Origin of the sequence: Nonomuraea fuscirosea, from assembly GCF_003001935.1 — a bacterium.
Lineage (GTDB): Bacteria > Actinomycetota > Actinomycetes > Streptosporangiales > Streptosporangiaceae > Nonomuraea > Nonomuraea fuscirosea.
In genome coordinates, this window is record NZ_PVNG01000007.1 from 280930 (window position 1) to 338600 (window position 57671).

The window sequence follows — 57671 nt, forward strand, 5'->3', positions numbered from 1 at the left end:
CCGGTAGATCGGCAGCGCCTCGCCGTACTCGTGCATCCACTCGTGATCGAGGAAGAAGTGCATGCGCCCGGTCAGCGTGTGCCACGGCTTGCCGTTCTCGACGTTGATCGTGAACGGCGCGTAGCGGCGGTCGTGCGACTCCTTGCCCGACCACTCGGGGCTGGCGGCGACCGGGACCGGTCTGGCCTGGGTGTCGGCGAAGACGATCCGGTGCCCCTCGGCGGCCAGGCCCTCGAAGCTCCGCCCGGTGCGCCGGGCGAGCTGGCGGAAGCCCTGCGCGGCCAGGCGGCCGTTGCTCACACCCGACAGGGCGAGGATCGCCTCGCACGCCTTGGCCTCGGTGTCCAGCTCCGGCCGCCCCTTGGCCACGCCGCGCGGCACCAGGCCGCAGCGCTCGCCCAGCCAGGTCACCTCCTCGTCGGGCCGGAACGTCACACCCTTGACCGGGATGCCCAGCTTCTCCGTCAGCGGCCCCAGGGCGGCCAGTTTCTCCGCGACCGCGCCGTAGTCGCGCTCGACCACCGCGAGCTCGGGCTGACCGCGTCCGGCCAGCTCGCCGGGGGTGTCGTGCTGGTGCGCCAGCGCCACCACGTCCCTGCGCACGCCCAAATGGTCCTTGGCCAGGGCGCTGAAGGAACGGGCGATGGCGTGGAAGGCGGCGAAGTCGGTGCGGGTCTGCCAGGGCGGGCTGATGGCCGGGTTGAACGCGTGCACGAACGGGTGCATGTCGGTCGAGGACAGATCGTGCTTCTCGTACCAGGTGGCGGCCGGCAGCACCACGTCCGAGAAGATCGTCGAGGAGGTCATCCTGAAGTCGAGGGTCAGCAGCAGGTCCAGCTTGCCCGCGGGGGCGCGCGGGTCGGGGTGCTCCAGGTTGGACGTCGCGCCGAGGAGATGGTGCAGGAAGTACTCGCTGCCCTTGGCGGAGGAGCCCAGGAGGTTCGAGCGCCAGAGGGTCAGCACTCGGGGCCAGTTGCGCGGGTCGTCGGGGGTCTCGGCGGCGAGCCTCAGCCGGCCCGCCGCGAGCTCCGCCCGGGTGTGCGCGACCGGATCCTCGGCCTCGCCCAGTTCCAGCGGATTGCGGTCGAACGCGGGCGCCATCGGCATCCAGCCGTTGCGTACGGCCTCCGTCACCAGGTCGGACGTACGCTTGCCGCGAAACAGTCCCGTGGCCAGCGGGCTGGTCAGCTCACCGGCGTCGAAGTGGTCATACCGCCATTGATCGGTGTGCAGGTACCAGAACAGGGCGCCCGGGACCTGGCGCGGCGGGCGCTGCCAGTCGAGCGCGCCCGCCAGCAGCGCCCAGCCGGCCTGCGGGCGGCACTTCTCCTGGCCCACGTAATGGGCCCAGCCGCCGCCGTTGCGGCCCTGGCAGCCGGTCAGGAGCAGCAGCGACAGGAAGGCGCGGTAGGTCGTGTCGCCGTGGAACCACTGGGTGGTGCCCGCGCCCAGGATGAACATGCACCTGCCGCCGGTGGCCTCGGCCGTCCTGGCGAACTCCCTGACGATCTTCTCCGCTCGTGCGGCCGGGACGCCGGTGATGGGCTCCTGCCAGGCGGGGGTGTAGGGCTCGCTCGCGTCGTCGTAGCCGGTCGGCCAGGTGCCCGGGAGGCCCGGGCGGGGCACGCCGTACTGGGCGAGAAGCAGGTCGTAGACGGTCGTGACCGTACGCCCGGCCACCTGCTTTGTGGGGACGCCCCTGCGTAGCGGACGGCCGCCGTCGAAGCGGGGCAGCAGGACCTCGGCGCACTCCGGAGGGGGTTGGGAGTCGTACAGGGTGAGTTTCGGCTGGTGATCGAGGTCGAGGTTCCAGCGGCCCTCGCCCGAGTCGGTCCAGCGGAAGCCGGCCGAGCCGTTCGGCACCACCGGCTCGCCGGACTCGGCCAGGAACACCGTCTTCCACCCGGCCGCCTCCTCCTCCGACCCGAGGTCCTCGGCGGAGAGGAACCGGCCCGGCACGTACGCGTCGCCGCGCCGCTCCAGCGTGACCAGGAACGGCAGGTCGGTGAAGCGCCTGACGTAGTCGGTGAAAGGCGGGGTGTCCCGGTCGACGAAGAACTCCTTCAGCAGCACATGACCCATCGCCATCGCGAGCGCGCCGTCCGTGCCCGGCCGCACGGCCAGGAACTCGTCGGCGAACTTGGCCGCGTCGTTGTAGTCGGGCGAGACCACCACGACCTTCTGGCCGCGATAGCGCGCCTCGGCCATCCAGTGCGCGTCGGGCGTGCGGGTGACCGGCACGTTCGAGCCCCACAGCATCAGGTACGCCGCGTCCCACCAGTCGGCCGACTCCGGCACGTCCGTCTGGTCGCCGAACACCTGCGGCGAGGCCACCGGGAGGTCGGCGTACCAGTCGTAGAAGGACAGCATGGTGCCGCCGATCAGGGACACGAACCGGGAGCCGACCGCCTGGGAGACCATCGACATGGCCGGGATGGGGGAGAAGCCGGCGACGCGGTCGGGGCCGTAGGTCTTGATGGTGTGCACGTGGGCGGCGGCGACCAGCTCCGTGGCCAGGTCCCAGCTCACCCGGACGAGGCCGCCCCGGCCCCGGGCGCTCTGATAGCGGCGCCGCTGCTCCGGATTCGTGGTGATCTCGGCCCAGGCGGCCACCGGGTCGCCCAGGCGTTCCTTCGCCTCCGCGTACATCTCGACCAGGACACCCCTGGCGTACGGATAGCGGATCCGGGTCGGCGAGTAGGTGTACCAGGAGAAGGCGGCGCCACGTGGGCAGCCGCGCGGCTCGTACTCGGGGCGGTCGGGGCCGACGCCGGGGTAGTCGGTCTCCTGGGTCTCCCACGTGATGATGCCGTCCTTGACGTACACCTTCCACGAGCACGAACCCGTGCAGTTCACGCCGTGCGTCGAGCGGACCACCTTGTCGTGGCTCCAGCGGTCACGGTAGAAGGCGTCGCCTTCCGTGCCGCCCTTGAGGAAGAGCGTGTGCAGGTCACGGCCGGTGGCCGAACGGCGTAGGAAGCGGCCCGTCTTCAGCAGGAGATCTTCGGCGCTCACACCCCCACTTCATCACAGAAAGTGACTCTCCGTTACACAGGGTGCATGTTCTGGCTTCGTAAAGTTCGGCGCTCGGGGGGTCGTTCCACCTTGCGAAAATGGTTTGCCGGAAGAGGGGGCACCTTGTCAAGGTGGTCAGGCTATGCGCTCCCTTCCTGAGGCCGATCCCGGCGTGCCCGATCTACGCAGCCCGCTCCGCTACCTGTGGTGGAACGCGCGACGGCAGATGCCACAGCTGCTCGCGGGCATCGGCTTCGCCACCCTCTGGTGGCTGGTGCAGGCGCTCATGCCGGCCGTGCTCGGGAAGGGCATCGAGGCCGTCACGGCCAAGGACACCAGGGCGCTGCTCATGTGGGCGTCGATCCTGCTCGGGCTCGGGCTGCTGCAGGCGTTCACCGGGATCATGCGGCACCGGATGGCCGTCTACAACTGGCTCGCCGCCGCCTACCGCACCGTCCAGCTGACCAGCGGACACGCCGCCAGGCTCGGCGCCACACTGCCGAAGCGGCTCTCGACCGGCGAGGTCGTCAGCGTCGGCAACTCCGACATCGCCCACATCGGCAGCTCCATGGACATCCTGCTGCGCGGCGTCGGCTCGGTCGTGGCCGTCGTCACCGTCACCGTGATCCTCATCTCCACCTCGCTGCCGCTGGGGCTGCTCGTGCTGTTCGGGGTGCCGCTCATGGCCGTGGCCGTCGGGCCGCTGCTGCGCCCGATGCACAAACGCCAGCGGGTCCAGCGTGAGCTGTCCGGCGAGCTGTCCACCAGAGCCGCCGACATCGTGGCCGGGCTGCGGGTGCTGCGCGGCATCGGCGGGGAGCAGGTCTTCGCCGAGCGCTACCGCGCCGAGTCGCAGCGGGTGCGGCACGCCGGCGTACGCGTCGCCGGGATCGAGTCGGTGCTCGAAGGCGCCCAGATCGTCCTGCCCGGGCTGCTCATCGCGCTCGTCACCGGCATCGGCGCCACCTTCGCCGTCGCCGGCGAGATCCCCACCGGGCAACTCGTCGCGTTCTACCTGTACGCGGTGTTCCTCATCGGGCCCATGCGCACGTTCACCGAGGCCGCCGACAAGATCACCAAAGGGCACGTCGCGGCCGGGCGGGTGATCCGCATCCTGTCCATCGAGCCCGAGATGACCGGCGGCACCGGCAGCAGTGAGGGCGGCGTGCTGCGCGACTCCTACAGCGGTGTAACGCTCCAACCCGGCTCGCTCACCGCCGTCGCCGCCTCCACCCCCGACGACGCCGCCGCCATCGCCGACCGGCTCGGCCGCTACGCCGAGGGCGACGTCACGTTCGGCGCGGTCGAGCTGCGCACCCTGCCCATCGACCAGGTCCGCTCCCGGATCCTGGTCGCCGACAACGGCGCCCGGCTGTTCAACGGCCGGCTCCGCGACGAGCTCGACGTACGCGGCGGGGCCGACGACGACGAGGTACGCGCGGCCCTCCACGCCGCCTGCGCCACCGACATCGTCGACGCCCTGCCCGAAGGACTCGACGCCGAGGTGGCCGAGGCCGGGCGCGAGTTCTCCGGCGGGCAGCAGCAACGGCTGCGGCTGGCCAGGGCACTGCTGTCCGACCCCGAGGTGCTCATCCTGGTCGAGCCGACCAGCGCCGTCGACGCCCACAGCGAAGCCCGCATCGCCGACCGCCTGGCCAAGGCCCGAGCCGGCCGCACCACCATGATCTGCACAACCAGCCCTCTGGTCCTCGACCGCGCCGAACACGTCATCTACGTCGAGGACGGACGCGTCCTGGCCGAGGGCACCCACCGCCAACTCCTGGACACCTCCCCGCAATACGCGGCCACCGTAACGCGCGGAGAGGACTGACCCATGCCCCACACCAGCCCACCTCCAGCCGGCAGAGAGCCGAGACCGCTGCCCCGCACCAGCCCACCTCCGGTCGGCGAAGGGCCGAGGTCGATACCCTGCGCGTGTCCACGTCCCGCGAGTGGGTCTCGGACCGATCGCTGCGCATGCTCACCTTCCGCGAGGGTGTTGGATCGCTGCCCCGCACGAGCCCACTCCCGGTCGGCGAAGGGCCGAGATCGATGGCCCGCGCATGCCCACCTCCAGCGAAGGTCTCCGATCGCTGCCCCGCACAAACCCACCTCCTCCTGCTGGCGAAGGGCTGAGATCGATGTCCCGTGAGATCCTGCCGGTCGCCGACCGGAAGCAGGTGCGCGCCTACGCCAGGCGGCTCACCCTGAAATATCCGCGCCGGCTCAGCCTCGCCCTGCTCCTGCACGGCCTGGCCGCCGTCGCCGGGCTGCTGGTGCCGTGGCAGCTGGGCGAGCTGGTGCAGAACCTCCAGTACGGCCACGAGGTGAACGTCGCCGTCGTGGCCGCCGCCATCGGGGCGTTCCTGCTGCTCCAGGGCATCCTCGTCCGGTACGCGGTGCTGGCCTCGGCCAAGCTCGGCGAGAAGGTGCTGGCCGAGCTGCGCGAGGAGTTCGTGGACCGGGTGCTCGCCCTGCCCCTGTCCACCGTCGAACGGGCCGGATCCGGCGACCTCATCACCCGCACCTCCCGCGACGTCGACTCCCTCTCGCGCACCGTGCGCCACGCCGTGCCCGAGACGCTGATCGCCGTGGTCACCTTCGTGATCACCATCGGCGCGGTGCTGCTGACCAGCCCCCTGCTCATGCTGCCCATGCTCCTCGCCGGCCCGGTGATCGCCGCCTCCACCCGGTGGTACCTGCGGCGGGCGCGCGACGGCTACCTCCGCGAGAACGCCGCCTACGCCGACATCACCGAGGGCCTGGCCGAGACCATCGAAGGCGCCCGCGCCGTGGAGGCCCTCGGCCTGCGCGAGCGGCGGCGGGTGCGCACCGACCGGGACGTCGCGCGGTCGTTCGCGGCCGAGCGGTACACGCTGGGGCTGCGCACCCGCTGGTATCCCGCCGTCGAGCTCGGTTACGTCATCCCCATGGTGACGGCGCTGCTGGTCGGGGGGCTGTTCTACACCAACTCCTGGGTGACGCTGGCCCAAGTCACCACCGCTACCCTCTACGCCCAGCAACTCGTCGACCCACTCGACCGCTTCCTCATGTGGATCGACGAACTGCAGGTCGGCGGCGCCTCCATGGCGCGTCTGCTGGGCGTCGCCAACGTACCCGACGACCGCGTCCCCTCCACGGCCCGGCCCGCCGGCGAACTGCTTGAGGCCTCCTCCGTCCGGTACGCCTACCGCGCGGGCCGCGACGTGCTGCACGACGTCTCCCTGACCGTCCAGCCCGGCGAGCGGCTGGCCATGGTGGGGCCTTCCGGGGCCGGCAAGTCCACCCTCGGCCGGCTGCTGGCCGGCATCCACGGGCCGCGCACCGGATCGGTCACCGTGGGCGGGGTGCCGCTCGTCGAGCTGCCCCTGAACGACCTGCGCGGGCACGTCGCCCTCGTCACCCAGGAACACCACGTGTTCAAGGGCACGATGCGCGACAACCTGCTCATCGCCCGCCCCGACGCCGCCGACACCGCCGTCCTCAAGGCCCTGGAGGCGGTCGACGCCCTCGACTGGGTGCTCGCACTGCCGTCCGGCCTGGACACCGAGGTCGGCTCCGGCGGCGTCGCCGTCTCGGCCGCCCAGGCTCAGCAACTCGCCCTCGCCCGCCTCGTCCTCGCCGACCCGCACACCCTCGTCCTGGACGAGGCGACCTCCCTCATCGACCCCAGGGCGGCCAGAAACCTCGAACGCTCGCTGGCCGCCGTCCTGGACGGCCGCACGGTGATCGCCATCGCCCACCGCCTCTACACGGCTCATGACGCCGACCGGGTAGCCGTGGTGGAGGACGGGCGGATCATCGAGCTTGGATCGCACGAGGAGCTGGTGGCGGAAGGCGGTTCGTACGCGGCCCTGTGGAGCAGCTGGCACGGCACTCCCACTCCCACTCCCACCACGAGCGCCTCCCCTTCCTGACCCGAACGGGCACGCGGGCGTCGGATCCACGGACGACGCCTGAATCCGCAGGCTGAGCAGCGGCGACAGGTAGGTCGACGGCAGGCCGCCCGCGTCGCGCGGGACGCCGACGGGCAGGCGGCCCAATGGGTTCACCGCGCCGGTCAGCACCTCGCCCAGCGCCTGGCCGCCGCGCTGGCCCGGAAGGAAGCCGTACACGACGGCCGGCTCCAGCACGGGACCCAGCGCGTACGGGCGACCGGCCAGCAGCACCAGCACCATCGTTCCGCCGAGTGACACCACCTGACCAGGAACATTGCCGGGTCAGAGCCCGAGCGGGTTCTGGGGTCGGCCCGGATGTGGGGCAGCGGTAGGGCGGGTCGTGGGGGCGGTCAGGGATCGGGGCGGTTGTGTGTGGTCAGGCGATTGGGGCGGCCGTCGGCGGGTTGTGGCGTTGTCAGGGTTGGGCTGTTGTGGGGGTGGTCAGGGGATTGGGGCGGCCGTCGGTGGGTCGTGGTGTCGGTCGGGGATGGGTGCAGTGGTGGGGCGGGTTGTGGCGTTGTCAGGGTTGGGCTGTTGCGGGGGTGGTCAGGGGATTGGGGCGGCCGTCGGTGGGTCGTGGTGTCGGTCGGGGATGGGTGCAGTGGTGGGGCGGGTTGTGGCGTTGTCAGGGTTGGGCTGTTGCGGGGGTGGTCAGGGGATTGGGGCGGCCGTCGGTGGGTCGTGGTGTCGGTCGGGGACGTGAGCAGTGGTGGGGCGGGTTGTGGCGTTGGTCAGGGAGCGTCGGTAGCGGTAGGGCCAGGGTGTGTCGCGGTTGCGGGACATTGCAGTGGTCGGGCGTACTTTCACGGGATCAGTACGCCCTGTAGGGGTTCGCAGGCCGGGGCGGGGGCTGGTGGGGCGGTTGGACGTCGAAGGATGAGGGGCGGTAGTTGGGGGTGCTTGGTTAGCACTTGGTGTTTCGGGAGGGGAGGGTGCGGTCGGTGAAGTAGCGGTTGATGTGGTCGCGGGCGCAGGGGTTGAAGCCGTAGAGGGTGTGGCCGGGGCCGTCGTGGTGGATGGTGGCGCTGCCGGGGACCTGGGTCAGGACACGTTCGACGGCGTCGGACTCGCCCCATGCGCCGGCTCCGAGCATGGGCGGCAGGTTCTTGGGGAGGGCGGCGGGTGGGTTGGTGACCGGGACGGGCCAGCCGACGCAGTTGAGGGTGGCGGAGGCGTTGCTGCCGGCGATGCCCGTGTTGGGGGCGATCTTGCGGAGACGGGTGAAGATGGAGGTCATCTCCTTGCGGTTGGCGACCCGGGGCCAGTCGGTGCATTCGGTGACGCCGGTCGCCTGGTCGGGGTAGCGGGCGCCCCTCGCCGGTACGAAGTCGGAGGCGTCGCCCTTGCTCGCCTTGCGGATCGCCGTGGCCAGCTTGGGCCAGGCCGGGGTGCCCTGACGGGCGAGGGCCACGGCGAAGGTCTGCAGGTCACGGGCCTTGTAGGCGACGTTCGCCGTCGTGGTGGGGACGGGGGTGCGGTCGGCTCGGGCGATCAGCGCGCGCCAGAGCGCCGGGACGTCCTTACAGTCGTTGGCGGCGCACCAGGTGAAGAAGCGCCGCATGAACTGCTCGTTGGACTTGGCCATCTCCTCCAGCTCGCGCTGCCAGTTGACGGCGCTGTGGCTCCACGTGCCGTCCAGGACCATCGTGCGGACGCGGCCGGGGAAGAGGCGGGCGTAGTCCTGGCCGTAGAAGCCGGCATAGGAGGCGCCGTAGTAGTTGAGCTTGTCGTCGCCGAGGGCCTTTCTGATCGCGTCCATGTCTCTGGCGTGGTCGGCCGAGCTCATGTTGGCGAACAGCTCCGGGTCCTTGAGCCGGCACGCTTCGGCGTAGCCGCGGTTGGTGTCGGAAAGGCGGCCGAAGTCGGCGTCGTCCTTCGGTGCGTCGGCGATGGGGACGCGGGTCCAGACACACGGCAGACCCGTGCTGAGGCCCTGGAACTGGTCGATGCCGTAGCCGCGGGTGTCCCACGTCACGACGTCCATGCGTTGGCGCAGCTTGGCCCACCAGTCGGGGGAGGACTGGGTCAGGGCGATGCCGGGGCCGCCCGGGCCGCCGTAGGCCACCAGGACCGAGCCTTCCGAGGTGCCGGTGGCCTTGAGGCGGCCCACCTTGAGGGTGATCTTGCGGCCGTCGGGTTTGTGCCAGTCGGCTGGGACCTGAAGGTCGGCGCAGTCCATGCCGATCTTGTCATTGGGGCAGGATTCCCATTTCAGCGTGCCGCCGCTGCTGCTCTTTGCCGCACTTTCGGTTGTGGTAGTGGACGGGCTGTCGGTGGCCGGGCTTGTGGTGGTGGTCGGACCGGGTTTTGCCCGCGCGGCTGCTGGTGAGGATGCCATGCCTGCGTTGAGCAGGGCCAGGGAGAGGGTCAGCGCCAGGGGCACGGTTGTGGGGAGCGCGAAGCGGCGCGTACGGGAGGAGGGGTGTGGGTTGGGCATGGCGTTCACGATGCCGGAGGGAGTGGTGGCATCGCGTCGGACGAGGGTTTGGTTTATGGGAGGGGGAAGTAAGACCGGGAGTTGTCAGACCGTGGGTTGATCGTCGAGGACCGACCAGGCGCTGTGAGGGTTGGTCGCTGGTCGCTGGTCGCTGGCTGGTCGATTGGTGGATGGTCGTTGGCCGTTTGCCGGAGGTGGTGGGGCGGCGTGGGTGACACACCGTCCCGACGTGGTTCGTAGGGGCGGGCGGCTCGATCCCGATGTGGTTCCTGGCGGCTGGCGGCTCGGTCCCCTTGGTGTGTGGTGATGTCGGTGGGTGCGGTGCCGCGGTGGGGTGGGCGGTCCGGCCGCGTCTGTGTGCGGCGGTGTGGGTTGGTTGGTTTGCGTGGTGGGTGGGCGGCTCGGGCCCGTTGGCGTGCGGTGACGTGCATTGGTTGCGCCTGCCGCGCAGGGACGAGTGGTTTGTCTCGTTGGGTGTGGTGAGGTGGATCGGGCGGCCATGCGTGATGGGTAGGCGGCCTCTGTCCCGTTGCGTCTCGTGGTTTGGGTTGGTGTTCCGTGGTGAGGGAGGCGGCTTGTCTCCTCGGGTCGCGGGTGGTGGGGCGGCGCGGGTAACACACCGCCCGACGTGGTTCGTAAGGGCGGGCGGCTCGATCCCGATGCGGTTCGTGGCGGCTGGCGGTTCGGTCCCTTGGTGTGTGGTGGTGTGGGTGAAAGCGGTGCCGCGGTGGGGTGGGCGGCCCGGCTGCGTCTGTGTGCGGCGGTGTGGGTTGATTGGTTCGCGTGGTGGGTGGGCTGCTTGGTCCTGCCGGATGGGTGGATGGCGGTTGGTCCTGTGGGTGTGCGGTGGTGTGGGTGGGTGATGCCGTGCCGGGGTGGGGCTCGGTCGCGTCTGTGTGCGGCGGCGTGGGCTGGCTGGTCTGCGTGGTGAGTGTTGGGCTTGGTCCCGATGGGTGTGGTGAGGTGGGACCGGGCGGTCATCCGCGATGGCAGCGGCCTCTGCCCGTTGGCTTGTGGCGGCGTGTGAGCTGCTCCTTCGTGGTGGGGGAAGCGGCTTAGCTTGTCGGGGCTGCGGGGCTGCGGGGCTGCGGGGCTGCGGGGCTGCGGGGCTGGCGGGTGACTTGCCCCGTCGGTGGGTGGTGGCGTGGTGGGTTGGTTGTCCGTGAGCTGACTGGGGCATTCTGACGTGCCCTCCTGCGGCGGAGGGGACGACGGTTTCCATGAGTCTTGTTGCCGCTCGCCGTGGCTGCAGAACGTAGTTATCGGTTACGTTCTGCTACCGGACGTGTCAAGGGCTGATCCCCCTGGCGGGTTCCCCGCGCCTGAGGCCCCTGTCTCGATACTTCGAAATTTCGTGAAGTGTGGCCTCTGACGTGGGTGTCCTCGGTGAACGCGAGGCAGGTCAGGACGTCGGGGCGGGAGGTGGGTTGTCTCGTTGGAGGGGCGGGGGTGGACTGGGCGGTCATCCGTGGTGGGTGGATCGCTGATGCCTCGTGCCCGTGCGGTGTGCGGGTGCGGTGTGGGTGTGCGGCGGGGAGGAGGGGGGTGTCCGTAGAGGGCACGGCGGTTTGGGCGGGGCGGGCACTATGGTCGCCGACGTTGCCGGTGGGCAGGTCTTCGCCAGGGACGGCGAGGTCGTCGAGGGGTGAGGGCTGCTACGGGTTCCTCGTCTGACCGCTCGCGGCGGCATGTTGGGGACGTGGGCCGGATGGTTGTGGCTGGCGTACGGTGGCGCGGGCGTCATGTGAGGCACTCCCGACAATGGCGGCGTGCTGTGCCTGCGCATGGCGCACGGGGCATGGCGCACGGGGCATGGCGCACGGGGCATGGCGGCTGGCGCACGGCGGCCGGGAGGTTGTTGTGGGTGGTGTGCGGCGGCGCGGTGGGGGATGGGCCGCGCCGCCGTACGTGTGTCAGGTGGTGATGCCCAGGGAGCGCTTGAGGAACTCCACCTGGAGCAGCAGCAGGTTCTCCGCCACGACCTCCTGCGGCGTCATGTGGGTCACCCCCGACAACGGCAGCACGTTGTGCTGGCGGCCGGCGGCCAGGAGGGCTGAGGAGAGGCGGAGGGTGTGGGCGGCCACGACGTTGTCGTCGGCGAGGCCGTGGATGAGCAGGAGCGGGCGTTCGAGCTTGGCCGCGTCGGCGAACAGCGAGGAGTTGTCGTACGCCTCGGGGTGCTGCTCGGGATGGCCCAGGTAGCGCTCGGTGTAGCAGGTGTCGTAGAGCCGCCAGTCCGTCACCGGCGCGCCCGCGACGGCGGCGTGGAAGACGTCGGGACGGCGCAGGACCGCGAGTGCGGCCAGGAAGCCGCCGAAGGACCAGCCGCGGATGGCGACCCGGCTCAGGTCGAGGTCGTCGGGGTACTGCTCGGCCACGCCCTGCAGCGCGTCGATCTGGTCGTCGAGCGCGGGGCTCGCCAGGTCGCCGCGGACCGCGCGCTCGAAGTCGGTGCCCCGGCCCGGGGTGCCGCGGCCGTCGGCCACGATGACGGCGAAGCCCTGCTCGGCGAACCACTGGCTCTCCAGGAACGCGCCCCGCCGGTTGAGCACCCGCTGCGCGTGCGGCCCGCCGTACGGGTCCATCAGCACCGGCAGCCGGCCGGAGCCCTGCTCGTGCCACGAGGGCAGCACCACGGCGGTGGCCAGTTCGCGTCGGCCGGAACGGCCGAGCGAGACCCGCAGGTCGAGGCCGGGACGCTCGGCGAACGACGGGATCGGCACCGCCATGCCGTCGCGGCGGACGACCGTGGTGGAGACGCCCTCGGCGTCGAGGCTCTGCTCGGTCAGCACGCCGACCCCGCCCGACATCCGCCCGGAGAACACCCCGGAACGGGTCGACACGGGCAGCAGCGAGTGGCCGTCCCACGTCCACAGCTGGATCTCGGTCGGGTCGCCGCTCGCGCTGAACAGCACGCTGTCGTGATCGACGTCGAGCACGGCGCGCACCTGCAGCGTCGGGGGCGTGACGGCGCGGTCGCCGACGAACAGCCGGTGGCCGCCCTCGGAGTTGGCCACCCACACGAGCGAGCCGTCGTCGAGGTGGGCGGGCACGCCGCCGACGATGTCGACCCAGGCGGGATCGGTGTCCTCGCGCACCAGCGAGGACGCGCCGGTCACCGGGTCGACGGTGAACAGCCGCATCGTCCGCTGGTCGCGGGTGAGGGTGACGATCGACAGCGCGTGGGAGTCCCAGGCGGCGGTGGTGAGGTATTCCTCGTCGTACGGCACCGCCACCCGCGACCCGTCGAGCCCCAGTACGAACAGCCCGGTCACCGCGTTGGGCGTGCCCGCGGCCGGATAGCGCTGGGCCACGGGGGGACGGTCGGGGTTGGCCGGGTCGGCGATGTGCCACACGCGGACGGGGGCCTCGTCGGCGCGTTCGACCAGGAGCGCGTCACTCGAAGGGGACCACCAGTAGCCCCGCATCCGGTCCATCTCCTCGGCGGCGATGAACTCGGCCAGCCCGTACGTGACCGTCTCGGTCTCCGGCTCGGCCAGCGCGCGATCCGCGCCGGAGGCCAGGTCCTGGACGCGCAGGGCGCCTCCGGTGACGTAGGCGACATGTCGCCCGTCGGGGGACAGGCGGGGATCGATGACCGGACCGGGCGTCTCCAGCCTGCGGGCCTGCCCGCCGGCCAGCTCCACCACGTAGAGCGCGCCGGACAGGGCGAAGCAGGCCCTGGTCAGGCCGGTGTCGGGGGCGTAGGCCACCACGCCGCCCGCCGCCTCGCGGCTGCGCTCGCGCCTGGCCCGCTCCTCCGGCGGCAGGTCCTCGTCGTCGGAGTGCAGCGTGCGCGGGTCGACCACCAGGCGCTCGACGTGGGTGCCGGTGTCGAGCTCCCACATGCAGGTCACCGGATCGGTGCCCGACCTGGTGCGCAGGAACACCACCCGGTCGCCGTCGGGGGAGATGGTGAAGCCCCTGGGCACGCCCAGGGTGAAACGGCGGGTCCTGGCAGACAGGCGCGGGAAGCTCTCGCTCATGGCCTCAATCCTGCCATTGCTACGCTCGTGGGCATGACTGATCGACGGCTGCTGCTCGTGCACGCGCACCCGGACGACGAGGCGATCGGCACCGGCGCGACCATGGCCAAATACGTCGCCGAGGGCGCCCACGTCACGCTCGTGACCTGCACGCTGGGCGAGGAGGGGGAGATCATCCCGCACGACCTCGCGCAGCTGGCCGCCGACCGGGACGACGCGCTCGGCCCGTACCGGATCGGCGAGCTCGCCGCCGCCTGCCAGGCGCTCGGCGTCGAGGACCATCGCTTCCTGGGCGGGCCGGGCCGTTACCGCGACTCGGGCATGATGGGCGTGGCCGGCAACGACCACCCGAAGGCGTTCTGGGGCGCCGACCTCGACGAGGCGGCGGGCGAGCTGGTCAAGGTCATCCGTGAGGTACGCCCGCAGGTGCTCGTCACGTACGACGCCAACGGCTTCTACGGCCATCCCGACCACATCCAGGCGCATCGGGTTTCGCGCAGGGCGTTCGAGCTGGCGGCGAAACCCGGCTTCGGCGAGGGCGAGCCCTGGCAGATCGCGAAGTTCTACCACACGGCCGTGGCCAGGTCCGTCATGCGGCGCGGGGCGGAGGCGATGCGCGAGTCCGAGACGGGTTTCCTCCTGGAGGACGTCGACGACATGCCCTTCGGCTGCCAGGACGAGGACATCACCACCGAGATCGACGCGCGTCCCTGGATCGGCAACAAGATCGAGGCCATGCGGGCGCACGCCACGCAGATCAGTGTCGAGCCGCCCTGGTACGCGCTGTCGAACAACATCGGCCAGGAGGTCCTGGGCGTCGAGCACTACACGCTGGCCATCGGCGTGCCCGGCCCTCCGGTGCCTGGTCCGCCCGTCGAGGCGGGTGGCCTCGGAGAGCCGTACGACCGCGAGAACGATCTCTTCGCGGGCATCCACTAACCTCGTGCGATATGGAACATCGCAGCCAGGCCGAGTCGGCGCTGGGCGGGGCGGCGTACGGGATGCTGTTCGTGCTCGGGGTCGTCATGGCGATCGTGGGTGGGTTCACGCATCCCGTGTGGCAGTCCGGCCTGATCCCGGTGTCGGCGATCGTCTGGGTGCTGGCGTTGTTCGGGGTGTGCGCGGGGGCGGGCCGGCTGATGCGGGCGAAGCTCGGCGCCACGACGGCCGGGCTCGGGTGGCTGCTGGTGACGATGCCGTTCACGCTGGAGCTGAGCGCCGGTGACCTGGTGATCGCCAGCGGAGCGCCGGGCTATGTCTACCTTTACGGGGGATTGGCCGCTCTTGTGGCGGGCTATCTGCTTTCGCCCTCATCAGGAGGGGGTTCGTGGCTTTTGCGTGGGTACCCCCCGAAGAATTCCATGTAGAGGCATACAGTGGCTTAGTGCATTCCATCGAGCGGCACGTGGACCCGGCAACCTACCGTAAAGTCGTCGGCCGTTTCGCCACAGGAGTCGCGATCGTCACGACCCGGCTCGGTGACGTCGATCATGCGATGACCGTCAACTCCTTCACCTCCGTCTCGCTCGATCCGCTGCTGGTGCTGTTCTGCGCCGAGAAGGTGGCGCGGTTCCATGACGCGGTGCTGGAGTCCGGGACGTGGGGCGTGTCGGTGTTACCGGCCTCCATGGAGGACGCCTCGCGCTTCTTCGCCCACCGGGGGCGGCCGCTGAACGGCCAGCTCGCCAGGTGGCCGCATCATCGGGGCGAGTCGGGGGTGCCGTTGTTCGACGGGGCCATCGCCACCGTCGAGTGCGCGACCACGGCGGTGCACGACAGCGGGGACCACTCGATCGTGGTGGGCGAGGTGAGCGCGCTGGACACGCCGACGGACGCCGCGCCGCTCCTGTACCACGAAGGACGCTACAAGACCGTCTGAGGTGAATGTCCGCAGGGCCGGGAGTCTCGTCCGCTGAACCGGGAGGGATGCTCCTGCGGCCTGCTCATCCGCGCGGGAAGCGTGCGGCGCGGCCGGGCATGAGCCGGGCCAGGCGCTTCGGCCTGGCCCGGTTCTGCTGGGCGGAACGGTGGCCGGCTGTGCGGCCGGTCGCGTGCCGGTTCTCCTGGTTGGTGCGTGCCGGTTCTACTGGTTACGGGCGACGGGCGGGCCGGGCTGGGCGGCCGTCGTGGCGTCCCCCGAGGTGCCGGCCGGAGCGGTCGTGTCCGTCGGAACGCTCGTGTCGGTCGGGGCGGGCGTGTCCGTCGGTGGGGTCGTGTCCGTCGGGGTCGGGGTCGGGGTCGGGGTCTCCGAGGGGTCGTCGGCCGGAGGCTCGGACGGCGGCGGGCAGGTCGGGATCTCAGTGGTCGGGGACGCGCTCGGAGGGGCGGTGTCCGCGGGCGGATCGGTGGGCGGATCCGACGGCGGATCCGACGGCGGATCCGACGGGGGATCGGTCGGAGGATCGGTCACGGTCGGCGTCGGCGCCGGGGTCTCACTGACCGTCGGCGTAGGCGTCGGTGTCGGGGTCTCGCTCGGCGTCACGGTGGGTGACACGGTGGGCGACACGGTCGCGGTCGGTGAGGTCGCGTCAGTGGGAACGGCCGGCGGCTCGCTGGGCGGGTCGGACGGTTCGACGGACGGCTGGCAGGTGAACGTGACCGTCGGCCCCGGCTCGGTGACGGTGACCGTGGGACCCGGTTCGGTCACCGTGACCGTCTCCTTGATGGTGACGGTCGGCAGCGGCGCCATCGCGACGTCGGCCCTGCCTTGCTTCTTGTACGTGCCGCGCCCCAGCCGGGCCCGGGTGCTCCCTTCGCCGCCGAGCACGGTGAGCTCCACGTTCGCGGTCTTGCACGATCTTCTCTTGCACACCCGCTGCTCGACGGAGAAGAAGCCCGCTCCTTCGTAGGCGACCGAGACGTTCAGATAGGAAACGCCCCGCCTCTTGACCACCTTCGTCTCGGCGGTGTATTCCCCGGTCGTGGGGCTCTCCGTCGGCGTGGGGGCCGGGGTCAAGGTCTCGGTCGGGGGCGGCGTCTCAGAAGGCGGCCCTGAAGAGGGCGGCCCCGAAGGAGGCGAAGTTTCGGAGGGCGGCGTCTGGGACGGGGGCGTCTCGGACGGGGGCGTCGTCGAGGGTGCGGCGGCTAACGCCAGCCGCCCGTTGGAAGGGGTGTCAGTGAATCGTAGGGAATCGGTCGCTGACGTCTGGGTGATCGCGACTCCGCCGGCTCCTGCCAGTGCAACGGTGCCGAGCAGCGCGCCCAGGATGGAGAATCTCATAATCCTGCTCTTTGGGAGATTTCAGGACGGGGATCATTATTCCGACTTGTCAAGATTGGTCAAGACTCAGACGCATGAACAGGCGCTTCCGGTTCCGGCGGGCGGCGAACTATGTGAACCTCTCCACGCCGCTCGGTCTGCTGATCGCTTTCGTCGGCGGGGCGTCCAGGACGCCCGGTCCCAACGGCCTCATCCTGGCCTTCGGCTACCGCTACAGGTTCCCCGTCGCGGGGGCGTTCACCGTCGGGAACGTGGTCCTGACCAGGCACGACTCGCTGAGTGAGCAGCTCGTCCTGCACGAGGGGCGGCACGCCACGCAGTGGGCCTGGTGCGTCGGGCTGCCGATGCTGCCGCTCTACCTGCTGTCCATGCTGGTGTCGGTCATCGTCTGCGGGCACCAGGCGTCGTACAACGTCTTCGAACGGCTGGCCGGGCTGGACGACGGCGGCTACCCGCGCAGGCCGGCGCGCTGGCGGCGCGGCGGCGGCAGTGCAGGTTGACGAGCCTCTGTCAAGGTCAGGGCGTTAACCGCAGCGTGTGCGCCGCGGCCTTCTTGACCGCCTCCGGCGAGGAGTACATCGGCAGCAGCTCGCCCTTCGCCCACACCGCCGCCTGGTCCCAGTAGTTGTCGTGGAAGGCGTGACCGGAGGCGCCGGTCAGGTTGATCCAGCGGGACTTGTCCAGGTCCGACAGGTCGACGACCATGCGCATCGACGGCACGGCGGTCACCGCGTACCCCTGCTGAACGTTCCACCCCGTCGCGTTCACCGCGTCCTTGCTCCCGGACACCGCCAGCGGCCCCCGGTTGAACAGCGCCTCGACCGGCGCGATGCCCGACATGCCGAGCGAGCCGTTGACCAGTTCGAGCTGGTGCAGATCGCCCCAGCGCCACGCCTTGACCTCCGGCCCGAGCCGGTCGGCGAGCTCCTGGTACGCCGACGCCATCGCCTGACGCAGGATGTCGTCGCGGGTCTCCGTCAGCTCCTCGGTGCCCGCGTCGTCCCAGAAGGGGTCGTCAGGGGCCTCCAGGAGCCGCCTGACGACCTCGTACCAGCGGTCGCCTCCCGTGGGCCGGGCGGCCTCGGGCAGGTCGTCGTCGAACGTCAGCGTGAGCAGGTGACGCCAGACGGCGTTGAAGTAGGCCGCGGCGGCCGAGCCGGACTCCTGCGCGCGGTCCCACGACTTCAGCAGCTCCCTGGCCTGTACGGCCGGCCCGGCCAGGTCCACCTTCATCAGCGCGGGCACGAGCGTATCGGCGAAGCCGTTGCCCGAGTCGCGCTGGATCCGCAGCATGGTTTCGGTGTCGATCGGGCCCTTCTTGAGCGCCTCCGTCAGCAGGGTGCGGATGCGTTCTGAACGGTAGCCGTAGGCCCAGTCCTTGGTCAGCAGCGGCTTGTAGCGGCCGGGGTCGATGACGGCGTTGTTGGCGGTGACGATGAAGCCGTCATCGGGGTCCTCGACGGTGGGCAGCTGGTCGTACGGGATCGGCGCGGGCCGCCACTCGTACTCGCCGGTCCAGCCGGGGACGGGCCAGGTGCCGTCGCCCTTCTCCCGTACGGGGACGCGCCCAGGGGCCTGATATCCGATCTTGCCCGTCGTGTCGGCGTAGACGAGGTTCTGCGAGGGGACGTCGAACAGCGAGGCCGCGGCCTTGAACTCGTTCCAGTCGGTGGCCTTGTTCAGCGCGAAGATCGCGTCGGCCGTGCGGCCGGGCGTCAGCGCGGTCCACTGCAGCGCCACCGCGTTGGCCTCGCCGCTGGGCCGCGCGTTCGGCATCACCTCGTTGATCAGCGGGCCGTGCCGGGTGCTCTTGACGGTGATCGTGACGGGCGACCGGCCGGCCACCTTGATCACCTCTTTCCTGGTCTCCAGCTTCACCTGTTCGCCCTGGTACAGGTACGTGTCGCCGGACACCTGCTCCAGGAACAGGTCGGCCACGTCGGGCCCCAGGTTCGTGAAGCCCCAGGCGATCTTGTCCGTGTGCCCGATGACCACCCCGGGCAGCCCGGCGAAGGTGAACCCGGTGACGTCGTACGGGCACGCCTCGGTGATCGTCCGACAGTGCAGCCCCGCTTGATACCAGACCGACGGCATCTGCGCCGACAGGTGCGGGTCGTTGGCCAGGAGCGGCTTGCCGCTGAGGGTGTTGGCCCCGGAGACCACCCATGAGTTCGACCCGATGCCCTCCCGGTCCGCGGTGCTCATGGTGCTCGGCACGTTCCGCAGCGTCCCGGCCGCGTCGGTGAGCGCCCGCCCGGCCCGCAGCCGCGGCTGGGCCCGCTGGTCGAAGCGGCTCTGGGCGATGGCGCCCTCGTTGACGATCGGCAGGTGACGGTCGTAGGGGTAACCGGGATAGAGCTGGTCGACGCGCTCCCTGGGCAGCTTGGTCAGGGCGAGCGCGCGGTCGATCTCGTCCTCCATGTTGGAGCGCAGGTCCCAGGCCATGGCCTTCAGCCAGGCCAGGGAGTCGACCGCGGTCCACTTCTCCGGCGTGCCGCCGCCGCCCTGGAGCTTGAGCACGGAGTATTCGAGACTGCGGTCGGAGGCGTTGGGGTTGGCGCTGAGCCAGGCGTTGACGCCCGCCGCGTACGCGTCGAGGTAGTCCTTCGTGTCCTGGGCCAGCTCGGGCAGCTCCTGCTCGGCCACCCGGCGCCAGCCCATGGTCCGCAGCGCCTTGTCGTTGTCGAGGGTGGAGGCGCCGAACAGCTCGGACAGGCGTCCGGCGGTCGTGTGGCGGCGGAAGTCCATCTCGTAGAAGCGGTCCTGGGCGTGGACGAAGCCCTGGGCCATGAACAGGTCCGTGGCGCTGTCCGCGTAGATGTGTGGAATTCCAGATTTATCGCGATAAATCTCCACGCTTCCCGTCAGGCCAGGCAGCCGCAGCGACCCGTCCACCTGGGGGAACGACTTCCGCACCGTGTAGACCAGCACGCCCGCCAGCACGAGGACGAGCGCGAGCGCGACGGTCAACGACCGGGCCGCCCACCGCAACGGCCACGGCATCCACGCATAGGGCCTCACCGCCACCTCCTTCATGCCGAACTGGCATCAAGTCTGGCAGTTCGCGATCACTGCTCCGGACGGGACGAGCACTCCAGCGGGGGCTCGCCCCGGCCGGGACGATCACTCCCAGGTCTGGCCTTCCGAGGTGTCGGACACCCGTACACCCAGGTCGGCGAGCTTGTCGCGGAGCCGGTCGGAGGCCGGCCAGTCCTTCGCCTCGCGCGCCCGCTCCCGCGCCTCCAGCAGCTCACCGGCACCGGGCGGCAGCACCTTGGCCTTGCCGATCTCGATGGACAGATCGAGCGCCAGCACCTGGTCCAGATGCAGGAACGTCTCGAACTTCGCCCCTGGCGCCACCGAATCGTCGCGCTCCAGCTCCCGCAGGATCCGCAGCGCCGCCGGAGTGTCGAGGTCGTCGTCGAAGGCCGCCTCCACCCGGTCCGCGTAGTCCTTGGACAGCGGGGCGCTGACCGACTCGGACCACTCGGCCACCCTGGCCCGCCACCTGCGCACCGTACGGTCGGCGGCCCGCAGGGTGTCCCAGGTCAGGTTCATCTGCTGGCGGTAGCGGTGCTCCAGGAACGCCAGCCGCACGGCCAGCGGGTCGAGCCCCTCGGTCACCACGTCGGACAGCAGCACCACGTTGCCCGTCGACTTGGCCATCTTGCGCCCGTCGAACAGCAGGTGCTCGCCGTGCACCCAGTGCCGCACCACCTCGTGCCCGGCCGCCGCGTCGGACTGGGCCCGCTCGTCCTCGTGGTGCGGGAAGCGCAGGTCGATCCCGCCGAGGTGGAGGTCGAAGCGCGAGCCGAGGAAGCGCAGCGACATGGCCGAGCACTCGACGTGCCAGCCGGGAAAGCCCCGGCCCCACGGCGTGTCCCAGGTCAGCTCGCCCTCGGCGGGCTTCCACAGGGCCCAGTCGGCGTGGAAGCGCTTGCGCGGATCGACCGCCTCGATGCGGTGGGCGGGCCGCAGCGCGTCGAGCCGGTTGCCGGAGATCTCGCCGTAGGAGGGGAACGTACGCGCGTCGAAGAAGACCGACCCGTCGGGCACGGTGTAGGCGTGCCCCTGCTCGATCAGCTTGGCGATCAGCTCCACCATCAGGTCGATGCTCTCGCTGGCACGCGGCATGTGCTCGGGCGGGCGCAGGTTGAGCGCGGAGGCGTCGGCCACGAAGGACTCCTCGTGGAAGCGGGCCAGCTCCAGCGGCGAGCGCCCCTCTGCCCGCGCCTGGGCCAGGACCTTGTCCTCGCCCTCCGCCGCGCCCTCGGCGGAGGAGTCGGCGAGGTGGCCGACGTCGGTGATGTTCTGGCAGGCGACGACGCGCACCCGCCGCCGTTCCAGGACCCGTCTGATCAGATCGGACAGCACGTAGGTGCGCAGGTTGCCCACGTGCGCGTGGCGGTAGACCGTCGGCCCGCACGTGTACATCCGCAGCGCTCGCCCGGCGTCGATCCGCTCGACCTGCCTGGCGCGCGTGTCGTAGATCCGCAACATCTCCCGAGCTTAGCCCGGCGTCAACTGCCCAGGAAACCGAGAATGTCCCGGTCACCGCGCTCGCGCAGCCTGGCGATCACCTCTTCGCGGCCGGCCGCGTCGGACAGCCCGATCCTGGCCCCGATCAGCCGCAGGCCCTCCAGCTCCGAGCTGACCGGAGCGGTGTAGCCGAGCAGGTAGAGCGCCCGGTTCACCGGCGGCATCGCCAGCGGCGCGGCGGGCAGGTAGCGCGTCAGCAGCTCGCCGCCGTCGGAAACGGTGAGGAAGACGTGGTCGCCCTCGTTGGCCTTGTACTCGGCCAGCACGTTGCGGATCGACCCCATGGTGGGCTGGTTGTGCCAGCTGATCACCACGTCGCCGGACGGCGCGGAGGCCGTCAGCTGCCCGCCCGGCGCCATCCCCAGGTAGGCCGCGAACCCCGTCGGCAGCGGCGACCCCGAGCCCCGCAGGTGCTCGGCGTTGATGTCCACCCGGTGCCACCAGCGCCCGTCGCGCGAGCGGAAGCTGCGCCGGGTCTCCGAGACGTCCTTGCGCGGCTGGTACGGCTCCGCCTCCCCGCTCGGCGAGGTGCCCGCCACCCGGATCCAGCCCCGCTGCGTGCGTTCGAACCCCGGCCCGCCCGAGTACGCCCGCACAGAGCTCTCGCTCACGTCGTAGCGCGAGGTCAGGTTGGCCACGACCGTGCTCACCGAGGCCTCGCCGCCGGCCCGCTCGATCTCCCTGGCGATCATCTCCCTGATCCCCAGGTACTCGTCGCCGCCCCACCTGGTCAGCCCGTACTTGTTGCGGTCGAGCCGGCGGAAGCGCTCGTCGGCGGTGAGCTGGTTGCGGATGCCGACCAGGCTGTAGTCCTCGCCGATGCGCTCCTGGATCTCCTCGGGCGACAGGGGCGTGCCCGCCACCGCCAGCACCGCCTCGGCCTTCTCGTTGACGCTGCGCGGCCACGGCACCACGTGCTGGCCCAGCACCCGCAGCTGCGGCACGGCCAGGATCCACCGCTCGGCCACGTCCTCGTGCACGCCGAGCTGGGACACCATGGAGACGGCCTCGGGCAGCGGGCGGGGCCCGTCGGAGAAGAGCTGGCGCGTCTTCTCCCGCAGGTCGTCGGCCCCGCCGGCAACCAGCCAGCCGTCCGACTGCTCGTAGCCGGTCATCAGCGTGCGCACGAACCGCCACGCCGGGATCCCCAGCGCGCGCAGGTCGCCCGCGTGCCACGGCACGACGGTCTGCAGGTCCTCGGCCGGCACGGCCACGCCCAGCCGCCCGCGCAGCCACGTCACGTGGGCGACCAGGCCGCCCGCCTCGGGCTTGGCCAGCCAGGCGTCGATGTGCTCGCGCAGGTCGCGCTCGATCTGCCTGATCCGCTCCCTGGTGACGGAGAAGCGCTGGGCCAGCTCGTCGAGGGTGGCCCGTTGCTCGGCGTACAGGCGGTCGCGCGCGATGGCCCGCTGCCGGTCGTCCAGCGCCGCGAACAGCTCGTCGATCAGGTCGGGCAGCGGCTTGTCCGTCCTGGACGGTGCGGGCACCGCCTCGGGCGCGGGTTCGAGCAGCCGCTCGAAGACGCCGCTGAACAGTTTCTGCACCACGTCCTTGCCCAGCGTCTCCGGCGTCCGCTCGGCCTCGGCGGGGTCGGAGAAGCGCAGCAACGGCAGGATGTCGCCCAGCGTCAGATGTCCCCAGCAGGCCACGGCCAGGTCGGCCAGACGGCCCGCCACGGTCTGTGTGCCGACGATGGCGCACGCGCGGTCGAGAGGAATCGCCTGCCACCAGGCCTCGGGCAGCTGTGGCTCCTCCACGATCGGCGCGATCTGACCAGGAGGGGTCCAGCGCAGTGGTGGCGTGAGGTCGCTCAGGCTGAGGTTCATTGAGGTCCAACCGGCAAAGGGAAGATATCCGCAGTTCAGACTATGTGATCAGAGGGGTAGAAACGGGCTGCCTCTTCCAGAATGGGAGATATAGAGCATCGAGCGAGCACGGGTGCAGGCGACGAACAGTATGCTCCGTTCACGTTGCAACGCGTGAGCACGCGCCTGCGGTTCCTCCGGCAGCGGACCCGGCACCACGTCCTCCGCGACGCCGACGAGCGCCACCCGTTCGAACTCCAGGCCCTTGAGTTGCGGGAAGCTCGCCACCCGCACCTCCAGGCCGTCGAGCGCGCGGCCGGCCCGGCGGGCGAGCCGCTGGTGGCGGGCGCCGACGGCGATCTCGCCGGCCGGCACGCCTTCGGCCAGCCAGCCCTCGACCGTGGCGCGCAGGCCCGCCAGCTCCGCCTCCAGCGTGTCGTACGCCCTGACGACCGGCCGCTCGCCGTTGCGCGTCGCGCCGAAGCCGTACATGTCGGTGACGCCCGTGACCAGGCCGGGGGACAGGCCGCCGCCGCGCAGCCGGACGGCGAAGGACAGCACCTCCTGCGGCAGGCGGTAGGAGCGCTTGAGCGTGTGCTGGACGGCGGGGATGCCGAGCGCGCCGAGCGTCACGCGCGCGTCGGTGACGCGCTGGTGCGGATCGCCCACGATGAACAGGTCGTCGCGGGCCCGCGGCACCGCCGCCCGCAGCAGCCGCCACTGCGCCGCGCTGACGTCCTGCGCCTCGTCCACGACCATGTGACGGTACGGCTTGAGCCCTGGATCCACATCGTCGAGCAGATCACCCGTCGAGATCGACAGCAACCGCAACGCCTCGTCCGTCAGCTCGGCCAGCGAACGCGCGTCCGGACCGACCAGCACCGGGCGGCGGCCCTCGGCGTCGGCCACGATCCGCAGGGCCAAGCGCTCGGCGTTGTCCACCTCGACCCGCTTGCGCACCACCTCGTCCTCGATCAGCAGGTCCAGTCTGGCCGACAGCTCCTCGGCCAGGCTCTGCGAGAACGTCACCAGCAGCACGGGCCCCGCGCCGCGCGCCGCCAGATGGGCCGCCCGGTGCAGCGCCAGCACGGTCTTGCCGGTGCCCGCGCCGCCCACGACCAGCACCGGGTGCTCGTACCTGGCGGCCCTGGCCAGCCGGTGCTGCGGCGGGTCCAGGAACGTGCACCACGCCGGCGCGTCCAGCACCCGCTCCAGCGCCACCTTGTCCTGGACGAACACCGCGCGGTCGGGGCTGCGCCGCAGCGCCGCGTAGAGGTCCTCGGTGTCGATCGGGCCGCTCGCCCCGTCGGAGGCCAGCCAGGCGTCCAGCTCACGCCACGCCTCCGCCAGGGTGCCGCCGCGCGCCAGCACGGCCAGCGGGGCGTACTGGGTGGGCGGCAGCAGCGGTTCGAGCGCGGCCACGTCGGCCTCGGTCGTGATCAGCCGGAACAGCGGCAGCGCGTGCCCGTCCAGGCCGAGCCCCAGCAGGTCGCCGTCGCAGATCGGGTCGAACAGCCCGGACGACCCGGCCGAGCGGCGTAACGCGGGCTCCACCCGCTCCAGGGCCTCCGCGTCCCACTCCTCGACGACGCCGAGCACCGGGTTGACGCCGTAACGGTGGCGGCGCGCGTACGACCAGGCCTCGGCGTCCGGCAGGACGTCGCGCAGCCAGTACACGTCCCGCTGCCGCACCACCACCGCGCGGTAGCCGGCCGCCAGGCGCAGGGTCGCGACCCGCGGATCCCGCGCGCCCCGCACCCGCTCGGCGTGCGGGGCGCCGGCCACGTTCAGCAGGAACCGGCGCAGCGCGACCACGGCGTCCCTGCGCACCGGCTGGGCCAGTGCGCTGAGCTCCCTGCGGAACTCCGGGCCGATCGCGAGCCGCGGCACAGGCTCAGTCCAAGAGTTCGAGCAGGTCGCGGTCCCCGCGTTCGCGGAGCCTGTTGAGCAGCTCGGGCAGGGCGACGGGCCCCGTCATGCCGATCCTGGTCGCGATGACCCTGGCCGCCTGATCTCGCGTTCCGCCCGGAGCCGTGTACCCGACCAGGCGAAGCGCCTTCGTGATCTTCTCGGCGCCCTGCGCGGCGACCGGCAGGTGCCTGGCCCGCAGCACGCCCTCGTCCGACAGCGTCAGGAACAGGTGACCGCCCTCACGGGCTCCCACGTCCACCAGCAGGTGCTCGACGGACTGCAGCACCGGCGAGCCGTGCCAGGTCATGGTCAGCTCGCCCGCGGCGCTCCTGACCGTCCTGCTCTCACCCGGATTCAGCCCCAGGTACGACGCGAAGCCCGTCGGCAGCGCGCACTCGCCTCCCGCCAGCTGCTCGGCGGTCACGTCGACGCGCAGCCACCAGCGGCCGTCGGGCTGCCGGAAGCAGCGCTTGGTCTGGGAGACGTCCTTCAGCGGCTGGTACGGCTTGTCCGGCTCGGGCGCTCCGCCGTTCGTCTCGCTCGCGGGGGGCGCCACCGGGGTGAACGCCTGGAACTGCGGCGGGCCAGGGGGAGGCGGGGGCAGCTGGACGGGGCCGAACGCCGGCTGCAGCAGCTCCACCGGCTCCTGCCGCACGGCGGCCTGCTGGTCGGGGCCGTACTGGTCGGGACCGTACTGCTCGGGGGCGTGCTGATCCTGGCTCTGCTGGTCCGGGGTGTGCTGGTCCTGGAGCTGCTCGGCCGGGGCCTGCTGGGGCTCGGGCTCCTGGGGCTGCTCGTACTGCTGCTCCCGTACGGGCGGCGGGACCAGCGTGGTCAGCACGAACTGCCAGGCCGGGACCTCCAGCGCGCGGATCTCGACGTTGTGCCAGTCGGCCGCGCCGATGAGCCGCTCCTTGGGCGCCTCGGGGCCGATCGTCGCGACCAGCTCGTCCAGATGAGCGCGGTACGGGGCCGCCTCGTCGCTGGACAGCCAGTGGTCGAGGCGGGTGCGCAGCGCGTCCTCGGTGGCGGCGATCTCGGCAGGGGGGACGGCGAAGAGCTTGGCCAGCTGGTCCACGGCCGACGGCTCGTCGGTGAAGACCCGGTTCTGGGCCACGGCCCAGCTCTTGTCGTCCAGACCGGCGAACGCGGCCTCGATCAGCTCGGGAAGCTCCTGCCCGCGACCCTCGGCCGCGGCCTCCCCGCCGTCCTGCTCGCCGTGCTCGTCCTGGACGGGCGCGGCGAGCCCGGCGTGCTCGGCGGGCTCCAGGGGGAACTGCTCGACCGGAATCTGCTCGGCGTGGACGTCCACGAGGACGTCCTCCTGCACGTGCTCGGGAACGTGCTCGCCGAGGACGTCCCCGGCCGGCTCCGCCTCCTGGGCGGCGGGCACGGGCTCGTCGGCGGTGTCCAAGGCGTCGCCGTGGTGCACCGCTAGCGCGTCCCCGTGGTGCGCTTCCGACGCGTCCTCATGGTGCGGCTCAAGCGCGTCCTCGTGGTGCGGCTCAAGCGCGTCCTCGTGGTGCGCCGCCACGACCTGCGCACTTTCAGGCGCACTCTCAGGCCCGCTCTCCGGCTCGGCCTCCGGCTCGGCCTCCGGCGCGGCGGCCTCCTCGGCCTGTTCCGCGGCGGCGACCTCGGCCGCGTGCTGGGCGGCGGCCACCTCGGCGTCGTGCCGGGCGGCGTCCCCGGTGCCGGCGGCGTCCCCAGCGACGTTCTCCGCCGCGACCGGCGCGGAGCGGGCCTCCTCGGCCTCGTGTTCCCCCTCCGGCGCCGCAGCGGCGGGCTCAGCCTCGCGCGCGGCCTGCTCCCGCACGTCCTGCTCGTGCGCGAAGGGCTCATGCGCCAGCGGCGGCTGGGCGGCGGGCGGCGTCTCCTGCTTTCCGCCCTGGGCCGGAGCGGCGTACGCGAGCGGCTGGGCCAGGTGCACGAGCACGGCGGAGAACAGCGTGTTCAGCACCGGCCGCGCCTGGATGAACGGCTGGTCGACCAGCTCCCGGCTGGTCAGCGCCAGCAGCCCGGCCCACGACCCGGTGCGGTCGAGCGCGATGGCGACCGCGGGCTCGTCGGCCTCGTCCGGGTCCAGCACGTGCAGGGCGGGCAGGACGTCACCGATCGAGGCGGCCGGCCAGTGTTCCAGGGCGATCTCCGTCAGCAGCTCGCCCAGCGACTCGGGACCGATCGCGGCCAGGACGCGGGGCATGGGCAGGCTGCGCCACCACGCATCCGGCAGGTCCGGCTGCCCGGTGAGTAGCGTGATCGTCGACGCGTCGCTCCACCTCAACGGTGGTACGAGGTCGCTCAGGCAGAAGTTCATCCCGTTCCGTTCACCAGCCCCTCACGCCGCCGCAGCGGTGCAGCCCAAATCTCGCCGCCCACGGAACAGACCATAGTCCGGCAAAACAGCCCTACGCATCATGCACGACGCATCAACGCCGAACAGCGGCAAAGCGTAGACGCACGTAGTCGGCCATCCAGCCAGTCTCCCTGCGAAGTGCGGGCGCGGCCAGTTCGTTGACGCGACGGAGCAGGGGCTCCACGATCTCCGGGGGAAGCCCTTCGAGCACCGATGCGGCGAACACGCGCACCCAGTCGGCGGCCCCGCCGGGGCACTCGTCAAGGGGGGTCGGCCGGTCGAAGTATTCGAGCAACCTGACGACGAACCCCTCCTGCTCGAGGCGGCGGGCGTACTCGGCAGGCGTGGGAAAGTACCACGGGAGCTCGGGTTCGCGCAGGCCGTACTCGCGCCAGGCCGTCAGCATCGCGGTGGTCAGCTCGGCGCAGTTGCCCGCGCCGCCCATCTCCGCGACGAAGCGCCCGCCAGGCTTGAGTGCCTCGCGGACGCTGGCGATCACGGCGGCCGGGTCGCGGCTCATCCAGTGCAGCGCCGCGTTGGAGAAGACCGCGTCGTACGGGTCCACCACCGTGAAGTCGTGCCCGTCGCCGATGATGAAGTCGATGCCGGGATACTGCGCCAGCGCCTTCTCGATCATGGCGGACGAGCCGTCGATGCCGAGGACGTCGGCGCCTCTGAAGGCGATCTGCGCCGTCAGCACCCCGGTGCCGCAGCCGAGGTCCAGCACTCGCTCGCCGGCCCGGGGGTCGAGCAGGTCGACCAGTGGCGCGCCTTGGGTCGATACGTAGCCGAAGCTGCTGTCGTAGGCGCGACTGTTCCACCGCTCCAAACTCGGTGTGTCGTATCGCAAGACGATCAGCTCACAATCGATCAGACATCGGGCCCCCGTGGCCGTGCTGTCTGTTCACTTTAGAGGCTGATTGTCGCTACGACATATCAAGTCACATAGGACTCATCCCACCTTCTTGCTCCACTCCTTCCTCAAGTACGCCTTCGCCGCGTCTGCCTGCGGAATCGTCATGAGCACCGGCGGACCGGGCGCCTTGGGCAATTTCGCCGCCTGCTCGCCGTCGAGCGTGCCCTTCATGAGCATCGCCTCGCCGCGCACCGGCCGGGCGTACCCCTTCTGCAGCAGGTTCTGGCCCTCGTCGGAGAAGAGGAACTCCTGCCAGAGCCGGGCGGCGGCCGGGTGCGGGGCGGCCTTGTTGATCGCCTGCACGTGGTAGCCGCCGAGCGCCGCGTCCCGGGGGATCGTCACCTTCCAGGTGTCGGCGTGGTCAGCGCTGCGGCGGGCGTTGAGATGGTCCCAGGCGATGACCACGTTGGCCTTGGCCAGGTCGGTCAGCCTGCCCGCCTGCTTGAGCTTGGCGAACAGCTCGACGCCCTGCTGCGGCTGCGGCGTCCCCGAGCGCATGGACGCCGCCATGACGCCGCCGAAGGCCGACGCCGAGCGCAGCGGGTCGCCGTCGAGCGCGACCTTGTAGCCGGGCCCGAGCAGGTCGGCGAAGGAGGCCGGCGGCTTGACCGCGCGGGGGTCGTAGCCGATGGACATGTAGCCGCCGTACGCGGCGTACCAGGCGCCGGACGGCTCCTTCACGTGGTCGGGCAGGTCCTGCCAGCCCTGGACCTGATAGCGGGCGAACCGGTCGGCCGCGGAGACGGCCACGTCCATCGTCAGGTCGAACACGTCGGGCTTGAGCTGGGCGGCGGCGTCCAGTTCGCGCTTGCTGCTCGCCGTGGGCTCCAGCTCGTTGACCTTGATGTCGTACTTGTCGGCGAAGGTGTCGATGACCTCGCCGTAGTTGACCCATTCGCGAGGCAGGGCGATCACGTTGAGCTCGCCCTCGCGCTTGGCGGCCTCGGCCAGGCGGTCCATGGTGCCGAAGCCGGCCTTCATCGAGGTGGCTCCGGTGTTGATCGGCGGCAGGTTCCTGGCCTCGGTGGAGGCGGTGTCCGTGGACGACGCGCCGCATCCGGCGCTGGCGAGGATGGCTGCTGCGGCGGCGCAGGTACGTACAGTCACGTAATGAATACTTACCGTTACATCCGCCCAGGTCGAGGAGGCGCGGCCGGAACGACCTTGGCGGCCACGAGTGTCTCTTCGGGGATCTCCACCACAGTGCCGTCCCTTTTGCGTACTTTGAGAAGTCCGTCCGACCACGACACGAGCACGCCCACCGCGTCGCTGAACCCGCCGGGGACGCGTCTACGGGTGGTGATCCGTGCGCCTATATCGTGACTTGTGATGGCGATGACGAGGCGCGCGGCCATGAGTTTGGCACCCTCCGTTTCGGCCAGCGTGCAAGCACGGCAATACTAGGGCGTAGCAAACCGCGGTCAGAGTCATGCCATGGTGCGGAGAAGAAGGAGCTCGAGGTGACCTACGTCATCGCGCAGCCTTGCGTGGACGTCCTGGACAAGGCGTGCATCGAGGAATGCCCCGTTGATTGCATCTACGAGGGCGAGCGCATGCTTTACATCCACCCCGACGAGTGCGTGGACTGCGGCGCGTGCGAACCCGTGTGCCCCGTCGAGGCCATTTTCTACGAGGACGACCTTCCCGAGCAGTGGAAGGACTTCTACAAGGCGAACGTGGACTTCTTCGAGGACCTCGGCTCGCCCGGTGGCGCCTCGAAGGTGGGCAAGATCGAGAAGGACCATCCGGTGGTGGCCGCCCTGCCGCCGCAGGGCGAGGACCACTGACGAGTCCCGACGCCGTGTACGGGGGCATCCGAGGGGATGCGCCCCGTTCGCGCGCCATGCGCCCGTGACGCGGCCTTCCACGGCCGCCGCGCTCCAGTACGCCGAGGAGAAGAATCGTGAACAAACTGCCTGACTTCCCCTGGGACCGGCTGGAGCCGTACAAAGAGCGTGCGCTGGCGCATCCCGACGGCATCGTCGACCTGTCGGTCGGCACGCCCGTCGACCCCGTGCCGCGGATCGTCCAGGACGCCCTGACCGGGGCGGCCGACAGTCCCGGCTACCCCCTGACCCACGGCACCGTGGCGCTGCGCGAGGCGGCCGCCGCCTGGCTGCGGCGCAGGCACGGCGTCACGGTCGGGCCGCGCGACGTGCTCCCGCTGATCGGCTCCAAGGAGTTCGTCGCCTGGCTGCCCACCTACCTGGGCGCCAAGCGGGTGGTCTTCCCCGAGCTGGCCTACCCCACCTACGACGTGGGCGCCAGACTCGCCGGCGCGGTCGGCACCGCGTCCGACAGCACGCTCGCGCTCGGACCCGAGCCCGTGGACCTCATCTGGGTCAACAGCCCCGGCAACCCCACGGGGCGCGTGCTGCCCGCCGAACACCTGCGCAAGGTCGTGGCCTGGGCCCGCGAACGCGGCGCCGTCGTGGCCTCCGACGAGTGCTACATCGAGCTCGGCTGGGAAGAGCAGCCGATCTCGATCCTCCACCCCGACGTCTGCGGCGGCTCCCACGAGGGCCTGCTCGCCGTCCACTCGCTCTCCAAGCGCTCCAACCTGGCCGGATACCGCGCCGGGTTCGTGACGGGCGATCCCGTCCTGGTCAAGCGGCTGCTGGAGACCCGCAAGCACGCCGGCATGATCATGCCGCAGCCCGTGCAGGCCGCGATGACGGCCGCGCTCGGCGACGACGAGCACGCCGAGCACCAGCGTGAGCTCTACGCCGCGCGCCGCGCGCTGATCCGGCCCGCACTGGAGAAGGCCGGCTGGGAGATCGACCATTCGACGGCAGGTCTGTACTTCTGGGCGTCGAACGGACAGAACGCCTGGGATCAGGTAGCCAAGCTTTCCGAAATCGGGATTTTGGTCGCGCCGGGGGAATTCTACGGATCAGCAGGTGGGCGCCACATCCGCATCGCGATGACCGCGACTGATGAGCGGATCGGTGCGGCGGTGCGCCGCCTCCAGTAGGATCGCCCGTCATAGCCATTCCCACTGGCTTGAGCACGCATAAATTGATAAGGGCTTATGCCGAGGCAGACCGCGAGTGGAGCGAGCTGATCGATGAGCATGACCTCCATGGTCGTACTCGGGCTGAGCATCGCCACCGTCCTGCTGCTGCTGGGCGCCTTCTTGGCTACCCTGCGGCAGGACAGGAGAGGCCGCACGAGCGCGCCGCCCGCACAGGTCGCGTCCTTCGAGACCCCGCTGGCGGCGCCGGTGAGCGTCCCGGCGCATGTCGGCACCGACTACACCGACCCTCGCACCCTCCGGATCGGGGACCGGATCCAGGTGCACGGGTCACGCGCTCGCGTGCTCGGGGCGATGTACATCTCGTGGCAGGGCCAGGAGTGGACCGAGTTCTTCCTGCGCGACGCCTCCCGGCGCTACCAGTGGCTCTCGGTCGAGGTGCGCGACGGTGATCCGCCGCACCTGGAGGTCCAGCTCTGGAACGACGTGCCGACGCAGGGCATGGTTCCGGCCAAGAGCATGCTGATCATGGAGGGCGTGGAGTTCTTCCCGATCGAGCGCGGCACGGCCGCGTTCAGGACCGAGGGCGACACCGGCTACCCCGAGCGCGGCCTGCTCGACTTCGCCGACTACCGGGCCGCCGACGGGCGGCTGCTGTCCTTCGAACGCATCCAGGGCGGCTCGTGGACGGCCGGTTACGCCCAGCCGCTGCCGCCCGGCTCGATCTCCATCGTCCGCCGCGCCTCCTGAGCAGCGCCTCCATAACCTGCTGAGCAGCACCTCAGGACCCTCCTGAGGTGTGCCTTCACGACAGCTCGACCTGGCGGTCGCCGGCCTCGCCGCCCGCCTGCCAGCCTTCGAGCTCCACGTCGTTGGACCAGGTCACGCCGCTGTAGCCGACCCGGCTGATGGCGTACTGCTCGGCGTGCGCCACCGACCAGGCGGCCACCAGCCAGCCGCGCTTCTTCGAGGTGATCGCGGTGCTGCCCAGCGCCCGGGCCAGCTGCTTGCGCGCCTCGGTGGTCTTCGGCCGCGGCGGCGGGGTCTTCTTGGCCGCGGGGTACCAGCAGTGGACGGCCCGCGGGACCCGCCCGGTGAAGGCGGCGGCGAGGATCTTCGCGTCGCCCTCGTGCGGCGCGTACGCGTAGCCGCCCGCCGAGCGCTGCACGGCCTGCGCCGCGTCGGCCAGCGGGATCTTGCGGTAGTTCTTCACCTTGACCAGCGCGGCGAAGAACTTGTTCGTGGCGTAGACGGGGTCCATGAGCTGTTTCTTCCTGCCCCAGCCCTGCGACTCGCGCTGCTGGAACACCCCGACCGAGTCGCGGTCGCCGTAGCCGAGGTTGGACAGCTTCGACTCCTGCAGCGCGGTGGCGTACGCGATCACCACGGCCCGCTCGGGCAGCCGGCGGCGCGCCGCCACGGCCGCGATGGTGGCCGAGATCCGAGCCTGCTCGGTGTCGAGGCCGATGGTGCCGTCGGGCGTGACGGCGGTGCAGTAGGCCTCGGGCTCGACGGCCAGCTTCGGCGCCCGCTTCAGCAGGTGGTAGAGGCCCACCGAGACGCCCACCGCGAGCACGACGACCACGACCACGATGGTGATGACCCCACGAGAGAAGCGCACGCGCACCCTGAAGAACCTACCCGGCCGGATAAGCTCCGTGGCCATGAGTCACGTGAGCACCTCCTCACCGATACCCCCGGTGGTGGACGAGCTGTGGGAGCGCCGCGCGGAGCTGTCGCCGGCCGACGCCGAGGCACGCCACCTGGTGGTCGGCGCGATCGACCTGCTCGACAGAGGGCAGGCCCGTGCGGCCCACCTCGTCGGCGGCGAGGTCGTCGTGGACGAGCGCGCCAAGCGGGCGATCCTGCTCAGCTTCAAGGTGCTCGGCCTGGTCCGCTCGCAGGTGGGCGACTTCCACCAGCACGACCGGCATCCGCTCAAGAGCTCGCTCGACGGCGTCCGCGTGGTGCCGGGGGCGATCGCGCGCTGGGGCTCCTACCTGGCGCCCGGTGTGGTGCTGATGCCGTCGTTCACGAACATCGGCGCGTACGTCGACGCGGGCACGATGGTCGACACCTGGGCCACGGTCGGGTCCTGCGCCCAGATCGGCAAGAACGTGCACCTGTCCGGCGGCGTCGGCATCGGCGGCGTGCTGGAGCCGCCCGGCGCGGTGCCGGTCGTGGTCGAGGACGACGCGTTGATCGGCAGCCGGGCGATGATCGTGGAGGGCGCCAGGGTCGGCGAGGGCGCGGTCGTCGGCGCTGGAACGATCCTGTCCGCCTCGATGCCCGTCATCGACGTGGAGAGCGGCGAAGAACTGGCCCGCGGCGCCATCCCCGCGTGGTGCGTGGCGGTGGGCGGCACGCGGCAGAAGGAGTTCCCCGGCGGCACGTTCGGCCTGCCCTGCGTGCTGGTGATCAAGCGCCTGGAGCCGGGGCGCAGGCACGACAAGGCGGCGCTCAACGAGGTGCTGCGCGAACACGGAGTGAACACCTGATGCTTGACCTGACCCAGGACGTACGCGACCTGACCGCCGCGATCGTGGACATCGAGTCGGTGAGCGGCGCCGAGAAGGCGCTGGCCGACGAGGTCGAACGGGCGCTGACGGCGCTGCCGCACCTGAAGGTGAGCAGGTCGGGCGAGACGGTCGTGGCCCGCACGGAGCAGGGGCACGCCGAGCGCGTGCTGATCGCGGGCCACCTCGACACCGTCCCCCTCGCGGGCAACCTGCCCAGCCGGGTCGAGGGCGACCTGCTGTACGGGTGCGGCACCACCGACATGAAGGCCGGCGTGGCGGTCGCGCTCAGGCTGGCCGCCACCGTGCCCGCGCCCGTCAGGGACGTGACCTACGTCTTCTACGACTGCGAGGAGATCGAGGCCGAGCGCAACGGCCTCACCAGGGTCGCCAGGGAGCATCCGGGCTGGCTGGAGGCCGACTTCGCGGTGCTGATGGAGCCCACCGACGGCGTGATCGAGGGCGGCTGCCAGGGCACCCTGCGGGCCGAGGTGACGGTGACAGGACGGCGCTCCCACAGCGCCAGGTCGTGGTTCGGGGTCAACGCCATCCACGGGATCGAGCCGGTGCTGGCCAGGCTCAACGCGTACAAGGCGCGCCGGCCGGTGGTCGACGGGCTGGAATACCACGAGGGGCTGAACGCGGTCGGCGTGCGCGGCGGCGTGGCCGGCAACGTCATCCCCGACCTGTGCGTGGTGACGGTCAACTACCGCTTCGCCCCCGACCTGTCGATCGAGGCGGCGCAGGAGCACGTGCGCGAGGTGTTCGACGGCTTCGCGGTGAGCTTCACGGACGGCGCGCCCGCGGCCAGGCCGGGGCTGATGCATCCGGTGGCGGCGGCCTTCACCGCGGCCGTCGGCGGCACTCCGCGGGCCAAGCTGGGCTGGACGGACGTGGCCCGCTTCTCCGCGCTGGGGGTGCCGGCCGTCAACTACGGCCCCGGTGACCCGAACCTGGCCCACCAGCAGGGCGAGTACGTGTCGCTGCCCAAGATCGTGGAGAGCGAGCGGGCGATGCGTGACTGGCTCCACATGTGAAAGTGGCCTTCCTCGCCGGCCATTTGGCGGGGAAGACCACTTTCAGTCCCGAGCAGCACCCTCGGCAGTTAGACGCGGGGGAGTCGAAATCCGGTTCCCGGCTTCGTCCAGATTTTTTCAGACAATGTTCCGTCTGTCCCACCAGCGATTTCGCCCGCGGCAGGCAGCCTGGGACGGTGGAACCGACCGTGCGTGAGAAGGGCTAGCGTCATCCCCATGGAAAAGATTCGTCGAGAGCGCCGCCAGGGGCAAGCCCTCGTGCGTGGCGACCTCGTCCCCAGCTCCACCCACGACCAGCGGCTGCTGGCCCGCCAGGGACCCTCCGACTGGGTCCACATGGACCCGTGGCGGGTGCTGCGCATCCAGGCGGAGTTCGTGGAGGGCTTCGGCCAGCTGGCCGAGCTGCCGCCGGCGGTCACCGTGTTCGGCTCGGCCCGCACCGCGTCCGACACGCCCGACTATGCGATGGGCCGGGCGCTCGGCAGGAAGCTGGCCGAGACCGGCTACGCCGTGATCACCGGTGGCGGGCCCGGCGTCATGGAGTCGGCCAACCGGGGCGCGCTCGACGTCGACGGCGCGGTGTCGGTCGGGCTCGGCATCGAGCTCCCCTTCGAGCAGCGCATGAACGACTACGTCGACCTCGGTATCGAGTTCCGCTACTTCTTCGTCCGCAAGACGATGTTCGTCAAGTACTCCTGCGGCTTCATCGCCCTGCCCGGCGGCTTCGGCACCCTCGACGAGCTGTTCGAGGCGCTCACGCTGGTGCAGACCCGCAAGGTCACCTCCTTCCCCGTGGTGCTGATGGGCTCGGAGTTCTGGGGCGGGCTGCTCGACTGGATCAAGAGCACGCTGCTCGGCACCGGCAAGATCGCGCCGCAGGACCTCGACCTGATCACCGTGACCGACGACGTGGACGAGGCCGTACGGATCATCGTGGACGCCGACCGGGCCCGTTCCCGGCAGCGCGAGGAGGAGCTGAAGGCCACCGCCGCCCAGACCGCGGAGCCCCAGTAGGCCCAATAGGCTCTGACGACGTGAACATCTGCGTCTACTGCGCCTCAAGCCTCAACATCGACAAGAAGTACATCGAGCTGGCCGCGAACGTCGGCACCGAGCTCGCCCGGCGTGGCCACACCCTGGTGAGCGGCGGCGGGTCGGTGTCCTGCATGGGCGCCGTCACCGCCGCCACCAGGGCCGCCGGAGGCCGGACGGTCGGGGTGATCCCGCAGGCACTGGTGGACATGGAGGTGGCCGACGAGGAGTCGGACGAGCTGATCGTCACGGCCGACATGCGCGAGCGCAAGGGCATCATGGACGCCCGCTCCGACGCGTTCCTGGTGCTGCCCGGCGGCATCGGCACGCTGGAGGAGCTGTTCGAGATCTGGACCGCCCGCGTGCTCGGCCTGCACGATCGCCCGCTGGTCATCCTCGACCCCTACGGCCTGTACGACCCGCTCAAGGCCCTGGTCGACGGCATGTACGAGCAGGGCTTCACCCGCCCCGACGTCTTCGACGCGATCTCCTGGACCTCGACCGTGACGGAGGCGTTCGCCGCGCTCGAAGCGCGCACCCAGCCGGTACGGCCGAGCGTCGCCGAACTCGGCGAGGCCGCGGGCTGACCTGCGCGGCTTCGCTCTCATCCGGGGCCGGACGCGGCAAGTGCGTGACCTCGTGCCCCGATGGTATGAGTACGATGCCAATGTGCTGGTCATACTCGCCATCGCCGCCGTCGCCATCTTGGCCTGCGTGGTGCTGGTCTCCCTCGGCAGGGGCGGTGAGCTGACCGAGTTCCCGCCCGACGTGCCGCCGCTCGACCTGCCCGAGGCGGGGCAGCTCACCGCGGTCGACTTCATGGCGCTCCAACTGCCGGTCAACCTGGTCGGCTACCACACGCAGAGCGTCGACGAGACCCTGCGCAGGGCCGCCGGCGCGATCAGCGCCCGCGACACCAGGATCGCGGTCCTGGAGCAGCGGGTCTCCGAGCTGCTGTCGAGCCGGCTGTACGCGCGGCAGGAGGTCTACGCCGCGCCGGGGGCGGGGCCGCGTACCGAGCACGAGCCCGAGGCGCCGGCCGCGCCGCGTGAGCTGCCCGAGTCCGGCGATCCCGTGCCGGCGGGCGAGGCCACGGCGACGTGGGAGCACGCCGCGCAGCTCAAGCGCCCGCCGGAGTGGCGGGTGGCCCAGCCGGGCGGCGCCGCCGCCCGCAACGGCGAGGCCCACGACGCGGCGGCCCAGGACGTTCAGAACGTGGACGAGACCGCCGCGAAGGCCGACGACGAACCCGCCACGGAACCCGCGCAAGAGCGGCCCGACCAGACCGGCGAGGCCGCGGCCGACGACGTGAAGGCCGACGACGTGAAGGCCGACGACGTGAAGGCCGACGACGTGAAGGCCGACGATGAGAAGGCCGACGACGTGAAGGGCGACGATGAGAAGGCCGACGAGACGGTGGCGCTGCGCGAGCAGGCCCCGGACGGCGGCGCGGACGAGCCCCGGCCCGCCGGCCTGAGCAAGGACGGTGACGAGCGCCCGTGACCGAGCCCATCCGCTGCACCTGGGCGGGCCTGGCCGACCCGATGTACCTCGCCTACCACGACGACGAGTGGGGCCGCCCGCTCAAGGGCGACGACGAGGTCTTCGAGCGGGTCTCACTGGAGACGTTCCAGTCGGGCCTGTCATGGCTGACGATCCTGCGCAAACGGGAGAACTTTCGCGCCGCCTTCGACCGCTTCTCGATCCCGAAGGTGGCCGCGTACACGGAGCAGGACGTGGAGCGCCTGCTCGGCGACGCGGGGATCATCCGCAACCGGGCCAAGATCGAGGCCGTCATCGGCAACGCCAGGGCCGCCCACGACCTGCCCGGCGGCCTGTCGGAGCTGGTGTGGCGGCACGCCGACCCCGATGCTCCCGTGCCCGCGACGATGGCCGACGTGCCCGCCGTCACCCCCGGCTCGAAGGCGCTGGCCAAGGAGCTGAAGAAACACGGCTTCCGGTTCGTCGGCCCGACCACGGCCTACGCGCTGATGCAGGCGATCGGCCTGGTCAACGACCACATCAAGGACTGCCTGGCGCGGAGCCGCTGAGCTCCACGCCGTGGCTGCGGCCCAGCGACCCGCCGACGGCCACGGTGATCGCGGGGGTCCGGCCCGTGCGCACGCTGACGGTCTCGTCGGCGCTGACGACCTCGCGGGCGGAGCGGCCGAGCGTGATCGTCACGACGTCCACGGTCCTGCTCGGGTCGGCCACGGCCAGGGAGAGCCGTTCGCCGGCCCGGCGCAGCATCACCACGCAGGGCCGGTCCACGCTGACGATCCCCGCCGTCCCCGGCGTCCAGAACGTGGCTCCGAGCAGCGAGCGCGTCCGTACGGCCTGCACGTCCCGCGTGTTGGCAAGCACCCGCGCGGGCCGGGCGCGGTGGAAGGACCTGGTGCGCTCGCGGGTGGCGTTCGGCAGCAGGACGTAGGCGTAGGCGGCGTCGCACGGGTCGACGCCGTGGTCGTACCAGAACGTCACGTAACGCCGGGAGACGAGGTCGGCGGCGCCCTCGGTGTCGTCGCCCGCGTTGATGTCGCGCCAGCGGCCCGTCCGCGTCTCCACCAGCGTCGAGACGCCCTCGAAGACATAGCCGCCCGCTCCTGGCAGGTGGGCCCACCCGTCGCCCAGGTACGGCTCCGCCCGCGTGGCCCGGTTCTCCACCACGGTCTCGATCCGGCGGCCGTCGGTGCTGGTGATGCCGCTGCCCAGCGCCACCACGGCGGAGTCGAGGCAGAACCACGACTTGCGCGCCCGCAGGCTGACGCCGTCGCCGGCCAGCTCCATGGCCGCGACGCCGTACCGCCGCTCCAGCGCCACCCCGCCCGCCTGCTCGTTGGCCGGCCGGTAGGCGGTGAAGTCGAGCCCGGCCCGCTCGCGGGTGTCCACGGTGGTGCCGGGCAGCCGGTACGGATTTACGGTCGGCCAGAAGTCGTGCCCGTAGTGGTCGAGGTCGCCGGTGTAGAGGTAGGTCATGCCGTCGCCGGTGTACCAGCCGCGCGGGTTCTCCCCGTTGATCGCCTCGTAGGCGGCGACCCGCCGCGACGACATGCCGATCGCGACCGACCAGCCGGGCCGCCGGTGCACCACCCGGTCCATCGAGGGGAACACGAAGTGCCCTGACGGTCCCGGCGCGGCCTCCACGCTCTTGTCGTCCAGCACCGCGACCGCCCGCCTGGTCTCGGGCACATCGGCGTGCCGCAGGTAGGCGCGGCTCCCGCCGCGCTCGATCCACCCCTTGGCCAGCGCCCTGAACCGGCTCCGGTACGGCTCGGGCGCGCTCTCGGCCAGCAGCAGCACGGCCCCGATCACGCCATGGCCGGCCACCCGGTCGGAGAACGCCTGCCGCGTCGCCGCCCGCCCCCTGACGGTGTCCATGAGCAGCCCGTCGTGGACGAAGGGCGCGAACGAGCGCTCGACCGCGTCCAGCACCACCCGCAGCCCGGGGTCGCTCACCTCCCAGGGGGAGCCGTGCAGCAGCGCCACGCTCTCGGAGACCGCGATGAGCAGGGACAGGCCGTAGGAGCCCGTGTAGGCCACGCTGCCGTGCTGGATGAACGAGCCGTCGCGGTAGAAGCCGTCGCCGCTCTCGGCGTAGGAGAACACGCTGTGGCGCCCGCCGTCGCGTACGTCGGACAGCCCGTCGCGGGCCAGCGCCAGCTTGCCGGGATCACGCCCGGCCACGCCGCGGAAGGCCACGATGGAGGCCTTGTCGGCCCGGTTGGAGCCGCTCTCCGAGGCGTCCGGCCAGCCCGCGCGCCGGTCGGCGTCGGGACAGAACCGGTCGATCGCCCTCAGGTACGCCTCCGCCCGGCCCGCGTCGAGCCGGTCGCCGAGCAGCACGCACACCCGGGCCAGCTCGGCGGGCGTGCCGATCTCCCAGAACCACCAGTTGCCCGTCTCCGCGAGCCGCTCGTTGTAGTGCCCCTCGTGCAGCAGGTCCAGCGCCTCGATCACCCGGGCCGCCACGGCGTCGTCGCCGTGCTGGGCGGTGCCGGGCGTGGCCCAGGCGGTGGCGATCAGCCGCAGCCGGCCGTAGCTGCCCGTCACGCGGCCGGGCCGATCCCCGAGCGGCAGGTCCGGCCAGATGAGACCGGGCGCCATCCCGGCCAGCCAGCCGGCGGCGCGCTCGCTCAGGGTGGTCAGCGGCCGCTCGTAGACCGGGTCGGAGGCGTCGAACCCGCCGCCCGTCAGCAGGTTCACGGCGCTCGCGCGCAGCCTCTCGAAGTCGTACGGAGCGGACGGGCGGGCGGAGCGGGAAGAGCGCATGGCACCAGCCTTACCCACGCGGACGTGGCGGCCCGGTCACTCCGCGTTGAACGCCGGCACTTCCTTGGCCAGGAAGGCCCGGGTGGCCTCGCGGTGGTCGCGGGTCGCGACGCATTCGTCCTGCAGCTCGGCCTCCAGGGCGAGCGAGTCGGGCAGGGAGTGCGTGGCGGCGTAGGCCAGCGCCCGCTTGGTGGCGGCGTAGGCCAGCGTGGGGCCCTGCGCCAGCCGTACCGCGAGGTCCTGGGCGGTCTTCAGCACCTCGCCGGGCGGCACCACCCGGGTGACCAGGCCCAGCTCCAGCGCGCGGGCCGCGTCCAGTGCCTCGCCGAGCAGCATCAGCTCGGCGGCCCTGCCGGGGCCGACCAGGCGCTGCAGCGTCCACGACGCGCCCGTGTCGGGCGCCAGGCCGATGCCGGCGAACGCCAGCGCGAACTTCGCCTTCTCCGAGGCCACCCGCAGGTCGCAGGCGAAGGCCAGGGACGCGCCCGCGCCAGCGGCCACGCCGTTGACGGCGGCCACCACCGGCTTGGCCATGGTGGCGATCAGCTCCACGATCGGGTTGTAGTGCGCGCGCACGGTGTCGGCCAGGCCGCGGCCCGCCTCAAGGTTCGCGGCGTGCTCACGCAGGTCCTGCCCGGCGCAGAAGGCCCGGCCCGAGCCGGTCAGCAGCACAGCCCTGACCGCGCGGTCGGCGGCGGCGCGGCGCAGGCCGGCGAGCAGTTCCTGCTTGGTCTCGGCGGTCAGCGAGTTCATCGCCTCGGGACGGTCGAGGGTGACGGTGGCGACGGCGTCGGCCATCTCGTAGCGGATCACATCAACTCCCTGTCGACGAACGCGGCGGCTGCGGGCAGCAGCCGGGCGGCTTCCTGCTCGAAGTAGACCCTGGCCTTCTCGCCCGGCCAGCCCGCGGGCAGCAGCTCCGGCGGGAGGCCGGGGTCGCGGAACAGGAAGTTGCGCCACCCGTGCACGAGTCTGCTCCTCGTGGCGAACACCAGGTCGGCCGGGGCCTGTTCGGGCAGCGTGCTGATCAGCGTGACAGCTTCGGCGTGCCAGCTCTCGTACGCCTCGCCGATGGCGGTCAGATCCCAGGCCCTGGCCACCAGCTCGCGCGGGTCGCCCTCAAGCCCGGCGTCGAACCGGTCGGCCCGCACCCCCTCGCCTTCGAGCAGGTTGTCCAGCTCGATCGACGAGCGCGGACCGATCCAGGTGGTCTCCGACAGCGACGCGTAGCCCAGGAAGGTCAGGTCGGCCCTGAGCCGCTCTCTTCGCGGACGCTCCTTGACCGCCTCGAAGACGATCAGATGCCAGCGGCCGTGCCAGGTCAGCGTTCCGGCTCGGTAAATTCTCAGTGCGGCCTCATCCAGTCGCCTGACGCATTTCGGCGTCAGCCCGTAGCCGGCGCCCTGCGGCAGTCTCAGCGGTCGCAGCCATCCCTGCCGCACCATGCGGGAAACCGCCGTGCGCACGGCGGGAGCGGCGATGTCCAGGGGTTTCATCAGCCGGACGAGCGCGGCGACGGAGGCCTGTCCACCGCGTGAGCGTAAGTGGTCGCCATACAGGTCGAACAGAGCGGCGCGAGCGTGCACGAGGTCCAGTTTGGACGTCATCGCACGCCTCGACAACGCATTCTGGGAGGAGATCGTTACCCATGAGCGCTCTCGATGCGGGAGAATAGGACATCACAGAAGACGTGAATGCGCCGACCACCCCCTCGGGAGGTCGGAAATCGCGGGCCGCGGGAGCCCAAGGCAGGAAGGGATGCACGCATGGCGGCGATGAAGCCGCGGACCGGCGATGGTCCGCTCGAGGTCACCAAGGAAGGGCGCGGCATTGTCATGCGGGTCCCCCTGGAGGGTGGCGGCCGGCTCGTCGTGGAGATCTCCGCCGACGAGGCGAAGGCCCTCGGCGAGGCGTTGAAGAACGTCGTCGGCTGAGAGCTCCCGAGAGACCACTTGATTGACGACCCTGGCGTGGCCCGGCGCCAGGGTCGCTGACGTTTGAGGAGATGTTCCCGTGCCCATTGAGACCACGGCGTCGGTGATCGCCGAGGTTCCCGGCGATGCCGAACTCCTGGCCGTACCCTACGCCTCCGACCTCGCTCCCGCGGTCGAGTTGCACCTGCCGGTGCCCGACCTGCTGGCGCACTACGAGGCCAAGGGAGAGGCGGGGGAGATCGTCGAGGTCCCGGTGGCGCGGGCCGGCGGCGTGGGACGGGTCCTGCTGTACGGCGTCGGCGACGGCTCACCCCGCGCCCTGCGCCGGGCCGCCGCGGCGCTGACCAGGAAGGTCAAGGGCCGCGACACGCTGACCGTGGTGGTGCCCGAGGGCGACGTGGCCGCGTTCGCCGAGGCGGCGCTGCTGGCCGCCTACTCCTTCAAGATCGGCGCCGCGGGCAGGAAGCCCGTGCGGGCCCTGGTCTTCGCCGGCGCGGACGAGGCGCCCGTGCGCCGCGCCGCCGAGGTGGCGGGGGCCGTGGCGCTCGCCCGCGACCTGGCCAACACGCCCTCGTCCGTCAAGGACCCGTCCTGGCTCGCCGAGCGGGCCGCCGAGACCGGCGTGCCGGTCGAGGTGTGGGACGAGGAGCGGCTGCGGGCCGACGGGTTCGGCGGCATCCTCGCCGTCGGGAAGGGCTCGGCCAGGCCGCCCCGGCTGATCAAGCTCTCCTACACGCCCGCCGAGCCGGCCGAGCGCCACGTGGTGCTCGTGGGCAAGGGCATCACGTTCGACTCGGGCGGGCTGTCGCTCAAGCCGAACGAGAACATGAAGACGCAGAAGACCGACATGGCGGGCGGCGCGGTCGTCATCGCCGTGCTCGGCGCGCTGGCCGCGCTCAAGGCTCCCGTACGCGTGACCGGGCTCGTCGCCGCCGCCGAGAACATGCCGTCCGGCACCGCCCAGCGGCCCAGCGACGTCATCACCCCCTACGGCGGCCGCACGGTCGAGGTGCTCAACACCGACGCCGAGGGGCGGCTGGTGCTGGCCGACGCGCTGGCCTACGCCGACGCCGTGCTCGACCCCGACGCGGTGGTCGACGTCGCCACGCTGACCGGGGCGATCACGGTCGCGCTCGGGCGTCACGTCGGCGCCGTCTACTCCCCGGACGACGTCCTGGCCAAGGAGCTCGTGGAGGCCGGGCAGGCCGCCGACGACCGGCTGTGGCGGATGCCGCTGATCGAGGACTACGCGCCCGCGCTGGAGTCGTCGATCGCCGACCTGGCCAACGTCGAGTCCGGGTCCAGGTTCGGCGCGGGCTCCATCACGGCGGCGCTGTTCCTGCGGGAGTTCGCGGGCCGGCGGCCGTGGGCGCACCTCGACATCGCCGGCGTCGGGCGCAGCACGGTCGACGAGGGCACCCTCAGCAAGGGCGCCACCGGCTTCGGCGTCCGCGTCCTGCTGGAGTGGCTCACCCGACGCTGACCGGAGTCCCGCCGCAGCGGTCCGCCCGCGCCCGTACGGCGTCGCGCCGGACGGGCGCGCCCGCGGCCGGTCCGCCGGGCGGATCGTCGCCGGCTAGTCGGCGATCTTGACGGCGGCGAGGAGGCCGTCGCCCAGCGGCATCAGCACCGAACGCAGGCGCTCGTCCGACTGCACCAGCTTGCCCACCTCGCGCAGCGTCACCGTCTCGGTGTCGCGCTGCGCGGGGTCGGCCACCCGGTTGTGCCACAACATGTTGTCGAAGGCCACGATGCCGCCCACGCGCAGCAGCCGGACGGCCTCGGCCAGGTAGTCGGCGTATTCGTGTTTCGCGGCGTCGGCGAACACCATGTCGTAGCCGCCGTCGGACAGCCGCGGCAGCACGTCGAGCGCCCGCCCCGAGATGAGACGCACCCGGCCGCCGGAGAACCCGGCCTCCGCGAACGCCTGCCTGGCCAGCCGCTGATGCTCGGGCTCGACGTCGACGCTGGTCAGCGTGCCGTCCGCGCGCATGCCGCGCAGCAGCCACAGCCCCGACACCCCGCAGCCCGTGCCGACCTCGACGACGGACTTGGCGTTCACGGCGGTGGCGAGGAAGCACAGGGCCGCCCCTCCGCCGGGAAGGATGGGCATGGCCCCCATCTCAAGCCCGCGCTGACGCGCCGCGTGCAGGATCTCATCTTCGTGATGGAACTGCTCCGCATAGGCCAGAGTGGCCTCCACCGGACTGGTCATCGGCCCCCTCCCCCCACTTTCGTGCGATTGGTCCGCGAGATTGGCACCGATCGCAGCCTAGGGGAGACACGCCGGGACGGGAACTCAGGAGGGACCTAAGGCGTTGCAGGTTTAAACGGGCTTTGCCGGTCCGGAAGGCAGGCAGTACGCACGAAGGGACGAAACCAGGCACTATGGCGGTAGCGGTGGTCCCAGAGAGAGGAGTCCTGGTGGACGAAAGCGACCACCAGCCGGATACTCCCGTTTCGTCTGACTGGACGCCTCCCACCTGGGAGGAAGTGGTGCGGACTCACTCCGCGCGTGTGTATCGGCTGGCCTACCGGCTGACCGGCAACGTTCACGATGCCGAAGACCTGACGCAGGAGGTCTTCGTCCGGGTTTTCAGGTCGCTGTCGAGCTACACCCCCGGCACGTTCGAGGGGTGGCTGCACCGGATCACGACGAACCTGTTCCTCGACATGGCGCGGCGCAAGCAGCGCATCAGGTTCGAAGGTCTGGCCGACGACGCCGCCGAGCGGCTGCGCGGCCGCGAGCCGTCGCCGGCGCAGGCGCTCGACGACGCTCACTTGGAGCCCGACATCCAGGCCGCCCTCGACGCGCTCGCCCCCGAGTTCCGGGCCGCGATCGTGCTGTGTGACATCGAGGGCCTGTCTTACGAGGAGATCGCGGCCACGCTCGGCGTCAAGCTGGGTACGGTCCGAAGCCGTATTCACCGTGGCCGGGCGCAGTTGCGGGAGGCGCTCGACCATCGGGCCCCCCGTAATTCTCAACTCCCCCCGACCGTGATCCGTGGGGAGGAAGTCTGATATGGCTCATCTTGGAGAACGTGTATCCGCGCTCGTCGACGGAGAGCTCAACCACACCGAACGTGAGCGCGCGCTCGCCCATCTGACTTTCTGCGCTGACTGCAGGCGTGAGGTCGAGTCGATGCGGGCGCTGAAGACGCGCCTGCGCTCGCTGGAGACTCCGGCGATGCCGGCCGACCTGACCATGTCGCTGCTCAGGATGGCGGAGCCGGGCGGCCCGCTGCCGCCGAGGGAGCGCCCTTTCCCCTCCCGCACGTTCGGCGGTGTGCCCATCCCCGGTCCCCACAGCATCGCGCCGCTGGACAACCGCCCGCGCAGGGACGCCACCGGTGGGGGCTCGGGCCCTGGCCGCGGTTCTAGGAGGCGCACGACGTACGTGGCGGTCGGGGTGGTCTCCGCGGCCGTGGCGCTCGGCACCTTCTTCGCCGCCTCGGGCGTGGGGCAGAACAATCCGGCTCCGCCGGTTGAACTGTTCCAGCAGCAGGCTCGTACTACGCCTACGAACGCTCCTTCCACCGCCACGCCTTGACCCCCCGGTATGCCGGGGACAGACGGTTGGCGTAGTCGGCGGCGAGCGGGGCATACGATCTGGGTTCGGGAATTGTCACAAGCAAGTCCTGACTAAAGCTTTATGACCCTCGTATGCCGCAGTAGCGAGGATTGCGGTGGCCGAGCCAAGGAGTGGTGAGACTTAGATGACCGACGAGCGCCCCAGAGAAGGACGCACGCCGTCGGACTACCCCGAGCCACAGGGGCGGCCGGACTTCCTGCCCGCGGACGACAGGTCCGACTACGACGGCAGGCGGCCCGAGCCGCCCGCCTCGTTCGGCTCGTCGTGGGGCGACCCGTCGGGCCGCTCCGAGGGCTACGGCTCGCCGCCGTACGAATACCGCTCGTACGACGCCTCATCCTCCAGCGGCTCCCCATCCGGCGCGTCCTCCCACGACCCCCGCACCGACCCCCGAACCGGTCCCTACGCCGGCTCCCAGACCGGTCCTCAGACCGGCCCCCAGTTCAGCGCCCCCACGTTCGGTCCTCCCGACGGCGGGGGCTCCGGGCAGCCCTACGGCTCGTCCGGCGGAGGTCCGTCCGGCGGAAACCCGCCCGACAACGGCACCCGCGCCTACGACAGCCCCTTCTTCGGCGCGTCCGACAGCGGCGCGCGCTCCTACGAGGGCCCGCCGTTCGGCTCCTCGGGCGAGCAGCCGCCCTACGGCGGCGCCCGCCCCTACGGCGGATCCGCTCCGCCGCCCCCGCGCCAGGCACTCGGCATGGGCACGGGCTGGGCGCCACCGCCCCCCGGTCCGCAGGGCACGGGCGCGGCCAGGCGCGGCCCCTCCACCGGCCTCCTCGTCGTGCTGGCCGTGGTGATCGCCCTGGGCGCCTCGATGCTCGGCAGCGTCGGCACCTACCTGCTGACCAAGCCGGCCGGCGGCAACGACCCCTCCTACAGCCTCGGCCCGCTCCCGACCGGCGCCACCAACCGCGCCCCCGACTCGGTCGCCGGCGTGGCCTCGCGGGTGCTGCCCAGCGTGGTCTCGCTGGAGGTCGGCAACGGCAGCAACACCGAGGGCGCCTCCGGCTCCGGCTTCCTGATCAAGAACGGCTACGTGGTCACCAACAACCACGTGGTCTCGCTGGCCGCCAAGGGCGGCGAGATCCGGATCATGTTCAACAACCGCAAGACCACCTCGGCCCGCATCGTCGGCCGCGACCCCGGCTCCGACCTGGCCGTGGTCAAGCCGGAGGAGACGTTCGGGACGCCGGAGATCACCCTCGGCAACTCCGACCAGGTCGTGGTGGGCGACCCCGTCATCGCCATCGGCTCTCCCCTGGGCCTGACCGGCACGGTGACGACCGGCATCGTCAGCTCGCTCAACCGCCCGGTCATCGCGGGTGACGACACCGGCACCAGCGCCGAGGAGCCCGCGTACATCAGCGCGATCCAGACCGACGCGGCCATTAACCCCGGCAACTCGGGCGGGCCGCTGGTGAACGGCCGGGGCGAGGTCGTCGGCGTCAACTCGGCGATCGCCACGCTCGGGCGCTCGATGAGCAGCCAGAGCGGCAGCATCGGCCTGGGCTTCGCGATCCCCGTCAACCAGACGCGCCGGGTGGCGGAAGAGCTGATCACGACCGGCAAGGCCAAGCGGCCCAAGATCGGCATCGTGCTGGAGAAGGACTACCGCGGGGCCGGCGTGAAGATCGCCACCGAGCCGGCCGGCGGCCAGCAGCCGGTGGACGCCAACGGGCCGGCCGGGAAGGCCGGCCTGAAGGCGGGTGACGTGATCCTGGAGATCGACGGGCTGGCGCTGCAGGACGGCAACGAGCTGATCGCCCTGATCCGCAGCAAGGCTCCGGGCGCCAAGATCAACGTCAAGTACCAGCGCGACGGCAAGGAACGCTCCGCCACGCTCGTCGTGACGGCGGACGACGAGCCCACGCCGTCACCGTCCTGACCGGCACCACGACCAGAGTTCCGGGCTCCGGGAGACACGACCGTCTCCCGGAGCCCTGTTCGTCCGGGAACGGACCCCCTGGGCGGAGCCGTTCGCGCCGGTGATATGACCTAGGTGGACGGCCGACCTACCCCCGGGAGCCCGTAGTCTGTGGATAGGCCGGGGTTGTCCTCGGAGTGGCTGGACTGCGGTAGGAGCTCACGGTGTTCGGACTTGGGTGGATGGAGGTCGGAGCGCTGATCGTGATCGCGCTCCTCGTCTTCGGCCCCGACAAACTGCCTCAGGCCGCCTCGCAGGCGGGCAAGACGCTGCGCAACCTGCGGCGGATGGCGAACAACGCGCGTGACGACCTTCGCGCCGGCCTGGGCCCGGAGTTCCAGAACTTCGACCCCGCCGACCTCAACCCGCGCAACTTCGTCCGCAAGCACCTCCTCGACGACATCGAGGACGACTGGAACAACAAGCAGCAGGCGCTGGAGCCGGCCGCCACGGCCCCCTACGAGCCTGAGCCGGTCGACGAGCTCGCCTTCGGTGAGATCCCGCCCTACGACGCCGAGGCCACCTGAGCGGCCCGCACACGCGAAGAGCCCGCCCTCCGCTTCCGCGGTGAGCGGGCTCTCGTCCGTGCTCTCGTCCGTGCTCCGGGTCAGCGGTTCGGGGACAGGCCCAGTTGCAGGCCCTTCAGGCTGGAGGAGCGCTTGCTCAGGCCGGCCGCGATCTTGCGCAGCTCGGCGGCGGCCGGGGTGTCGGGGTCGGTCAGCACCAGCGGCTTGCCCTCGTCGCCGCCCTCGCGCAGCCGCAGGTCGATCGGCACCTGGCCGAGCAGCGGCACCCGGGAGCCGAGCGTGCGGGTGAGCGCGTCGGCGACGGTCTGGCCGCCGCCCTCGCCGAACACGGCGATGCGCTCGTCGCAGTGGGGGCAGGGCAGCCAGGCCATGTTCTCGATGACGCCGGCGATCTGCTGGTGGGTCTGGGCGGCGATGGACCCGGCCCGCTCGGCCACCTCGGCGGCGGCCTGCTGCGGCGTCGTCACGACCAGGATCTCGGCGGACGGCAGCCGCTGCGCGACCGAGATGGCGATGTCGCCGGTGCCGGGCGGCAGGTCGAGCAGGAGCACGTCGAGGTCGCCCCAGTAGACGTCGGCGAGGAACTGGTGCAGCGCCCGGTCGAGCATGGGCCCGCGCCAGACCACCGCCGAGTTGCCCGGCGGCTTGAACATCCCGACCGAGATGACCTTGATGTCGTGCGCCACCGGCGGCATGATCATGTCCTCGACCTTGGTGGGCCGCTCGGCGGCGCCCAGCATGCGAGGAACGCTGTGACCGTAGATGTCGGCGTCGACGATGCCGACCTTGAGCCCGCTCGCGGCCATGGCGGCGGCGAGGTTGACCGTGACGGAGGACTTGCCCACGCCGCCCTTGCCGCTGGCCACCGCGAAGACGCGGGTCAGCGAGCCGGGCTGGTTGAACGGGATCTCCTTCTCGGGCCCGCGGTCACCGCGCAGCTTGGTCTGCAGGACCTTGCGCTGCTCGGTGCTCATCACGTCGAGCTCGATCTGGACGCCCGTCACGCCCTCGACCTTGCCGACGGCGGTGGTGACGTCACGGGTGATGGTGTCCTTCATCGGACATCCGGCCACGGTGAGGTAGACGCCGACGCGCACCGCCCCGTCCGGAGCGATCTCGATGCTCTTGACCATGTCGAGGTCCGTGATCGGGCGGCGGATCTCGGGGTCGATGACGGTGGAGAGCGCCGCCGTCACCAGTTCCTGGGTAGGTGCCATCGAAGTCTCGGCACGAGGGAGTGCCGTCCCTCCTTAGTCGATATATGTGTGGCAGGCGCGGGACGCCAGCGAGGATGCCCCTCCATGGTATGAACCGGCGCCCCCGCTGAGTTAATCCGCACTGTCAGATGTCCGTGCGAAGTGTGGCTGCGCTGACGTCCTCATCAGGTTACTCCGTGACGCCCCCGGCCGCCGAGGAGGTGGGGCCGCTCTCACCGGCGCTCCTGCGCGCCGTCCCTCAGCTCCTCCAGCAGCCGGTTCAGCTCGGCGCGGAGATAGTCGCGGGTGGCCACCTCGCTCAGCGCGATGCGCAGCCCCGCGATCTCGCGCGTCAGGTACTCGATCTCGGCCTGGTTGCGCTCGGAGGTCTCGCGGTCCTGCTCGTACTGGACGCGGTCGCGGTCGTCCTGGCGGTTCTGGGCCAGCAGGATCAGCGGCGCCGCGTAGCTGGCCTGCAACGACAGCATCAGCGTGAGGAAGATGAACGGATAGGGGTCGAACGTGAGGCGGGCCGGCGCGGCCACGTTCCAGATCACCCAGACGCTCACGAAGACGGTCATGTAGACGATGAACCGGGCGGTGCCGAGGAAGCGGGCGATCTGCTCCGACAGCCGGCCGAACGCCTCGGGGTCGTAGTGGGGGCGCAGCGTGCGCCGCAGCGCGCGCGGCTGGTCGAGGCGGTCACTCGCCATGGTCGTCGGCCCTTTCGCGCCAGCCCTCGGGCAGCATGTGGTCCAGCACGTCGTCCACGGTCACCGCGCCGACGAGCCGGCCCAGCTCGTCCACGACGGGCGCCGCGACCAGGTTGTAGTTGGCCATGTAGTACGTGACCTCGCGCAGCGTGAACTCGGGCCTGATCGGGTCGATCGACGGGTCGAGCACGCCGCCGAGCAGCGTGGACGGAGGCTCGCGCAGCAGCCGCTGGAAGTGCGTGACGCCCAGGTACTTGCCCGTCGGCGTCTCGTTCGGCGGCCTGGTCACGTAGACCTGGGCGGCCACGGCGGGCGGGAGGTCCTGCTGCCTGATGTGCGCCAGCGCCTCGGCCACTGTGGCGGTGGGCGGGAGGATCACCGGCTCGCTGGTCATCACGCCGCCCGCGCTGGTCTCCGGGTACCTCAGCAGCCGCCGCACAGGCGCGGCCTCGCCCGGCTCCATCAGCGCCAGCAACTCGGCCGCCCGCTCGGCCGGCAGGTCGTGCAGCAGGTCGGCGGCGTCGTCGGGCCCCATCTCCTCCAGCACGTCGGCCGCCCGCTCCGGTTCCAGCGTCTCCAGGATGCCGATCTGGTCGTCGGGCGGCAGCTCCTCCAGCACGTCGGCCAGCCGGATGTCGTTGAGCGCGCGGGCGATCTCGAAGCGGCGCTTGCTCGGCAGGTCGTGCAGCGCGCTGGCCATGTCGGCGGCCCGCAGCGACTCGAACGCGGAGATCAGCCCGCTGGCCCCCTGGTCCTGCTGCAGCGTGTCGAACCCGGAGACCTCCTCCCAGTCCACGATCCGGGGCTCGCGCCGCCTGCCCTTGTAGACGGCGACCTTGGTGATCTCCCAGGTGGACGGCCTGACCTCCTCCATCGCCACGTCGTAGACCGTCATGGGCTGGTCGCCGAGGCGTACGCTCAGGTCGAGCATCTCGCCGATGACCAGCGTCTCGGCGGCGCGCTGCTCGAACCTGCGCATGTTGAGCCGCCCGGTGAAGACCAGGGAGCCCGCCTCGATGCGGCGGACCCGGGTGATGGGCAGGAAGACGGGGCGGCGCGGCTGCACCTCCACCACGAAGCCGTGGACGTTGGGGCGGCGGCCGATCCGCAGCCCGACCACGACGTCTCGCACGCGGCCGATCTGGTCTCCCGCGGGGTCGAAGACCGGGGTGCCCGGCAGCCGGGCCACGAAGATCTTCACGTGGTCAGGCTAACAGTGCCGTCTTATTGCGCCTGGGACGCCCGGCGTGTCAGTATCAAACCCGCTTAACGGTGATTACGGGTGAGGTGTGCGATGAGGTATGCGGGGCTGGCGCTGGCTTTCGTGTCCTCCTGCTGTTTCGGGTTCTCAGGTCCCATGGCGAAATACCTCATCGCGGCCGGTATGGCGCCGATCGAGGCGGTCTGGACGAGGATGGCGGGCGCGGGCCTGCTGCTCGTGGCGGTGCTGCTCCTGGTGCGCCCGAGAGCGCTGCGGATCCCCGCGTCCAGGCTCCCGTTCCTCGCCCTCTACGTCGTCATGGCGGTGGCCGGGGTGCAGACGCTCTACTTCGTGGCGATCACGCGGCTGCCGGTCGGGATCGCCCTGCTGCTGGAGTTCATGGCGCCGGTGATGGTGGTGGCGTGGGTGCGGGTCGTGCGCCGGATCCGCCTGGCCAGGGCCGCGTACGTGGGCGCGGTCGTGGCCGTGGTCGGCCTGGCGATCGTGGTCGAGGCGTGGCAGGGGATGCGGCTCGACGCGCTGGGCGTGCTGCTCGGGTTGCTGGCCGGAGCGTGCTGCGCCGGGTATTTCCTGATGAACGATAGCTTCGGCGACGACATCGACCCGCTCGGCCTGATCGCCTGGGGCATGACGGGGGCGGCCGTCGTGCTGATCCCGTTCGCCCGGCCGTGGGACATCCCGTACGAGGCGTTCACCCGCTCCGTCGCGCCGGAGGGCGGGCTCACGCTGCCCGTGCTGGCCGCGTACCTGTGGATGGTGCTGATCGCCACCGTGATCGCGTACATCCTGGGCGTCCACGCCGTGCGGCGGCTGTCGGCCGCGGTGGGGGCCACCGTGGCCTCGCTGGAGGTCATCGGCGGCGCCGTGGTGGCGTGGGGGCTGCTCGGGGAGACGCTGGGCGTGTTCCAGATCGTGGGCGGCCTGCTCGTGCTCTCCGGCGCGCTGCTCGCCCAGACCGCCACGGCGAGCGCCCGGCCCGAACCCGCCCCGGAGCTGGAGCCGGTCACCGCGCAGGGATGAGCGCGGGCGCCGGGGATGCGCCGCCAGAGCCGGGCGCGGTCACCGTTCGGGGGTGAGGCGCCAGACCTGGGAGTCGCGGGCCCAGCGCTCGGGCAGGTGCTCGCTGTCGCGGGCGTTGAGCCGCTCCTTGGCCAGCACCGCCACGACGTCGGCCGCCGCGGCCTGGTCGACGGGTGCGACCGCCGCCTCGAACTCCACCAGCCTGGCCCCGTTGTCCTTGCTGCGCAGCGTGACACGCACCCGGTCGAGGGCGTCGAGCCCGGGCAGCTCCTGCTCCTCGCCCCCCGACACCAGGTAGACGGCGCCGTCGTGCCAGGCGTGCCAGGCCAGGCGCGGGCGGTCGAGGGTGAGCCAGAGGATGCTGGACTTCTTCGCGCCCTCCTCGATGGCCGCGGTGGTGCCGCTGGTGTTGTCGCTCACAGCTCAGACTGTAACGGCGAACGCTCCGCCGGTCGAAGGTCCTTGGGGTAGGCCCAGTAGCGTGTGCGCATGCGCTCACGACGTTCGGTGCTCGCCGTGCCAGGCAGCAATCCCCGGTTCCTGGAGAAGGCCCAGACCCTGCCCGTGGACGAGGTCTTCCTCGACCTGGAGGACTCCGTCGCGCCGCTGGCCAAGGAGGAGGCGCGCGGCAACATCGTCGCCGCGCTGCGCGAGGGCGACTGGTCGGGCAAGACGCGGGTGGTCCGGGTCAACGACCTGACCACGCAGTGGACCTACCGCGACGTGATCGAGATCGTCGAGGGGGCGGGGGAGTACGTCGACTGCGTCATGCTGCCCAAGGTGCAGGACCCGACCGAGGTCGTCTGGCTCGACACCCTGCTCACCCAGATCGAGAAGACGATGGGGTACGACGTCGGCAGGATCGGCATCGAGGCGCAGATCGAGAACGCCCGCGGCCTGGTCAACGCCGACGCCATCGCCGGATCGTCCAAGCGGCTGGAGACGCTCGTCTTCGGCCCCGCCGACTTCATGGCCTCGGTCAACATGCGCACGCTGGTGGTCGGCGAGCAGCCGCCCGGCTACGTCGAGGGCGACGCCTACCACTACATCCTCATGCGGCTGCTGATGGCCGCCAGGATGCACGACCTCCAGGTGATCGACGGGCCCTACCTGCAGATCAAGGACGTGGAGGGGTTCACCAGGGTCGCGCGCAGGGCCGCGGCGCTGGGGTTCGACGGCAAGTGGGTGCTGCATCCGGGGCAGGTCGACGCGGCCAACGAGGTGTTCTCGCCGGCGCAGGAGGACTATGACCACGCCGAGCTCATCCTGGAGGCGTACGAGTACTACACCTCGGTGGAGAAGCGCGGCGCGGTCATGCTGGGTGACGAGATGATCGACGAGGCCTCCAGGAAGATGGCGCTCGTCGTGGCCGCCAAGGGGCGGGCGGCCGGGCTCGCCCGTACGAAGAGCTTCACACCTTGAGGCCCACGGCGGTGAAGAACCAGAACGACGACGTCAGCCAGAGCCCCACGAGCACCGTGAACGACAGCCCGCCGAGCACCGGCAGGGTCCAGCCCGGTGTGCCGCGCTTGGGCAGGGCCAGCATCTTCGCGGTGAACAGGCCGTAGAAGAAGCAGCCGAGCAGCGAGTGCGCGAGCACGCGGGGCACGTCGTACTGCAGGCCGAGCGCGTACAGGCAGTGGAAGGCGACGGGGATGGTGAGCAGGAACGCCAGGCGCCCGGACCAGCGGTGCACACCCGGCGGGATCGTGACGCCGAGCTTGCCCCACATCGACATGGCCGAGACGACCTGCACGATCGCCAGCACGAACGCGCCCGTCGTCAGCCACACCTTCATCGGCAGCGCGGCGGAGAAGCCGGCCACGCCGACCGCGAACCCGGTCGGCGTGTGCGCCCGGCCGTACACGCCGAGCGCGAGCACCACGAGCCCGCCGATGAGCAGCGGCACCAGTAACGGGGTCAGGCTGCGGGACGGCTGCTGATGGATCGCGGTCATTGCATCTCCTCGATGAAGCCGTCCACGTCCTTCGGGTAGACCGTGGTGTCCTCGACCGTCACGGGCGCGGTCGGCTGCTCGCTGTCCAGCTGCGGGACGTCGTACTGCTCCTCCCCGGCGAAGGCCGCGCCCACCTGGTACGAGCGGCCGTTCGCGTCCTTGATCACGATCCAGCCGGCGCGGAACTTGGCGCCTCTGACGATGGCGGTGGCCCGGTACAGGCCCGACGGCTTGACCACGGTGGGCGCGGTGAAGTTCCACCGCTTGCCGGCGACCGAGACCCAGCCCTTGGCCCGGCCGCCGCCCAGTTCGGCCGTGACCTTGGACTTGGCGCTCGCCAGGCCGCTGAGCTGAAGCTCGCCCGACGACTCGGTGCCCTTGAACCAGGCCTCGGACCTGCCGTCGCAGAAGTACGCGACGGCCTTGCCGTTCCTGATCGAGATGGCGATCAGCGCTCCGTTGCCCTTCACCCGGCCGCCGTAGTCGGCCTTGGCGATCTTCTTGGGCTCCGTTCGCGTGGGTGAGGGGGACGGCGCGGCCGAGGCGTCAGCGCCGGTGCCCTCCTGCGCGCCCTCGTCGGCCGAGGGCGATGATGCGACGTTGTCTGCGGCCGCGTTCTCGGCGGCCGGTGTCGCCGTGATGCTGGCGACACCCAGCCCCACGGCGAGCACTGCGCCCGCCGCGAGCGTGATGACAGGTCCCAGCCTTGACATGGACTGCTCCCAGGGTCGAAATGTCTACGCCTCCGAGCATCCGCCTAAATCGATGGACCGTCTGTGAACTATTGCGCATCAAGCGGACAGAATAGAGTCATGCAGGAAAATCCAGGGTCACCAATTCCGTACGGCGCGCAGCAGGCCGGATATCCCTACGGGCGGCAACCGCCCTCCTGGTTCCTGCCGGTTCCCGACGGGGCCAGATTCGACCACCTCGCCAGGAACGCCGCCACGCGGCCGTGGCGCTCGATCGTGGGCACGCTCATCATCGGCGTCGGGTTCTTCGCGATCGGCATCCTGGTCGTCTTCGCGTTCGTGATCCTGGCGGCGGCCTTCGGGCTGCCCTCACCGCTCGACCCCGAGACCGGGCTGCCCGCGGGCACGCCCTTCGGCCTGGCCATGACGCTCCTGTCGATCGCGCCCGCGATCCTGCTCGTGTTCGGCACGGCGGCGCTGATCCAGCGGCGCAGGCCGGGCACGCTCTCCTCGGTGGCCGGGCGGCTGCGCTGGTCGTGGCTGCTGCGCTGCACGGCGCTGGCCGTGCTGGCGCTGGCGCTCGGGCAGACGGCGCAGTGGCTCGCGCTGTCGTCGGCCGGCCTGGACAGCGAGATGTTCGGCTGGGCCGGGTGGGAGGCGTTCCTGCCCCTGCTCATCGTGATTTTGCTGCTGGTGCCGTTCCAGGCGGCGGCCGAGGAGCACATGTTCCGCGGCTGGTTCATGCAGGCGGTGGGGGCGCACGTGCGCAGTCCCATCTGGGCGATCCTCATCGGGTCCGCGTTGTTCGCCTCGCTGCACGCGTACTCGTGGGCGGGGCTGGTGGACGTGTTCGCGTTCGGGGCCGTCATGGCCTGGCTTTCGGTGCGGACCGGGGGCCTGGAGGCGCCGATCGCCCTGCACGTGGTCAACAACGTGGTGGCCTTCGGGGTGAGCGCCGCGGCGGGCAATCTCGACGACGCGCTCGACCAAGGCAAGGTGCCGGTGCCGTGGCAGGCGTTGGCGGGAACCGTGGTGCAGCTCGGGGTGTATGCGTTTGGTGTGATGTATCTAGCTAAAAAGCGGTCAATTAGCACTGTTTCGGAATAAACCCGGCAAGAGGTGCCGGGAATCTCACTAGAGAGGTCTCGCTATTCCGGCTCAGGCATGCTGGTCTGGATGCTGTCGGGACGGCGCGGGATTTCCCTGACCGTCCTGGAACGGTCCGCGCGACGCGGCCGGGATCGACCTGTAAGGCCTGTACGACCTGTACGACTAGTTCGACTAGGAGGTGCGGCGCGTGGCCTCCGGCCCCAGCGAACCGCCACGGCGACCGCCGGAAGACGACGAACCACGTTCCGAGAGCACGTCGACACCCCAGGCTCCGGCGGAGCCCAGGATCAGCCACTCGCCGCCCGGCCCGACCGACGACCGGGCCAGGGGGCTGCCGCTGACCTCACCCTGGGGGATGCCGCCGTTCGCCGCGCCGATTCCGGACGAGGAGCCGCCCGAGCCGCCCCGGGGACGCCGGCCGTACGCCTCGCCGACGGCGGAGCCGGAGACCGAGCCCCGCCGGCGGCCGCGCCGCATCGTCAACCGCCCCGACAAACTCGTCGCCGGCGGCCCGCTCTCCCCGGAGAGCGCTTCGCCCGGGTCACCCCCGTCCGGGTCACCTCCGCCTGAGGACCGCGCCGCCGAGCCCGTCGCCGACGCTCAGGAGCGACGTCCGGACGAGCCTGACGGGCCCGCCGCCGGGGATTCCGCCGAGCGGGATTCGGGCGGCGAGGCCGAGACGCCCGAGTGGCGTGAGCCCGTTCCCGAGGTGCCGCGCCCCCGGCCCGAGGCCGACCTGACAGGCGAGCCCGCCCTCAGCGGCGAGGAGCAGGACGACGAGGGGGAGGAGCCCGAGGTGCGGCGGGTCGGACGGCCGCCCGCCGGCCGCCCCACCCGGCCGGACCTGCTGGTCGCGACCGGCACCCCGCGCCCCCAGGGAGCCGCGGGCCGCCACCACAGAGGCCCGGCCCCGGCCGCCTACCGCAGGTCCAGCCCCGTACGCAGGGGCAGCAGAGCCGTCCCGATCGTCCTGAGCGTGGCGGTGGCCGTCCTGGTGGCCACCGGCGTGCTCGTGTGGCAGTGGCCCGACGAGGAGGCGGGCGGCCTGCGCCTGGAGGCGGGCACCGGGCGTTCCGGCGACGACCTGTTCACCGTCCAGGCCGCCGCCGACGGCACCGACCAGAAGCTCAACGACATCATCGCGGTCGGCCGCGCCGTGGTGGCGGTGGGCAGCGACACGACGAGCCCGACGCCGCGCCCGCTGTTCCTGTTCTCACCGGACGGCGGCAAGAACTGGCAGCTCGGCCAGGTGAGCGGCGCCTCCACGCCGACGGTGCGGCGCGTGGTCGGCGGCGACGGCCGCTGGCTGGCCAGCGGCGGCGACGACGCCACCGGCGAGCGCGGCCTGTGGACCAGCGCCGACGGGTTCAGCTGGACGGCGGTCGCGGCCTCCGGGCTGGCCGCGTTCAGGAACGGCGACCACATCGAGGACATCGCGCGCACGGGCTCGGGATTCGTCGCGGTCGGCAGCGCCCCGGCGGACGGCGGCGGAACCGTGCCGGCGATCTGGCGCTCCGGCGACGGCAGGTCGTGGGAGCGCGTGCAGACGAGGGAGCTGGAAGTACGGGAGATCAAGGCCGTGGTCGCCAAGGGTGACACGGTCGTGGCCATCGGAGCCCCCGCGGACGGCGAGGGATCGCGGGTGCTCCGATCGGCCGACGGCGGCCGTACCTGGCAGGCGACCGGCTTCCAGCTCCCCGAGGCGACCGACCTGCGCGCCGGGATGGTGGCGGTGCTGCCCAAGCGGTTCGTGCTGGTGCCGACGCGGCGGCGGACGATCGACGGGGACGTACGCGTCTACTGCTCGCCGACCGGGGCGCAGTGGTCGCA

At 71.3% G+C, this 57671-nt stretch carries 48 protein-coding genes and 1 pseudogene (2 of these 49 only partly in view); 25 read left to right on the forward strand and 24 right to left on the reverse strand.

The annotated features are described in order from the left end of the window. Positions 1–3015, reverse strand: the 5' portion of a protein-coding gene (locus B0I32_RS18640; RefSeq protein ID WP_106240786.1) for a nitrate reductase subunit alpha. It extends 492 nt beyond the left edge of the window; the window shows 3015 of its 3507 coding nt (coding positions 1–3015); its start codon is at positions 3013–3015; the stop codon falls past the left edge of the window. Positions 3016–3157: 142 nt separating this feature from the next. Here B0I32_RS18640 and B0I32_RS18645 point away from each other — a divergent pair, with 142 nt between their 5' ends. Next, on the forward strand, positions 3158–4846 hold the full coding sequence (locus B0I32_RS18645; RefSeq protein WP_106240788.1) for an ABC transporter ATP-binding protein: 1689 nt from the start codon (positions 3158–3160) through the stop codon (positions 4844–4846). 310 nt (positions 4847–5156) lie between these two features. Then, the gene (locus tag B0I32_RS18650; protein ID WP_106240791.1) at positions 5157–6932 is read left to right on the forward strand and encodes an ABC transporter ATP-binding protein; all 1776 of its coding nucleotides are present in this window, start codon (positions 5157–5159) and stop codon (positions 6930–6932) included. 75 nt (positions 6933–7007) lie between these two features. Here B0I32_RS18650 and B0I32_RS59930 read toward each other — a convergent pair. The 3 genes and pseudogenes from B0I32_RS59930 to B0I32_RS18665 form a co-directional block, all read right to left on the reverse strand. Next, a pseudogene (locus B0I32_RS59930) lies at positions 7008–7214 on the reverse strand (glycoside hydrolase family 3 C-terminal domain-containing protein); the annotation flags it as partial. Positions 7215–7857: 643 nt separating this feature from the next. Further along, positions 7858–9132 carry an alpha/beta fold hydrolase gene (locus B0I32_RS18660; protein WP_181307526.1) on the reverse strand — a complete coding sequence of 425 codons (1275 nt, stop codon included), beginning with the start codon at positions 9130–9132 and terminating at the stop codon, positions 7858–7860. A gap of 2171 nt (positions 9133–11303) precedes the next feature. Beyond that, positions 11304–13376: a S9 family peptidase gene (locus B0I32_RS18665; RefSeq protein ID WP_106240796.1), complete on the reverse strand. Its 2073-nt coding sequence runs from the start codon at positions 13374–13376 to the stop codon at positions 11304–11306. Positions 13377–13409: 33 nt separating this feature from the next. Here B0I32_RS18665 and mshB point away from each other — a divergent pair, with 33 nt between their 5' ends. From mshB to B0I32_RS18680, 3 genes are read left to right on the forward strand one after another with little or no spacing between them, the layout of a single operon-like run. Beyond that, the gene (mshB, locus tag B0I32_RS18670) at positions 13410–14315 is read left to right on the forward strand and encodes an N-acetyl-1-D-myo-inositol-2-amino-2-deoxy-alpha-D-glucopyranoside deacetylase (RefSeq protein ID WP_106240799.1); all 906 of its coding nucleotides are present in this window, start codon (positions 13410–13412) and stop codon (positions 14313–14315) included. Between the two features lie 11 nt (positions 14316–14326). After that, positions 14327–14743 (forward strand): DUF6113 family protein, encoded by a 417-nt coding sequence (locus B0I32_RS18675; protein WP_106240802.1) that lies wholly within the window; start codon positions 14327–14329, stop codon positions 14741–14743. A gap of 17 nt (positions 14744–14760) precedes the next feature. Then, on the forward strand, positions 14761–15255 hold the full coding sequence (locus B0I32_RS18680) for a flavin reductase family protein (RefSeq protein WP_245955894.1): 495 nt from the start codon (positions 14761–14763) through the stop codon (positions 15253–15255). Positions 15256–15459: 204 nt separating this feature from the next. Here the strand turns inward: B0I32_RS18680 and B0I32_RS57740 are convergent, their stop codons facing one another. Continuing rightward, complete coding sequence (locus tag B0I32_RS57740; RefSeq protein WP_181307528.1) at positions 15460–16332, reverse strand: hypothetical protein; 873 nt, start codon at positions 16330–16332, stop codon at positions 15460–15462. 338 nt (positions 16333–16670) lie between these two features. Here B0I32_RS57740 and B0I32_RS18695 point away from each other — a divergent pair, with 338 nt between their 5' ends. After that, entirely contained in the window at positions 16671–17096 is a 426-nt protein-coding gene (locus B0I32_RS18695) for a hypothetical protein (protein WP_106240808.1), read from the forward strand. A gap of 16 nt (positions 17097–17112) precedes the next feature. Here the strand turns inward: B0I32_RS18695 and B0I32_RS18700 are convergent, their stop codons facing one another. From B0I32_RS18700 to B0I32_RS61700, 8 genes are all read right to left on the reverse strand, one after another. Further along, complete coding sequence (locus B0I32_RS18700; protein ID WP_106241054.1) at positions 17113–19599, reverse strand: penicillin acylase family protein; 2487 nt, start codon at positions 19597–19599, stop codon at positions 17113–17115. A gap of 120 nt (positions 19600–19719) precedes the next feature. Continuing rightward, positions 19720–21096, reverse strand: coding sequence for a cysteine--tRNA ligase (cysS, locus tag B0I32_RS18705; protein ID WP_106240810.1), 1377 nt, complete (start codon positions 21094–21096; stop codon positions 19720–19722). A gap of 20 nt (positions 21097–21116) precedes the next feature. Then, entirely contained in the window at positions 21117–22961 is a 1845-nt protein-coding gene (locus B0I32_RS18710; RefSeq protein ID WP_106240813.1) for a sigma factor-like helix-turn-helix DNA-binding protein, read from the reverse strand. 48 nt (positions 22962–23009) lie between these two features. Beyond that, a complete protein-coding gene (locus B0I32_RS18715) occupies positions 23010–24830 on the reverse strand; it encodes a UvrD-helicase domain-containing protein (protein ID WP_106240816.1) in 1821 nt (606 codons plus the stop codon). 4 nt (positions 24831–24834) lie between these two features. After that, positions 24835–27168, reverse strand: a complete 2334-nt coding sequence (locus B0I32_RS18720; protein ID WP_106240819.1) for a hypothetical protein — start codon at positions 27166–27168, stop codon at positions 24835–24837. Between the two features lie 112 nt (positions 27169–27280). Then, positions 27281–28057, reverse strand: coding sequence for a class I SAM-dependent methyltransferase (locus tag B0I32_RS18725; RefSeq protein ID WP_106240821.1), 777 nt, complete (start codon positions 28055–28057; stop codon positions 27281–27283). 102 nt (positions 28058–28159) lie between these two features. Further along, positions 28160–29230: an ABC transporter substrate-binding protein gene (locus tag B0I32_RS18730; RefSeq protein ID WP_245955895.1), complete on the reverse strand. Its 1071-nt coding sequence runs from the start codon at positions 29228–29230 to the stop codon at positions 28160–28162. A gap of 17 nt (positions 29231–29247) precedes the next feature. Continuing rightward, a complete protein-coding gene (locus tag B0I32_RS61700) occupies positions 29248–29478 on the reverse strand; it encodes a putative acetyltransferase (protein WP_106240824.1) in 231 nt (76 codons plus the stop codon). 105 nt (positions 29479–29583) lie between these two features. On the opposite strand from B0I32_RS61700, the gene fdxA reads away from it, so the two are divergent. The 3 genes from fdxA to B0I32_RS18750 all read left to right on the forward strand — a co-directional run bounded on the left by fdxA (position 29584) and on the right by B0I32_RS18750 (position 31847). Further along, a complete protein-coding gene (fdxA, locus tag B0I32_RS18740) occupies positions 29584–29910 on the forward strand; it encodes a ferredoxin (protein WP_106240826.1) in 327 nt (108 codons plus the stop codon). A gap of 116 nt (positions 29911–30026) precedes the next feature. Continuing rightward, positions 30027–31097, forward strand: a complete 1071-nt coding sequence (gene dapC / locus B0I32_RS18745) for a succinyldiaminopimelate transaminase (RefSeq protein ID WP_106240828.1) — start codon at positions 30027–30029, stop codon at positions 31095–31097. Between the two features lie 93 nt (positions 31098–31190). Beyond that, positions 31191–31847, forward strand: coding sequence for a DUF4178 domain-containing protein (locus B0I32_RS18750; RefSeq protein ID WP_245955896.1), 657 nt, complete (start codon positions 31191–31193; stop codon positions 31845–31847). Between the two features lie 55 nt (positions 31848–31902). On the opposite strand, the gene B0I32_RS18755 is transcribed toward B0I32_RS18750, so the two are convergent. Next, positions 31903–32718, reverse strand: coding sequence for a hypothetical protein (locus B0I32_RS18755; RefSeq protein ID WP_106241060.1), 816 nt, complete (start codon positions 32716–32718; stop codon positions 31903–31905). A 43-nt stretch (positions 32719–32761) separates the two neighbouring features. Here B0I32_RS18755 and B0I32_RS18760 point away from each other — a divergent pair, with 43 nt between their 5' ends. The 6 genes from B0I32_RS18760 to B0I32_RS18785 all read left to right on the forward strand — a co-directional run bounded on the left by B0I32_RS18760 (position 32762) and on the right by B0I32_RS18785 (position 37733). Continuing rightward, complete coding sequence (locus B0I32_RS18760; RefSeq protein WP_106241062.1) at positions 32762–33595, forward strand: 2,3,4,5-tetrahydropyridine-2,6-dicarboxylate N-succinyltransferase; 834 nt, start codon at positions 32762–32764, stop codon at positions 33593–33595. Further along, on the forward strand, positions 33595–34650 hold the full coding sequence (dapE, locus tag B0I32_RS18765; protein WP_106240833.1) for a succinyl-diaminopimelate desuccinylase: 1056 nt from the start codon (positions 33595–33597) through the stop codon (positions 34648–34650). Before B0I32_RS18760 ends, dapE begins: the two co-directional genes overlap by 1 nt. Before the next feature lie 216 nt (positions 34651–34866). Next, on the forward strand, positions 34867–35664 hold the full coding sequence (locus tag B0I32_RS18770) for an LOG family protein (RefSeq protein ID WP_106240835.1): 798 nt from the start codon (positions 34867–34869) through the stop codon (positions 35662–35664). Between the two features lie 20 nt (positions 35665–35684). After that, positions 35685–36269, forward strand: coding sequence for an LOG family protein (locus B0I32_RS18775; protein WP_106240837.1), 585 nt, complete (start codon positions 35685–35687; stop codon positions 36267–36269). A gap of 82 nt (positions 36270–36351) precedes the next feature. After that, entirely contained in the window at positions 36352–37185 is an 834-nt protein-coding gene (locus tag B0I32_RS18780) for a hypothetical protein (RefSeq protein ID WP_106240840.1), read from the forward strand. 41 nt (positions 37186–37226) lie between these two features. Next, positions 37227–37733 (forward strand): DNA-3-methyladenine glycosylase I, encoded by a 507-nt coding sequence (locus B0I32_RS18785; RefSeq protein WP_245955913.1) that lies wholly within the window; start codon positions 37227–37229, stop codon positions 37731–37733. Here the strand turns inward: B0I32_RS18785 and B0I32_RS18790 are convergent. From B0I32_RS18790 to B0I32_RS18800, 3 genes are read right to left on the reverse strand one after another with little or no spacing between them, the layout of a single operon-like run. Continuing rightward, a complete protein-coding gene (locus B0I32_RS18790; protein WP_106240845.1) occupies positions 37705–39951 on the reverse strand; it encodes a polysaccharide lyase 8 family protein in 2247 nt (748 codons plus the stop codon). The two genes, B0I32_RS18785 and B0I32_RS18790, sit on opposite strands and share 29 nt — an antisense overlap. A 36-nt stretch (positions 39952–39987) precedes the next feature. Next, the gene (locus B0I32_RS18795) at positions 39988–40749 is read right to left on the reverse strand and encodes an enoyl-CoA hydratase-related protein (protein ID WP_106241064.1); all 762 of its coding nucleotides are present in this window, start codon (positions 40747–40749) and stop codon (positions 39988–39990) included. Positions 40750–40760: 11 nt separating this feature from the next. Next, on the reverse strand, positions 40761–41558 hold the full coding sequence (locus B0I32_RS18800) for a PaaX family transcriptional regulator (protein WP_245955897.1): 798 nt from the start codon (positions 41556–41558) through the stop codon (positions 40761–40763). A gap of 159 nt (positions 41559–41717) precedes the next feature. On the opposite strand from B0I32_RS18800, the gene B0I32_RS18805 reads away from it, so the two are divergent. Beyond that, a complete protein-coding gene (locus B0I32_RS18805) occupies positions 41718–41885 on the forward strand; it encodes a DUF3117 domain-containing protein (protein ID WP_020545024.1) in 168 nt (55 codons plus the stop codon). Between the two features lie 79 nt (positions 41886–41964). Beyond that, positions 41965–43368, forward strand: a complete 1404-nt coding sequence (locus tag B0I32_RS18810; protein WP_106240848.1) for a leucyl aminopeptidase — start codon at positions 41965–41967, stop codon at positions 43366–43368. Between the two features lie 93 nt (positions 43369–43461). Here B0I32_RS18810 and B0I32_RS18815 read toward each other — a convergent pair whose 3' ends face one another. Continuing rightward, positions 43462–44100: an O-methyltransferase gene (locus B0I32_RS18815; protein ID WP_106240850.1), complete on the reverse strand. Its 639-nt coding sequence runs from the start codon at positions 44098–44100 to the stop codon at positions 43462–43464. A 173-nt stretch (positions 44101–44273) separates the two neighbouring features. On the opposite strand from B0I32_RS18815, the gene sigE reads away from it, so the two are divergent. From sigE to B0I32_RS18835, 4 genes are all read left to right on the forward strand, one after another. Further along, positions 44274–44906, forward strand: coding sequence for an RNA polymerase sigma factor SigE (gene sigE / locus B0I32_RS18820; protein WP_106240854.1), 633 nt, complete (start codon positions 44274–44276; stop codon positions 44904–44906). A gap of 1 nt (position 44907) precedes the next feature. Further along, positions 44908–45435: an anti-sigma factor family protein gene (locus tag B0I32_RS18825; RefSeq protein ID WP_106240857.1), complete on the forward strand. Its 528-nt coding sequence runs from the start codon at positions 44908–44910 to the stop codon at positions 45433–45435. A gap of 166 nt (positions 45436–45601) precedes the next feature. Continuing rightward, on the forward strand, positions 45602–47365 hold the full coding sequence (locus tag B0I32_RS18830) for a S1C family serine protease (RefSeq protein ID WP_106240859.1): 1764 nt from the start codon (positions 45602–45604) through the stop codon (positions 47363–47365). 203 nt (positions 47366–47568) lie between these two features. Further along, positions 47569–47931, forward strand: coding sequence for a sec-independent translocase (locus B0I32_RS18835; RefSeq protein WP_106240861.1), 363 nt, complete (start codon positions 47569–47571; stop codon positions 47929–47931). A gap of 80 nt (positions 47932–48011) precedes the next feature. Here the strand turns inward: B0I32_RS18835 and B0I32_RS18840 are convergent, their stop codons facing one another. From B0I32_RS18840 to B0I32_RS18850, 3 genes are all read right to left on the reverse strand, one after another. Further along, positions 48012–49148 carry an Mrp/NBP35 family ATP-binding protein gene (locus tag B0I32_RS18840; RefSeq protein WP_106240863.1) on the reverse strand — a complete coding sequence of 379 codons (1137 nt, stop codon included), beginning with the start codon at positions 49146–49148 and terminating at the stop codon, positions 48012–48014. Positions 49149–49360: 212 nt separating this feature from the next. Beyond that, a complete protein-coding gene (locus B0I32_RS18845) occupies positions 49361–49840 on the reverse strand; it encodes a DUF1003 domain-containing protein (RefSeq protein ID WP_106240864.1) in 480 nt (159 codons plus the stop codon). Further along, a complete protein-coding gene (locus tag B0I32_RS18850) occupies positions 49830–51041 on the reverse strand; it encodes a magnesium transporter MgtE N-terminal domain-containing protein (RefSeq protein ID WP_425438105.1) in 1212 nt (403 codons plus the stop codon). The genes B0I32_RS18845 and B0I32_RS18850 overlap by 11 nt, the downstream gene beginning before the upstream one ends. Positions 51042–51197: 156 nt before the next feature. Here B0I32_RS18850 and B0I32_RS18855 point away from each other — a divergent pair, with 156 nt between their 5' ends. Further along, complete coding sequence (locus tag B0I32_RS18855) at positions 51198–52082, forward strand: EamA family transporter (RefSeq protein ID WP_425438106.1); 885 nt, start codon at positions 51198–51200, stop codon at positions 52080–52082. Between the two features lie 39 nt (positions 52083–52121). Here B0I32_RS18855 and B0I32_RS18860 read toward each other — a convergent pair whose 3' ends face one another. Then, the gene (locus tag B0I32_RS18860) at positions 52122–52502 is read right to left on the reverse strand and encodes a hypothetical protein (protein ID WP_106240868.1); all 381 of its coding nucleotides are present in this window, start codon (positions 52500–52502) and stop codon (positions 52122–52124) included. Positions 52503–52571: 69 nt separating this feature from the next. Here B0I32_RS18860 and B0I32_RS18865 point away from each other — a divergent pair, with 69 nt between their 5' ends. After that, a complete protein-coding gene (locus tag B0I32_RS18865; RefSeq protein WP_106240871.1) occupies positions 52572–53504 on the forward strand; it encodes an HpcH/HpaI aldolase/citrate lyase family protein in 933 nt (310 codons plus the stop codon). On the opposite strand, the gene B0I32_RS18870 is transcribed toward B0I32_RS18865, so the two are convergent. Both B0I32_RS18870 and B0I32_RS18875 read right to left on the reverse strand, forming a co-directional pair. Continuing rightward, positions 53494–54039, reverse strand: coding sequence for a DUF6529 family protein (locus B0I32_RS18870; protein ID WP_106240873.1), 546 nt, complete (start codon positions 54037–54039; stop codon positions 53494–53496). The two genes, B0I32_RS18865 and B0I32_RS18870, sit on opposite strands and share 11 nt — an antisense overlap. Then, positions 54036–54752 carry a hypothetical protein gene (locus B0I32_RS18875; protein ID WP_146178219.1) on the reverse strand — a complete coding sequence of 239 codons (717 nt, stop codon included), beginning with the start codon at positions 54750–54752 and terminating at the stop codon, positions 54036–54038. Before B0I32_RS18875 ends, B0I32_RS18870 begins: the two co-directional genes overlap by 4 nt. A 99-nt stretch (positions 54753–54851) precedes the next feature. Here B0I32_RS18875 and B0I32_RS18880 point away from each other — a divergent pair, with 99 nt between their 5' ends. Further along, positions 54852–55838: a CPBP family intramembrane glutamic endopeptidase gene (locus B0I32_RS18880; RefSeq protein ID WP_106240878.1), complete on the forward strand. Its 987-nt coding sequence runs from the start codon at positions 54852–54854 to the stop codon at positions 55836–55838. A 190-nt stretch (positions 55839–56028) separates the two neighbouring features. Beyond that, positions 56029–57671, forward strand: partial view of a beta propeller repeat protein gene (locus B0I32_RS18885; RefSeq protein WP_146178220.1) — the 5' portion only. 1366 nt of this gene lie beyond the right edge of the window; the window shows 1643 of its 3009 coding nt (coding positions 1–1643); the start codon lies at positions 56029–56031; its stop codon lies off the right edge, out of view.

What these genes read in the sequence shown, in the direction of transcription:
- B0I32_RS18645 (WP_106240788.1), top strand. Translation starts at nt 3,158, where the DNA reads ATGCGCTCCCTTCCTGAGGCCGATCCCGGCGTGCCCGATCTACGCAGC.
- B0I32_RS18650 (WP_106240791.1), top strand. Translation starts at nt 5,157, where the DNA reads ATGTCCCGTGAGATCCTGCCGGTCGCCGACCGGAAGCAGGTGCGCGCC.
- B0I32_RS18660 (WP_181307526.1), bottom strand. Translation starts at nt 9,132, where the DNA reads ATGGACTGCGCCGACCTTCAGGTCCCAGCCGACTGGCACAAACCCGAC.
- B0I32_RS18665 (WP_106240796.1), bottom strand. Translation starts at nt 13,376, where the DNA reads ATGAGCGAGAGCTTCCCGCGCCTGTCTGCCAGGACCCGCCGTTTCACC.
- mshB (WP_106240799.1), top strand. Translation starts at nt 13,410, where the DNA reads ATGACTGATCGACGGCTGCTGCTCGTGCACGCGCACCCGGACGACGAG.
- B0I32_RS18675 (WP_106240802.1), top strand. Translation starts at nt 14,327, where the DNA reads ATGGAACATCGCAGCCAGGCCGAGTCGGCGCTGGGCGGGGCGGCGTAC.
- B0I32_RS18695 (WP_106240808.1), top strand. Translation starts at nt 16,671, where the DNA reads ATGAACAGGCGCTTCCGGTTCCGGCGGGCGGCGAACTATGTGAACCTC.
- B0I32_RS18700 (WP_106241054.1), bottom strand. Translation starts at nt 19,599, where the DNA reads ATGCCGTGGCCGTTGCGGTGGGCGGCCCGGTCGTTGACCGTCGCGCTC.
- cysS (WP_106240810.1), bottom strand. Translation starts at nt 21,096, where the DNA reads ATGTTGCGGATCTACGACACGCGCGCCAGGCAGGTCGAGCGGATCGAC.
- B0I32_RS18710 (WP_106240813.1), bottom strand. Translation starts at nt 22,961, where the DNA reads ATGAACCTCAGCCTGAGCGACCTCACGCCACCACTGCGCTGGACCCCT.
- B0I32_RS18720 (WP_106240819.1), bottom strand. Translation starts at nt 27,168, where the DNA reads ATGAACTTCTGCCTGAGCGACCTCGTACCACCGTTGAGGTGGAGCGAC.
- B0I32_RS61700 (WP_106240824.1), bottom strand. Translation starts at nt 29,478, where the DNA reads ATGGCCGCGCGCCTCGTCATCGCCATCACAAGTCACGATATAGGCGCA.
- B0I32_RS18750 (WP_245955896.1), top strand. Translation starts at nt 31,191, where the DNA reads ATGAGCATGACCTCCATGGTCGTACTCGGGCTGAGCATCGCCACCGTC.
- B0I32_RS18760 (WP_106241062.1), top strand. Translation starts at nt 32,762, where the DNA reads ATGAGTCACGTGAGCACCTCCTCACCGATACCCCCGGTGGTGGACGAG.
- dapE (WP_106240833.1), top strand. Translation starts at nt 33,595, where the DNA reads ATGCTTGACCTGACCCAGGACGTACGCGACCTGACCGCCGCGATCGTG.
- B0I32_RS18770 (WP_106240835.1), top strand. Translation starts at nt 34,867, where the DNA reads ATGGAAAAGATTCGTCGAGAGCGCCGCCAGGGGCAAGCCCTCGTGCGT.
- B0I32_RS18785 (WP_245955913.1), top strand. Translation starts at nt 37,227, where the DNA reads ATGTACCTCGCCTACCACGACGACGAGTGGGGCCGCCCGCTCAAGGGC.
- B0I32_RS18790 (WP_106240845.1), bottom strand. Translation starts at nt 39,951, where the DNA reads ATGCGCTCTTCCCGCTCCGCCCGCCCGTCCGCTCCGTACGACTTCGAG.
- B0I32_RS18795 (WP_106241064.1), bottom strand. Translation starts at nt 40,749, where the DNA reads ATGGCCGACGCCGTCGCCACCGTCACCCTCGACCGTCCCGAGGCGATG.
- B0I32_RS18800 (WP_245955897.1), bottom strand. Translation starts at nt 41,558, where the DNA reads ATGACGTCCAAACTGGACCTCGTGCACGCTCGCGCCGCTCTGTTCGAC.
- B0I32_RS18805 (WP_020545024.1), top strand. Translation starts at nt 41,718, where the DNA reads ATGGCGGCGATGAAGCCGCGGACCGGCGATGGTCCGCTCGAGGTCACC.
- B0I32_RS18815 (WP_106240850.1), bottom strand. Translation starts at nt 44,100, where the DNA reads ATGACCAGTCCGGTGGAGGCCACTCTGGCCTATGCGGAGCAGTTCCAT.
- sigE (WP_106240854.1), top strand. Translation starts at nt 44,274, where the DNA reads ATGGCGGTAGCGGTGGTCCCAGAGAGAGGAGTCCTGGTGGACGAAAGC.
- B0I32_RS18825 (WP_106240857.1), top strand. Translation starts at nt 44,908, where the DNA reads ATGGCTCATCTTGGAGAACGTGTATCCGCGCTCGTCGACGGAGAGCTC.
- B0I32_RS18830 (WP_106240859.1), top strand. Translation starts at nt 45,602, where the DNA reads ATGACCGACGAGCGCCCCAGAGAAGGACGCACGCCGTCGGACTACCCC.
- B0I32_RS18840 (WP_106240863.1), bottom strand. Translation starts at nt 49,148, where the DNA reads ATGGCACCTACCCAGGAACTGGTGACGGCGGCGCTCTCCACCGTCATC.
- B0I32_RS18845 (WP_106240864.1), bottom strand. Translation starts at nt 49,840, where the DNA reads ATGGCGAGTGACCGCCTCGACCAGCCGCGCGCGCTGCGGCGCACGCTG.
- B0I32_RS18855 (WP_425438106.1), top strand. Translation starts at nt 51,198, where the DNA reads ATGGCGAAATACCTCATCGCGGCCGGTATGGCGCCGATCGAGGCGGTC.
- B0I32_RS18865 (WP_106240871.1), top strand. Translation starts at nt 52,572, where the DNA reads ATGCGCTCACGACGTTCGGTGCTCGCCGTGCCAGGCAGCAATCCCCGG.
- B0I32_RS18870 (WP_106240873.1), bottom strand. Translation starts at nt 54,039, where the DNA reads ATGACCGCGATCCATCAGCAGCCGTCCCGCAGCCTGACCCCGTTACTG.
- B0I32_RS18875 (WP_146178219.1), bottom strand. Translation starts at nt 54,752, where the DNA reads ATGTCAAGGCTGGGACCTGTCATCACGCTCGCGGCGGGCGCAGTGCTC.
- B0I32_RS18880 (WP_106240878.1), top strand. Translation starts at nt 54,852, where the DNA reads ATGCAGGAAAATCCAGGGTCACCAATTCCGTACGGCGCGCAGCAGGCC.